This window comes from Megamonas funiformis (genome assembly GCF_010669225.1).
Taxonomy (GTDB): Bacteria; Bacillota; Negativicutes; order Selenomonadales; family Selenomonadaceae; genus Megamonas; species Megamonas funiformis.
In genome coordinates this window covers 634,387-692,057 of the sequence record NZ_CP048627.1, presented here as the reverse complement: position 1 = coordinate 692,057, position 57,671 = coordinate 634,387, and the positions used below count along the sequence as shown (strand labels likewise).

The following is a 57,671-nucleotide window of genomic DNA, read 5'->3' as shown; positions in this document are numbered from 1 at the left end:
TCACTAGCTTGCAGTTTATAAGCATTTTCTAACAAACAATCTATAAAATCAGCTACAGGTGATTTATTACGATAACCTTGCAATATATTATGTTTGCCCTGTAATTGCAAATTTCTCATTATTTTTAATGATAATTGCTCTAAATCCTTTTCTATTTCCATTTACTTCATCTTCGTTTCTAAAATAAAAATAGATGTACAGGCCTCATCTCAATCTCACCCATACATCTATGTTCATAGCGGTCTAAACAAACCTTTATTTATTTTTATTCAAATAATCATGTAACGTTTTCACCATGATATCCACATTTATATCTTTATCAGTCCATAAATGAAGTGCTGCTACTCCTTGTTCAGCTAACATTCTTTCACCGTTTAATATTTTATGCCCATATTCTTTGGCTTCTTGTAAAAATTTTGTTTCGGCAGGGATATATACAATATCATAAACAAACGCAGATTTTTTTACACTTTCCCAATCAACAGGTGGTTTACTATCAATATTGCCTTCCATTCCTAACGGAGTAGTATTTACTAATAAATCAGCTTGAGCTAAATATTGTTTAAATTCTTCACTATGCCAATCGCACACTTTTATATCAACTAAATCATTAAAATCATTTGCTAATAATTGTGCTTTTGCTAGATTTCTAACGGCTAAGATGATATTTTTTATCCCTTGTTTAATCAAGCCACAAACAACTGCTCTACAAGCTCCACCAGCTCCTAAAATCACAGCTGTTTTATCTTTTATTTCCACATTTTCCTTTAGTAATGGATTGATAAAACCAATAGCATCTGTATTATATCCATATAATTTACCATCTTTTATATGTACAGTATTTACAGCTCCTATTAATTTTGCCATCTCATCTATTTCATCTAAATACTGCATGATATTTACTTTATGCGGAATAGTTACATTAAATCCAGTAAAATTTAATGCTTTTAACCCTATTACTGCTTTTTCTAAATCCTCTGGAGCTATCGGCATAGCAATATATGCATAATCAATACCTGCTTCTTGTATAGCTGTATTTTGAATAACTGGCGATAATGAATGTTTTATAGGATAACCGATTACTCCTAAATTTTTTGTTTTTCCTGTAAATACCATAATTTCGCTTCCTTTACTTTAATTTTAAATTTTTTCTTGTAAATTAAAGTTATTACGATATTGAACGGCTTCTGCTATATGTTTATCTTCTATATATTCACTATTATCTAAATCAGCTATAGTCTGTGCCACTTTAATAATCCTATCGTAAGCTCTAGCACTCAATCTCATCTGTTCAAAAACAAGACCTAACATATCTTGTGCCTTAGCTGTTAATTTACAATATGATTTTATCATAGCATGTGACATTTGAGCATTACAAACTATTTTGGCTTGAGCAAATCTTTTTAATTGTATCTGCCTTGCTTGTTCAACGCGTTGGCGTATCTGCTCTGAAGACTCTGCTTTTTTATCTGTTACAAAGTCTTTATATTCCACTCGTGGCACTTGAATTTGTATATCAATTCTATCAAGCAGTGGCCCTGATATTTTCTTTGTATAGCGTTTTATTTCATAATCACTACAAGTACAATTGCGTGTATTATCATATTTATAACCACAAGGGCAAGGATTCATAGAAGCTACTAAAATCATTCGTGAAGGAAATTTTAAAGAAGCATTTACCCTTGTTATCATGACTTCTCCATCCTCTAATGGTTGTCTTAATGCTTCCAAACTAGATTTACTAAATTCTGGTAATTCATCTAAAAACAAAACACCATTATGACTTAAAGTTACTTCTCCAGGTTTTGGTATAGTACCGCCACCAATGATACCAGCACTAGAAATTGTATGATGTGGACTGCGAAAAGGTCTTTTCGTTACCAATCCACTATCTCTTGATAACAATCCAGCTATACTATAAATTTTAGTTACTTCCAAAGCCTCTTGATATGTCATTTGCGGTAAAATTGTCGCCAAGCGTTTGGCAAGCATTGTCTTCCCTGTTCCTGGTGCTCCCACCATCAATACATTATGACCACCTGCTGCCGCTATTTCCAAAGCTTTTTTCGCTAAAAATTGCCCTTGCACATCAGCAAAATCTTCTTTGAATTGCATATCTTGAGATAATCTCTTTTGTCTTTTTGCTGGTTTTAACTTTATCTTTCCTTGTAAAAAATCTATTAGTTCTGACAATGTCGCTATAGCATATACTTCAATACCTTCTACCAACAAAGCCTCTTGTTCATTACCTTTAGCTACAAAAAATTTTTTAAACTTAAGCTCTTTACATAAAATAGCCATGGACAAAATTCCTATTATTGTTTTTACTTGACCATCTAAAGATAATTCAGCAGCTAATAAACTATCACTACAACAGTCCTTAGGTAAAAATCCATATGCTTCCAAAAGTGCTATAGCTATCGGTAAATCTAAAGATGAACCATTTTTGCGCAAATCGGCAGGAGCTAAATTTATCGTTACTTTCTTAGGCACTAAATTGACATTTGTATTTCTAATAGCAGGTCGAACTCTTTCTTTAGCTTCTTTTACTGCAACATCTGCTAAACCTACTATTTCAAATTTTGGCAATCCATTTGCTACATCAGCTTCAACTTCTATGAGTACACCATCTATACCTAGTGTTGTTGCCCCATAAGTTTTTGCAAACATAAAATCACCCCATAATATTTTGGGGTGATTTATCAATATCCTTTATATGCAATTTGTTATTAATAAATTATCCCAAATAAAATTTAAACTTCACTTGGTCCTGTCCAACGTTCAAATAAATCATTATCTACATTTAAAGTATCACATATTTTACCTACCAACATATCAACTAATTCTTCAATAGTTTGTGGTCGATGATAAAAACCTGGACATGCTGGCACTATCCTTGCACCTGCATGTGATAATTTCAACATATTTTCTAAATGAATAGCATGTACTGGTGTTTCTCTTGTTACTAAAACGAGCTTACGACCTTCTTTTAAAGTTACGTCAGCTGCTCTAGTGAGTAAGTTTCCAGCAATGCCATTTGCTAAAGACCCTAAAGTCTTCATGGAACACGGTACAATAACCATTGATTCACAAGGAAAAGAACCACTTGCTATTGCACTATCAATTCGATTTACATCATAAATCTTATGAACCATTTGTGTCAATTGAACCATAGTTAAACCACATTCATACTCTAATACTTCAAGCCCTGCTTTTGAAGCCACAAAATGTACTTCAATTCCACTATCAGCAAGGACTTGTATCAATCTATAAGCATAAGTCGCACCACTTGCCCCTGATACACCAACAATAATACGTCTTTTTCGCTCAAAACCCTTTGTTTTCAAAGCTCAAACGCTCCTTTCAAATGATTAAAATTCACCTTATTATCATCATAGTGAAATACCTCTATTATATCAAATCTATAATCAAATTCTGCATTAAAATTATCATTTATATATAATTGAGCCGTTTTCATGATTTTTTGTTGTTTTTTATAATCCACAAATTCAGCAGGAAATCCAAATGCAGTATTTTTTCTAGTCTTTACTTCAACAAAAATAATTGTATTTTGCTTTCTTGCTATAATATCTATTTCACCAAATCTACTATGATAATTTCTCGCCAATATTGTATAATTTTTTGCCTTTAAAAACTCTACAGCCTTATTTTCTCCCCATAAGCCCATATTTTTCATACAAATACCTTATTTCTGCATCACCATTGATTTTATTGGCTCAAATGATTTTCGATGAATTTCACATGGTCCATACTTTCTTAAAGCTTCTAAATGTTCACTTGTTCCATACCCTTTATTTTTAGCAAAACCATATTGTGGATAAATCTTATCAAATTCATTCATCATTCTATCTCTTTCCACTTTAGCGACAATGGAAGCTGCTGCAATCGAAGCAGATTTTGCATCACCTTTAATTATTGATTGATGATAGATATCCAAACTTTCTAAAGGCATAGCGTCAATTAATACTGCATCAGGTTTAGGATTTAATCCATAAATAGCCTCATACATACCATTCATTGCAGCTTGATAAATATTTACTCTATCTATAGTTTTTTCATCGATAATCGCTCTATTTACAGCTATCGCATTTTTCATGATGATATCATAAATTTTTTCACGTGTTGCCTCGGATAATTTCTTGGAATCATTTATTTTCTCAATAAAAAAATTCTCCGGCAAAATAACACTAGCTACTACTACAGGCCCAGCGAGCGGTCCTCTACCCACTTCATCTACGCCAGCAATTAATTTATAACCATTAGCTCTACATCCATTTTCAAAAGTATATAAATTAGCCACTCGCTGACGTTCTTTCATTTCTCGTTGATAACTTTTATATATACTTTGTACACCTTTACGGGCATCATTTTTTATCGCTGTCAATAATTCGTCATTACACTCTTTAACCATTAAATCTTTTATCTGTTTTATAGACAATTTTTCAATATTCATATGCTCACCTACTTAAATAAAAATTATATTTATTTTAAAATTATATCATAACGGATTTAACTATAAATGCCGAAATTTATTATAAAAAATATTTATAGATTGCAAGAATTGTCTGAATTAAATAATTTTCAGATTTTGATATACAAATAAACAAATTTTATGCTATAATAGTCTTGAAATTTAAATTTTGTCTATGGAGGTTTTTTTAATGCCATTAGTAACAACAAAAGAAATGTTTAAAAAAGCGTATGAAGGCCATTATGCTATTGGTGCATTCAACGTAAATAATATGGAAATCGTTCAGGGTATCACTGAAGCTGCTAAAGAATTAAACGCTCCTTTAATTCTTCAGTGCTCCGCTGGTGCTAGAAAATATGCTAAACATCAATACCTTGTACATCTTGTACAGGCTGCTATTGAAGACACTGGTCTTCCAATCGCTTTACACCTCGACCATGGTGCAGATTTCGAAACTTGCAAATCTTGTATTGATGGCGGTTTCACTTCCGTTATGTTCGACGGTTCCCACTACAGCTTCAAAGAAAATATTGAAAAAACAAAAGAAGTTGTTGAATATGCTCACGCTCATGGCGTAGTAGTAGAAGCAGAACTTGGTCAGTTAGCTGGTATCGAAGATGATGTTAAAGTAGCTGCTCATGAAGCTCATTACACTGATCCTAACGAAGTTGAAGAATTCGTTAAAGAAACAGGTGTTGACTCCTTAGCTATCGCTATCGGAACTAGCCATGGTGCTTACAAATTCACTCCTGACCAATGCACAAGAAATGAACAAGGCATTTTAGTACCACCTCCACTTCGTTTCGACATTCTTGAAGAGGTTGCTAAACGTCTTCCTAACTTCCCAATCGTTTTACATGGTGCTTCTTCCGTTCCTCAAGATTTCGTTAAAATTATCAACGAAAATGGCGGTCATATGCCAGATGCTGTTGGTGTTCCTGAAGACCAACTTCGCAAAGCTGCTTCCATGGCTGTTTGCAAAATCAACATCGACTCCGACCTTCGTCTTGCAATGACTGCAGGTATTCGTAAACACTTCAACGATCATCCTGATCATTTTGACCCACGTCAATATGTTGCTGACGGTAGAACTAACATCAAAGCAATCGTTTCTCACAAAATTAAAGAAGTTCTTGGTTGCGACGGTAAAGCTTAATTTTAAATTAAATTTCGCTTAATAAATAGCAACAAATATAAAAGCTCTCTTTACAGAAAAACTACTGTATAGTAAACTATTTTTGTAAAGAGAGCGTTTTTTATTATTAGGAGGTAAAAAATTGAGCACAATTCATGAAATGGTTCTTGTTATTGACTTTGGCGGTCAATATAACCAATTAATTGCACGTCGTGTTAGAGAATGCGGTGTTTACTGTGAAATTGTTCCTTATGATTATACAGTAGAAAAAATTAAAGCTAAAAATCCACAAGCTATTATTTTCACTGGTGGTCCTAGCAGTGTTTACGCTGACAATACACCACAGGCTGATCCAAAAATCTTTGAACTTGGTATCCCTGTACTTGGTATTTGCTATGGTCATCAGTTCACAGCTCATAATCTCGGTGGTAGCGTAGCTCATGCTGAAGCTGGCGAATATGGTAAAATGGACATCACTCTTGATACTACTAGCGTTTTATTCGATGGTATCAATGCTGATGAAATTTGCTGGATGAGCCATCGCGACTATGTAGAAAAAGTTCCAGAAGGTTTCAAAGCTATTGCTCATACTAAGCATACTCCTGTTGCTGCTATGTGCGATGACAGTCGTAAATTATATGGTGTACAATTCCACCCAGAAGTTGAACATACTCCATTTGGTCAGCAGATGATGAAAAACTTCTTATTCAAAATCTGTGGCTTAAAAGGCGATTGGACTATGAGTTCTTTTGCTCAAAGCAAAATTGCAGAAATCAAACAAATCGTTGGCGACAAAAAAGTATTATGCGCTTTAAGTGGCGGTGTTGATTCTTCTGTTGCTGCTGTTTTAGTTCACAAAGCTGTAGGCAAACAATTAACTTGCGTATTCGTTGACCACGGTTTACTCCGTAAAGATGAAGGTGATCAAGTAGAAACTATCTTCCGTAAACAATTCGATATGAACCTTATCCGTGTTGATGCTAAAGACCGTTTCTTAGGTAAATTAGCTGGCGTTTCTGATCCTGAAAGAAAACGTAAAATCATCGGTGAAGAATTCATTCGTGTATTTGAAGCTGAAGCTAATAAACTTGGCAAAATTGATTTCCTTGTTCAAGGTACAATCTATCCAGATATTGTTGAAAGTGGTACAAAAACTTCTGCAACAATTAAGAGCCATCACAACGTTGGCGGTCTTCCTGAAGATATTCAATTCGATCTTATCGAACCACTTCGCGAACTCTTCAAAGATGAAGTTCGTGCAGTAGGTGAAGAACTCGGCATTCCTCATGACCTCGTATGGCGTCAACCATTCCCAGGTCCTGGTCTTGCTATCCGCGTTCTCGGCGAAGTAACTGAAGAAAAACTTGCTGTTGTTCGTGAAGCAGATGCTATCTTCCGTGAAGAAGTAGCTAAAGCTGGTCTTTCCGAAAAAATTTGGCAGTATTTCGCTTGTCTTCCAAACATCCGCTCTGTAGGTGTTATGGGTGATAGCCGTACTTATTGCCACACTGTAGCACTTCGTGCTGTTACAAGTAGCGATGCTATGACTTCTGAATGGGCAAGAATTCCATATGAAGTATTAGACACAGTTTCTCGTAGAATTGTAAACGAAGTACCTGGTGTAAACAGAATAGTTTATGATATAACTTCTAAACCACCAGCTACAATTGAATGGGAATAAGATAAAAAATATAGCTAAGTCCTTATTTGAGGACTTAGCTTTTTTATTGAATAAAATATTATTTTATTTAAAATAGTGTTTCTTTAAAATTTCATCTGCTACTTGTACACAATCTTCACAAGATAAAATTTTATTCTTCTCCATATTTTTCAAATCTCTACAATATATTGAACCACATTTTTCTTTAAATAATTTTGCTACTTCCTGAAATTTATTATATGTATCAAATTTACTTTTCAATGGTAAATGTTTATCACCTGCACTATTAGCTAGACTTATTACTAAAAACATGCCTGTAACAGCTCCACAAGTATCTCTTAATCCTCCCATGCCAGAATCAAATCCTTCTGTTAATTTAAATGCTACATATTCTGACAAGCCTAATTCTTCACAATAAGCACAAACAATAGCTTGACAACAATTATAATTATTATCTATAAAATTTTCCATTACTTTATTTTTCACAAAAAGTCATCACCATTCTTAAAAATATGTATTTATTATACTTATTTGTATTTATATTTTATAGATAAAATAATGCACAATATTTGTTAAAAAATGCTTTTTTTCTTTTCAATACTCACCTTTATAGGTTATAATTATATACATTATGCTTAGAAAGGTTTTTATCATTATGAAAAATTTCTTTATTGAGTTTAAAAAATTTGCTTTTAAAGGTAATATGCTTGATTTAGCAGTTGGTATGATTATTGGTACTGCTTTTACAGGGCTTGTAAATTCCATTGTAAAAAATTTAATCATGCCTATAATCAGTATTTTTACTGGCGGTATTGATTTCAACAATATGTATCTGCCACTTAGTAAGGCGACTTTCATACTTGCTGAAAAAGGTGCTGACCTTGAAACAGCTAAAAAAGCTGGTGCAGTTTTTGCTTATGGTGCCTTTTTAACAGATTTTCTCCAATTTTTAATTTTGGCTTTCGTAGTCTTTTGTTTAATTAGACAGCTAAACAAATTAATTCCTATTCCTAAAGAACCGCCAAAAACAAAAATCTGCCCATTTTGTAAATCTGAAATTCCTCATGAAGCCACTAAATGCGCTCATTGTACCTCTGACTTACCAACAACTTAAATATACAAAAAGAAAGCATAGTCTAATCAAAACGATTAAACTATGCTTTTTTATTATTTCTGCCACTGATAAATTACAGCTTCATATGGTCTTAAATGACCTTTTGTCAAATCTGTTATCGTATCTTCATAATTACTGATTAAAATTTTTCCTGTGCCTTCTAAGTTAAAATCAACTTCTTTATCATAAAAATTACATATTATAAGCCAAGTTTTATCTTCATATTTTCTTGTATAAGCAAAAATATTTTTATCTTCGGCTAATAATAAATCATATTCACCATAAATCATAATAGGATTTTCTTTACGCATCTTAATCAATTTTTGATAACAATAAAAAATTGAATTCTTATCGGCTAAAGCTTTTTCTACATTTATATCTACGTAATTGCGATTTACTCTATACCATGGTTTAACCTTGCTAAAGCCAGCATATACATCACTATTCCACTGCATAGGAGTTCTTGCATTATCTCTAGCTTTAGCACGCAAAGATTTTAATATTTCTTCTTTAGGTATATTATTAGCCATTCTTTCTTTATATGCATTCACAGATTCAATATCGGCAAAATCAGCTAAATCATTAAACTCAATATTAGTCATGCCGATTTCTTCGCCTTGATAAATATATGGTGTTCCCTGCATACCATGAAGTAATATCGCCAACATTTTTGCAGACTGCGCGCGATATTCTTTGTCATTACCCCAACGAGATACAATTCTTGGTAAATCATGATTATTCCAAAATAAACTATTCCAACCTTTGCCATTTAATTCTTTTTGCCACTTAGTAAATACTTTTTTCAACTCAATTAAATCAAGCTTTTTCAAGTTCCATTTATCCGAGCCTTCTTGGTCAAGCATAATATGTTCAAATTGAAATACCATACTTAATTCATGTCTATCTGGACTGGAAAATAACTGTGCTATCTGCGGATTTGCTCCCCAACATTCACCCACTGTCAATAAATCTTTGCCTTGCAAAGTTTCTTTATGCATTTCTTGAATATATTCATGCAATTTAGGCCCATTTTCTTTGATTTTTAAATCTGGAACTTTACCAATCATATCAATAACGTCCATTCTAAAACCACCAACACCTAAATCGATCCAAAAATTCATCATCTGCCAAATATCTTTACGCATATCTTTATTTTCCCAATTTAAATCTGGCTGTCTCTTACTAAAAAAATGCAGATAATATTCTTGAGATGTTTCATCATATGCCCATGCTGAGCCACCAAAACAGGACAATAAATCATTTGGTGGATTGTTGTTCTCACCTTTTCGCCAAATATAATAATCACGGTATTTGCTATTTTTATTTATCTTTGCTTCTATAAACCATTTATGTTCATCTGAAGTATGATTTACCACTAAATCCATGATTATTTTTATATGATGTGCTTTAGCTTCTTTTAATAAAGCTTTCATTTCATCTAATGTCCCAAACTCTGGGGAAATATCATAATAATCAGAGATATCATAGCCATTATCATCATTAGGTGAACAATATACAGGGCTTAGCCAAATTACTTCTATACCTAATTTTTCCAAATAATCCAATTTAGAGCGAATACCATTGATATCACCAATACCATCATTATTGCTATCACAAAAACTACGAGGATAAATTTGATAAACAACAGATTTTTGCCACCATTTTGTTTCCATAAAAATCACCTTTTATTATTTATTTGTTTTATTATATTATAATATTATAAGACTAAATTAAATTTGAGGTTAATTATTATGGAAAATTCTCATGTACTCCAAATAACAGAACGCCATTTTTCTGATTTATACTTATGTTTTTGTGGCTTAGCTAAATGTGAGCCTAATCACAGCTTTGGCCCTGGTATCCGCGATAATTATATCATTCACTATATAACTAAAGGCAAAGGAAAATATTATGTAAATAACGCTTGCTATGAATTATCTCAAGGTCAAGGATTTTTAGTTGAACCTCATTTGCAAGTATTTTATCAAGCTGATAAAGATGACCCATGGCAATATCTTTGGATTGGTTTTAATGGTACTAAAGCTATTCAATATTTAAATGATATCGGTCTTAGTTCCAATCATCTAACATTTCAATGTAATTATAGTGAAGAATTAAAACAAATTGTGCATAATATGTTAAAAAATAATAACTTTGCCACAAGCAATCAATTTTTGCTAGAAAGTCTATTATATTCTTTCTTCTCTATCTTAAGTAAAGATATAAAAACTATATTGCCGACTAATGACAACAATAATCTATATGTAAAAAAAGCCATTGAATTTATCGAAAATAACTACACTAATAATTTAAAAATCACTGATATTGCTAAATATGTTTGCATCACTAGAAATTACCTCTATTTATTATTTCGCAAACATTTAAATATTTCTCCCCAAGAATATTTAGCTAATTATCGCATAACTCGTGCTGAACAATTATTAAATACAACTACACTATCCATTGAAACTATATCTAATTCTTGTGGCTATCAAGACCCTTTAGTATTTGCTAAAGCCTTTAAAGCCAAAAAAGGTTTTACGCCTTCACAGTATCGCAAAAGTTTTTCTCCTAAAATATCTTTTAATAAACCTGTAAATAGAATGAAATAAAAACTATAAGTATTGCTCTTATAGTTTTTATTTAACATTTAAACTGATTTACTTAACAACACCATCTTTATTTTCATAAAATTCTCATATATAATAATTTATAGATATTAATTACGAAAAGCCATAAATTCATATATTTATAAAGGAGCGTTTTTTAAGATGAAAATTTTATTTAATGAACAAAGCCGTACTTTTCATTTAACTAATGATAAAATTAGTTACATTATGACTGTACTTCCTAATGGTCATCTAAGCCAAGTATATTTTGGTAAAAAAGTACATGACAAAGCAGATTTTTCCTATTTAATTCAATCTTGTGCTCGTCCAACAACTTCCTATATTTCTGAAGAATTCCATAATATTATATCTTTGAGCCATATTCGTCAAGAATATCCTGTTTATGGTACTTCTGATTATCGTCAGCCTGCTATTGAAATTTGCCAGACAAACGGTAGTAAAATTTCTGACTTCCATTATCAAAGTCATTCTATCAGCAAAGGCAAACCAAAACTTGAAAATTTACCTGCTACTTACACAGAAAATGATGATGAAGCTCTCACTTTAACTATTCATTTACAAGACCCTGTAACTTTAGTTGAAATAGATTTACTCTATACTATTTTTGCTCAAAATGGCATTATCGCTCGCAGTGCTAAAATCTACAATCAGGGTAAAGATGATGTTCATTTAACAACAGCTATGAGCCTTTGTCTTGATTTACCTGATTGCGATTATGAATGGCTTCAATTCTCTGGTACATGGTCTAGAGAACGTCATTTAAAAGTACGTAAATTAGAACAAGGCATCACTGCTATTAATTCCACTCGTGGTCATTCTTCCCATGAACACAATCCATTTATCATTTTAAAACGACCTACTACAGATGAAAATAAAGGGGAAGCTATTGGTTTTAGCTTAATCTATAGCGGTAACTTCTTAGCTCAAGCAGAAGTTGATACTCATGATGTTACACGCGTTTTAATGGGTATTAATCCAACTACATTTGATTGGAAATTAGAACCAAATACATCTTTTCAAACTCCAGAAGCTGTAATGATTTATACTGATAACGGCTTAAATAATTTAAGTCAATCTTTCCATAAATTATTCCAAAAACGCCTTGCTCGTGGCTATTGGAGAGATAAAGCTAGACCTATTTTAATCAATAACTGGGAAGCTACTTATTTCGATTTCAATGAAGATAAACTCGTAACTATCGCTAGCAAAGCTAAAGAATGTGGCGTAGAATTATTCGTATTAGATGATGGCTGGTTTGGCAAACGCACTTCCGATTATGCAGGTCTTGGCGATTGGTATCCAAATACTGACCGCTTACCAAATGGCATCAAAGGTCTTGCAGAAAGAATTGAAAATCTCGGCATGAAATTTGGTCTTTGGATTGAACCAGAAATGACTAATATGGATTCTGACCTCTATCGCAATCATCCTGATTGGATTTTACATGTACCAAATAGAAATTCTTGTGAATGTCGTCATCAATATGTATTAGATTATTCACGTAAAGAAGTTGTAGATTATATTTACAATATGCTTGCTAAAATCTTACGTGAAGCAAAAGTTTCTTATATAAAATGGGATATGAACCGCAGTATTACAGAATGTTATTCTGTCGCACTTCCTGCTGATAGACAAGGAGAAGTATTCCATCGTTATATCTTAGGTGTATATGATTTATATGAACGCTTAACTTCTGAATTTCCTCATATTCTCTTTGAATCTTGTGCTAGTGGTGGTGCTAGATTTGACCCAGGTCTTTTATATTATGCTCCACAAGGCTGGGCAAGTGATGACTCTGATGCTATTGAACGTTTAAAAATCCAATATGGTACATCTTTTGCTTATCCTATCAGCTCCATCGGCAGTCATGTTTCTGTTACTCCTAACCATCAAGTATATCGTTTAACACCTCTTCATACTAGAGCAAACGTTGCTTACTTTGGTACTTTTGGCTATGAGCTTGATTTAAATAAATTAACTCCAGCTGAACAAGAAGAAGTAAAAGAACAAATTAAATTCATGAAAGAATATCGTGAAGTTTTCCAATTTGGCACATTCTATCGTTTGAGCAGTCCTTTTGAAAATAATGTAACTGCTTGGATGGTAGTAAGCGAAGATAAAGAAACTGCTATTGTTGGTTGGTATCGTGTATTAAATGGTATCAATTTACCATATAGCAGAATTTATCTCCAAGGCTTAAATCCTGATTTTTGCTATAAACAAAATATTGATGGCAATTGTTATTATGGTGATGAACTCATGAATATCGGTCTTGTAATTGATGATCCTAGCGCAGGTCAGGTATCTAGTGATATGCCTACAAGCTGTGATTTCGACTCTAAAGTTTATGTATTAAAAGCAACAAATAAATAAAATTTTAAGGCTTAGCTTTTCTTTTGATTAGCTAAGCCTTTTATTTATATTATCTTTTTTTATTTATCATTTAAGTATTCCTTTATAAGTTTATTTTTTTTATAATAATAATAAATTATATATTTTAGGAGGGTATACTTATGTCTTTTAACAAACAATTAAATTGGGCTGTTCTAGGTACTGGTGTAATTGCCAATGAAATGGCTCAAGCGCTACAAAACATGGGCAAAAAATTATATGCTGTTGGCAATCGTACACATAGTAAAGCCATCGATTTTGCTAAAAAATATGGCATCGAAAAAGTTTACGATGATTTTCAAGATATCTTCACTGATCCTGATGTAGATATTATTTATTTGACAACTCCACATAATACACATTATCCATTCATGAAAAAAGCTTTAGAAAATCACAAACATTTATTTGTAGAAAAGTCCATTACTTTAAATAGTCGTGAATTAAATGAATGTGTTAAACTAGCTCAAGAAAATAATTTAATTTTAGCTGAAGCTATGACTATTTGGCATATGCCTATTTATAAACAATTATGGGAAATGATACATAATAATGAATTTGGTAAAGTACAGATGATTACTGTAAACTTTGGTAGTTTCAAAGATTATGATATGACTAACAGATTTTTCAATAAAAATTTAGCTGGTGGTGCTTTGCTCGATATCGGTGTATATGCGCTTAGTCTCACACGCAGTTTTATGCAAAGTAAACCAACAAAAATTTTAAGTCAAATGCTTCCTGCACCTACTGGCGTTGATGAACAAGCTACTATTTTATTGATGAATGAAGATAATCAGATGGCAACAATTGCTTTATCACTTCATTCTAAACAACCAAAACGAGCTATGATTAGCTGTAAAAAAGCTTATATTGAAATTATGGAATTCCCTCGTGCTAATAAAGCAGTAATTACAGATGCTGTTACAGGCGAAAAACAAGAAATCATCGTAGGTGATACGAAGAAAGCACTTCAATATGAAATGGAAGATATGGAAAAAGCCATTTTAGAAGAAGAAACTGATCTTTTACAATTTACTTATACTCAAGATGTTATGGATATCATGACTAAATTGCGCCGTGAATGGAATTTAGTTTATCCAGAAGAAATATAATATTTCATCAAAATAAATCTACAAAATAAAAGAGGTTCTATGTCTACATTTGCTAGTGATACATCAAAACGCAGTTTAAAAAACTGGATTATTGCACTTAGTATTTTATTACTTGGTTTAATCATTGCCCATTTGGGGATTTCTTTATTTTTATTATCCGAACTTGGTACTGATACCTTCACTGTATTTATTCAGGGGCTTGCTCGAACATTTAATCTATCTGTAGGTACTTTTCACGTCATTGTCTTATGTATCTTATTGGTCGTTATGCTTCTAACTACTAAAGGATATGTAAAACCTGGTACTATTTTATGCGCTTTTTGTGGTGGTCCTATCATTGATTTTTTCACATGGCTTTTAGGCGATTTTATCAATGCTGATTCCACCTTGCCATGGCGTATTTTAGGTATGATTTTAGGGTGCGTTATCTTATCTATCGGCATGTCCATAGTCATCAAAAGCAACGCTGGTACTGGCCCTAATGATTTGATAGCCATTATCTTAACTGATAAATTACAAAAATTTCAATTCCGCTGGGTACGTATGACTTGTGATTTATTTTTTGTTATTTTAGGCTACATCTTAGGTGGTACTGTTGGTGTAGGTACAGTCATAGCTGCTTTTTTAACTGGCCCACTTGTGCAGTTTTGGCTTCCTAAAAGCGAATTTTTAATTAAACAAGTTTTAAAAGAGTCAGTACCACACGTAAAACGTGTGGCTTGCACAAGCCTATAAGGCTTTTAACAATAGCCAGCGCCTAAATGACGCTGGCTTTCTCTTCGTTCAAGCCATTGTGCACTGATTACTTAACAATCCCTAAAGGGATCATTTAATTCTTTTGTGCTTATTTTATCCATCATTTTATCATACGTATCTTGTTCTCTTATATATTTCGCTATTGTTGCTTCATTTAGTCCTACTGTCGATACATAATATCCTGTTGACCAAAAATTATTGTTTCCAAATTTATATTTTAAATTTCCATGTCTTGCAAATATCATCATTGCACTTTTTCCTTTTAAATACCCCATAAAATTTGATATACTCATTTTTGGTGGTATCTTAACCAAAATATGAATATGATCCGGCATAGCTTTCCCTTCTATTATCTCTATGCCTTTCCACTTACATAAATCTTTTATTGTTTGTACAATATCTCTACGCAATTTATTATATATAATTTTTCTTCTATATTTTGGGGTAAATACTATATGATACTTGCACATCCATCTTGTATGTGCTAAACTTCTTTCCATAGAAATTCTCCTCTCTTTAATAATGACTTGAACACTTATTATTTTAATAGAGGAGAATTTCTATTTCTATAAGAAACTTATTAACCACTCGTAAAACGAGTGGTTTTTTGTTTCGCACGCTCTGCGTACTCAACTAACTAAAGTACAAAATAAAATTTAAAGTCTATAGCAAAAGCTATAGACTTTTATTTTGGCTAAAATTCTTTTTATCATATTCATAATCTCTAATTAAATCTATCATTACTTTCATCGAAGCAGTAACCCATTTATGTTTATGATAGATTAATTGTCGCCAGACCTTAAAAACTTCTGGAATATTGATTTTCACTAATCGCTGTTCTTCTAACTGTCTTTTTATCGTAAATTCTGGCAAAAAAGAAATGCCTGCATTTTTCTCTACCAAAGATTTTAAAATCTCTACATTTCCCAATTCTAAGAAAGGATTTATCTCCAAAGATTTAGAAGCTAAATATTCTTCTAAATGTCTACGATAACTCATATCTTTTTCTGTGAGTAAAAAATCTTCGCCTAATAAATCTTCTATTAAACAATTTTTTCCTGCTAATCTATGTTTAGGACTAGCTACAAAAAATACTTCTTCTTTCTTCTCCATCACAGTAACTATTTCTGAGGAATAAATTCTTTTATCTAGAGTATAGAGCAAATCTGCTTCATTATGTCTTAATTTATGAAATAAACTATCTGTACCAGCTGTATATAAAGTTACCTTTATCTTAGGATATAGTTGATGAAATCGTTCTAATATCTCAGGGAAAAAAGTATTAGCAATAGATTCTGCCATAGCTATTCTGAGTTCACCTGTTTCTATCGGTAAATTTTTCAATGCTTTTTTTGCATCTTCACTAGTTCTGATGATTTCATGAGCGTATTTTAAAAACGCTTGACCTGCATTGGTCAAGCGCACTGTTTTATTAATTCTTTCAAATAATAAAATATCTAATTCTTCTTCTAATTTTTGAATTTGTGCCGTAACAGTCGATTGTGAATAATTTAGTAAAATTGCCGCTTTCGAAAAACTGCATTGTTCTGCTACGTATAAAAAAGTCTTTAAATTTCTTAATTCCATGCTATATTTATTGCTCCTTATTATCTATCGAAAAAACTGAATTATATTATAGAAATTATCGTTTTTACAAATACTATGTACACAAGTTATAATTATAAATGATTTTTCTTAATAATTCTATAAAGGAGTTTTTTTATGGATAATATACATCAAAATGGAGGATTTAAAAGTAGTACAGGTTTTATCCTCGCTTGTATCGGTTCAGCTGTAGGTATGGGGACAATTTGGATGTTTCCTTATCGCTTAGGCGAATATGGTGGCGGTGCTTTTTTAATCCCTTATATTTTATTTTCTATCTTATTTGGACTTGTTGGTTTATCCGCTGAATTTGCCATTGGTCGCCGTGCTAAAACAGGTACATTAGGTGCTTATGAATATTGCTGGAGCAAAATCAAACAATCAAAATTAGGCTATTGCCTCGGCTGGATACCTCTTTTAGGCTCACTTGGTATAGCTATCGGTTATGCAATCATCATTGGTTGGGTACTCAGAGCTTTATGGTGGTCTATCACTGGTGAAATGCTATCTGGTCATCACGAAGTATTCTTACAAGAAGTTACTGGAGAATTCGGCAGTGTATTTTGGCATACTCTCGTTATTGTAATGACAGCTTTAATTTTAATGTTTGGTTCTACATCAGGAATTGAAAAAGTAAATAAAATTTTAATGCCTTTATTCTTTATTTTATTTTTAATTTTAGCTATTCGCGTATACTTTTTACCTAATTCCGGTGCAGGATATGAGTTTTTATTTACACCAAATTGGGAACAATTAGGACATATTGAAACATGGGTTATGGCGATGGGACAAGCTTTCTTCTCTCTATCAATCACAGGTTCAGGTATGATTGTCTATGGTACATACTTACCAAAAACTGAAGATATTCCTAAAGCTTCCATTCGCACAACTTTCTTTAATACTATAGCTGCTCTACTTGCTGCTTTTGCTATCATTCCTGCTGTTTTTGCTTTCAATATTGCACCAAATGCAGGTCCAACACTTATGTTTATCACACTTCCAAATATTTTTGCCCAAATGCCATTTGGTCAATTATTTGCTATATTATTCTTCGTTTCTGTAGCTTTCGCAGGTATTACAAGTCTATTAAATATGTTTGAAGCAGTAAGTGAATCATGGCAAACAAGATTTAATCTTTCTCGCAAAACAGCCGTTACACTTTGTTCTATCATTGCTTTATTTATCGGCGTATTCATTGAAGCTGAACCAAAATTCGGTCCTTGGATGGATATTGTAACTATCTATATTGTTCCATTTGGAGCTGTTTTAGGTGCATTTTCTATTTATTACATTTTAGGTTACAAAGAAATCCGCCAAGAATTAGAACTTGCTAGAAAACCTCTCGGTGCTTACTTTGGAATTACAGCTAAATATATCTATGTACCATTAACAATTATAATTTTTGTTCTCGGAATTATTTACGGTGGTATCTAAAGTCAGTACCACACGTAAAACGTGTGGCTTGCACAAGCCTATAAGGCTTTTAACAATAGCCAGCGCCTAAATGACGCTGGCTTTCTCTTCGTTCAAGCCATTGTGCACTGATTACTTAACAATCCCTAAAGGGATCATTTAATTCTTTTGTGCTTATTTTATCCATCATTTTATCATACGTATCTTGTTCTCTTATATATTTCGCTATTGTTGCTTCATTTAGTCCTACTGTCGATACATAATATCCTGTTGACCAAAAATTATTGTTTCCAAATTTATATTTTAAATTTCCATGTCTTGCAAATATCATCATTGCACTTTTTCCTTTTAAATACCCCATAAAATTTGATATACTCATTTTTGGTGGTATCTTAACCAAAATATGAATATGATCCGGCATAGCTTTCCCTTCTATTATCTCTATGCCTTTCCACTTACATAAATCTTTTATTGTTTGTACAATATCTCTACGCAATTTATTATATATAATTTTTCTTCTATATTTTGGGGTAAATACTATATGATACTTGCACATCCATCTTGTATGTGCTAAACTTCTTTCCATAGAAATTCTCCTCTCTTTAATAATGACTTGAACACTTATTATTTTAATAGAGGAGAATTTCTATTTCTATAAGAAACTTATTAACCACTCGTAAAACGAGTGGTTTTTTGTTTCGCACGCTCTGCGTACTCAACTAACTAAAGTACAAAATAAAAGAGTCAATAAGCAAAAAACTTATTGACTCTTTTTTATGGATAAAATTATTAAAATGAAGGGTAGCTACTTTATTTTTCATCAATTGCTATTTTAGCATTTGCATGTAATTCTTCTGTTATTTCTTCTTTATCTGCATAATTTTGTTTTCTTGAACCATACATGACAAAATACATAACTAGACAAATAACAGACATCACACCAGTTAACATATATAAACCTTCAAAGCCAAGCATTGGTCTTAATACACCGAGAATATAAGGGCTAACGCCAAGGCCTAAATCCAAAGCTACAAAATATGTGGAAATAGCGACACCTACACGATGATTTGGTGTTAATTTTATACAAACGGCTTGACCATTAGACATAAATGTACCATATCCTAAACCTACAAATACACCAGCTAATAATAACATCCAAGCAGTTTGTGTACCACTTAATAAGAATAAACCTATTGCTAAGCAGACAAAGCAAGGATACATAACATAATTTTCACCTTTGGCATCAAAAATAATACCAGTTATAGGACGAGATATAGTGATTACTACAGCATAGACAACAAAGAAGAAAGTACCTGCTTCTACTAAATGAATTTCTTGTGAATAAGCTGCTAAAAAGCTCAATACACTTGCATAACAAAAAGCAACCCAAAAACCTATGAAGGAAATTACAGATACTTTGCTTTCTACAAAATTATTTACAGAGATTTTGCGAAGTTTAGCTTTTTCATCTGGAGAAAGTTCAAGCTCTTTGATATTGAGGAAGAAACAACCTATTACACATAAAACAATTAAACCTACACATAATTCAATGATAGCTGTAAAAGAAGTTCGTGTCATCATGAACATGCCAATAAATGGGCCAACAGCGGCAGCTACACTTGTAGATAAACCATAATAATTTATGCCTTCACCTTTACGTGAAAGAGGTATACAGCTAGCAATAATTGTGCTTGTCGCTGTGGAAACTACACCATAGGCAAAGCCATTTGCTAAACGAATAATATACATTATCATTAAATTTGGTATATAAAAATAAAAAATAGTAGTTATCAAATATAAAGCCATACCAGTATACAGCATTTTCTTTCTACCAAATAATTCAATTTGTTGTCCTGCCAATAATCTAGCAATCAAAGTACCGACAATATAGATACCAGAAGCAAGACCTGCTTCAGCTAGACTAGCATTTAAATCATTTTTAGCAATGACAGCAATTATTACCATCAATAAATAATAAATCAAATAAACTAAAAAATTAATACCCGTGTCCAAAAGAAAATCCTTTGTCCATAAACGTTCTTTAGAAGAACTACTCATGCTCTCATCTCCAAAATCTTAATTAAAGGATAGTTCATATTGTATACATGTGTTTTACATTTGTATAGCTTAAGATATTAATGAGAGTCATCAATTATTTTTATCTAAAATTAATCAAAATTTATCTATTTTGCTGATATAAATCCAAAATATAATCCACAAAAATCTCCATACTTTTAATTTTAGGATTTTCATGTTTATACAATAAATACGAAGAAAAATTAAGTGGTTCTAATAACTCATAATAGTCATTTGTAATACCTAATTCCTGTAAAAGACGCTTTGATATCAATGTTGCTACTTTATTATGCTTACAATAATGAATGATAGCGTATGGTGTAGATAATCTAGCATCAATATGTGGATGTATTTTTAATTTGACAAAATAATCCTCTAAGGAATTTGTCATAAAATAATCTGGTGAATGTGTAACTAATGGATATCTTTGTATAATATCAGCTGTTATTTTATCTTGCGTTAAATCCAAACATGGAGCATAATAAACGAACTCATCTTTGCAGAATAATTTCTTTTCACAGCCATCTGCATGCATTTGAGGCAATAAAAAAGTAGAAGCAATATCAATTTGACCACTATCTAATTTTTTTAACATGGATTTTGCTTCTAGATTATATACATTAAAGCAGATATTATTATCATTATGTTGTTTAAAATAGCTGATATGTCTATTCATTAAAATATCTCCCATAGACATCAAAGCACCTATATTAATATATACTGCTTTTCCTGCAAATTTTTGTAATTCATCAATAGCTTCATCTAATTCATCAATTATCGGTATAATTTTTTGCAAAAAAAATTCGCCTTCTCTAGTCAAATCACTACCACGATTAGAACGAGTTATCAACTGTATATTGAGCATTTCCTCTAATTTTTTCATTTGAAAACTAAATGCTGATTGAGTTATATTTGCTCTATGTGCCGCAGTTGCAAAATTGCGCACTTTTCCATAGATAATAAAATTTTCTAATTGTTGAATGCTAGGTCTTTCCTGCATATTGCCACCTCACATTAAAATTTTATCTTCTATTATATACTATATTGCTATAACATCAAATAAGAAACTAAAAAAAGCAAAGTGATACTATTGTTTATATTATCCTTTGCTTTTTTTATTAAATTTTATTTATTTTTCATTCTATACGTTTAGATAAATTTCTCCATGTAGTTTTAGTTAAAAAACTTTCTTCTACCTGTGCTTCTAATTGTAAATAACGATAATATGGCATACTAAATGACAAAATATCTTTATCTATACATTTTCTAGCTGACGGGTCAGTCAATCCAATCGTACACTTTATACTATTTTCTTCAAAATGTTTTAAAGCAAATAAAATGGATTGTGCGCAACCTGCTCCAAATCTTAACTCCACATTATCCTGAGTATCTTGGTCATAATTTGCTAAGACTGTAAGTGCTGATAATTGGTCAACATTTACTAAAAACACAATTATTTCTGGTTGATTTTCATCTGTTACCAATTCTAACGGCTTGAAGACCACATATTTTTTAGAATTTATTTTTGGTACATTCACAATAAAATTTCTTGCAAGTTCAGGATTTTTCTTATAACATTCTCCTTCTCTGCCATCATTTGCTCCTGTAGATAAAAAATATTCTATATATCCTAAATCATATGCCTTTAATCCAAGACCTGCTCTACCACCCATACAGGCAGTTGTCTCTTGTGAAAAAATCGCTGTTTTGCCTTTAGAAGCTGCATTTAACATAGCTATTACACAACCCCAAACACCTTCTTTAAATTGCAGTGCATTATCTTCTTTTATATCCGTTCTATATACTGCAATCGGTTGATTTTTTAATTTTATCGCTTTTGCTATTTTACTATCCATTATTTTTCACCTCACTAAAATTTATCTTCTATCTAAAATTATACTATGAATAATAGAAAAAATAATAAAAAAAGCAGTTTACGAATATTGATATGCACCCAAAATATTGGACATATTAATTAAGCTACTAATTGAGACTTAGTTCTGTATTCTACAGGACTAAGTCCTTTTAGTTTTATCTTTATCCGTTTTGTATTATAATATTTTATATAAGATTTTAACTCTTTTATAAAATATTCAACGGATTTGAATTTTTTTAAATAGAATAATTCGCTTTTTAGTAAACCAAAGAAATTTTCTATTACGGCATTATCTAAGCAATTGCCTTTTCGGCTCATGCTTTGGATAATGCCTTTTTCTTTTAATAATTTTTGATATTTTTTATTCTGATACTGCCATCCTTGGTCTGAGTGTAGAATTATCCCTTTTGTTTCTTTTATCTTTCTTGTTGCATCTTCTACCATATCTAATACTTGCTTTAGTATTGGTCTTTTCGATATTTTATAACTTATTATTTCTCCGTTATATAAATCTATTATTGGTGATAAGTATATTTTTTCATTACATAATGCAAATTCTGTTACATCTGTTGCCCATTTTTCGTTTGGTTTTTCTGCTTTGAAATTTCTATTTAATATATTTTTAGCTATTTTTCCTTCTTGCCCTCTATACGATTTGTATTTCTTTGCTCTTACTTTGCATGTTAAATTTTCTTCTTTCATCAATCTCATAACAACTTTATGATTGATTTTTATCCCTTGTTTATGCAGCTGCATAGTTACTCTTCTATATCCATATCTTCCATGATTTTTATTACAAATATTATGAATTAATGTTTTTAATCCTTTATATTTATCTTCTCTAGATAATTTTTTTAATGCATCATAATATGTGCTTTTAGCTAATTTTGTATAGTTTAATAGGGCTTTTAAAGTATATTTTTTCCTTAATTTAGCAATTACTAAAACTAGTGTCTTCCTTCCTTTTCCCATTGCTTCATTAAGGCATGCCACTTTTTAATAGGTCATTTTCCATCCTTAATAGATAAACTTCTTGTTCCAATTTTTCAACATAAGAAAGTTCTTTTTTAGGTTTGTTAACTTTGTATTTAGATTTTTTCATAGATGGTCTACCTCGTTTCTTAGCAAGTAAGCCAGAAAAGCCATAAGAATGATACAACTTTTCCCATATGGAAATTGTACCAGTATTAGGAATGGAAAATTTGGCTGCTGTTTGATTTAATGATAAATGATGTAGCCATTTATATTCAATAACTTTTTGCTTAAAGATAGGAGTATATTTACGATTTTTATGAAGAAGTTGTGGAATACCACCATGTTCATAATGAGATATCCATCTGCAAAGAGGAGCTATATCTGGCATGTTTAGAATTTTAGCTACATGAGAAATAGAATTTCCTTTTAAAACCATTTTAATTGCTTTAACTTTAAATTCATTTGAGTATTTAGTCATAAAAAAACTGCACCTCCAAAAGTTGTTTTTTGTCCAACTTTTGGGGTGCAGTTCAATATCCATAAACTGCTTTTTATTTATAATTATATATTATTTTTCTAACATATCGTTTTTAATCATATATTCAGCGATTTGAAGTGCATTTAATGCTGCACCTTTTCTAATCTGGTCACCGCAAAGCCATAAATTTACAGCATTAGCTACAGAATAATCTTTGCGGATACGTCCTACATAAACATCATCTTTACCAGATGTCATAAGAGGCATTGGATATTCCATTTCTGCTGGATCATCTTGAACTGTTACACCATCAAATTTTGCCAAAGCTTCTTTGATAGCATCTAAGCTTACTTCTTTTTCAAGTTCTACGTTAACAGATTCAGCATGGCTACGATATACAGGTACACGAACTGTTGTTGCTGTAATACCGATTTCATTATCTTCTAAGATTTTATGTGTTTCATTGATCATTTTCATTTCTTCTTTAGTGTAAAGATTATCTTGGAACACATCAATCTGTGGAATTAAGTTAAATGCAATCTGATAATGTTTTGGCAGAGAAGCACCTGGTAAAATATTAGCTACTACTTCTTTACCTTCTACAATAGCTTGTACTTGGTCTTCAAGTTCTGCCATAGCTTCTTTACCGCCACCAGAAACAGCCTGATAAGTAGATACTACAATACGTTTAATTCTTGCTAAATCATAAATTGGTTTTAATGCCATTACCATGATGATAGTGGAACAATTTGGATTTGCAATAATACCTTTATGACGAGCAATAGCCTGTGGGTTTACTTCTGGAACAACGAGTGGAACTTCTGGATCCATGCGGAATGCACTGGAGTTATCGATTACTACTGCACCAGCTTTTACAGCAGATGGAGCAAATGTTTTACTTGCAGCACCGCCAGCAAAAAGAGCAATATCAATATTTTCAAAAGAATCATGAGTTGCTTCTTCTACTGTATATTCTTTACCCATGAATTGAAATTTTTTACCAGCAGAACGATGAGATGCTAATAATTTTAATTCATTAAAAGGGAAATTTCTTTCTTCAATAAGATTTAAAAATTCTTGACCTACGGCACCTGTTGCTCCTAAAATCGCCACATTATATTTTTTCATTTATATCACCTATCCAATATTAATAATTAGTCCATAATATTATCTAAATTGCAAGTAAGTCCTGCATTAAGACCCATGATTTTTTTACAAGCAAGTACAACACCTGGCATGAAAGAAGTACGGTCAATAGAATCATGACGAATAGTCAAAGTCTGTCCTAAGCCACCAAAAATAACTTCCTGATGAGCTACATAGCCTGGAAGACGTACACTATGAATTCTCATACCATCATATTCTGCCCCTCTAGCACCAGCTAATTTTTCTTTTTCATTTTCATGACCTTGTTTATGGCTTTCACGAACTTGTTTAATCATTTCAGCAGTAACAAGAGCTGTTCCTGATGGAGCATCAAGTTTATTATCATGATGAAGTTCAATGATTTCTACATCTGGCATATATTTTGCTGCTTCGCAAGCCATTTTCATCATAAGCACAGCACCGATAGCAAAATTAGCTGCAATAAAGCAAGGTGTATTATTTTCTTTTCCTAAAGCATCTAATTGAGCTTTTTGTTCATCAGTGAGTCCAGTTGTACCAATTACAGGACGAACATGATTTTTAATAGCGATACTTGCAGTATTAAATACTACAGATGGCTGAGTAAAATCTACCATAACATCTGGATTTGTTTCTTTAATAGTAGCTTCTAAATCAGTGGATACAATAACACCAGTTTTTCCACAACCAGCTTTATCACCAGCGTCCATACCACCAACTATATCTACAGCTCCAACGAGCTTTAATTCACTATCTTTCATTACAGCATCAACTACGGTACTACCCATACGACCACAAGCACCATTTACAATAACTTTAATCAAAATAATTCATCTCCTAGTAAATTATACAATTTTAACTATGAACAATATTATAATGGGAAAAGACTTTAAAATCAATAGATTTAATCTTAAATATGGACTTTTTTATGCTGTTTTTCTCTCTTTTCTCCTGTTATAGTACCATATTGCACCATAAATAATACATACTAACACTATTACAATCATTAAACGGTCTAAGTTATTTTTATAGTTAACTACATCATGACCTATTACTACTTCAAGTGCAGTAGAGGGAAACTTTCCAATCAAATTTGCCAAAGCATAATCTTTTAAACTAATGCGACTAACAGCACCAAGTGCAGTCAATATTCCAGAAGGAAAATATGGCATAGCACGTAAAATTAACATTATTTTAAATCCATTTTTGCCACTGAATTCATCTGCTTTTTTCAGATATTTAGATTTAGCAATTAACTTTTCTGCTGAAGAACGCAAAATAGTTCTCATCAAAATAAAAGAAATAATAACGCCTGTCGTTTCAGCAAGCCATGATAAAATAATTCCTGGCACTATGCCAAAAAGCAAGCCATTTGCTGTTGATACAAATATTGACGGCAAAAATCCTAAAGCATTTATCAACACATCTAATAAAAAGCTAAATACCATCGCCCATATACCAAATGAAGCGATATAATCCATTGTTTCTTGCATACTACCACTTGTAGCTACACGCCAAAAATCACTATAAAAACTAGGATTTAAAATATAAATAACAACTAATATCGCCACTAACATTAAGACCGTGATTATTTTTATCGTAGACTCTTTCATTAACTTATATCCCTTCTTTATCTCAAAATTTATCTATAAGATATTTACACATCAGAAATCTTTAAAAATCTATGTTTATATTGTAATTCTAATATCTCATTTAACACTTTTTTATCTATGCCATAATCAATAGCTCTTTGAACTTCTACCCTTGCATTGACTAAGACATTTACATCATTTAATACATCTGCAATTTTTAAATCAGGTAAACCATGTTGCATTGAACCAAAAAATTGCCCTGGTCCACGTAATCGCAAATCTTCTTCAGCTAAAACAAAACCATCAGAGATTTTTTCCATGAGATGCAATCGCTCTAGAGAATTTGCATTCTTGCCACGATTAATCAAAATACAATATGAAGCATATTCACCTCTACCAATACGACCACGAAGCTGATGAAGCTGAGCAAGCCCAAAGCGTTCAGCACCTTCAATCACCATGATACTAGCATTTGGCACATTTACACCAACTTCAATTACTGTAGTTGATACTAATACATCTATTTTTCCTGACAAAAATCCCTGTAATAAATCTTCTTTTTCTTTCGGTTTTAATTTACCATGAAGCAAGGCACAATTTAAACCATATAAATAACCTGATGTAAGTTCATCATATATCATTTCTACAGAAACAGCATCACTATTTTCACTTTCTTCAATCAAAGGACAAACTATATAAGCTTGTCTTCCTTTGGCTACTTCATCTTTTACAAATTTATAAATCAAATTTCTTCTATCTGGCATACGCACAAAAGTTCTTATAGGTTTTCTTCCTGGTGGTAATTCCTTGATAAAAGAAACATCTAAATCACCATATACTGTAAGCGTCATCGTTCTAGGAATAGGTGTCGCTGTCATCACCAATACATCTGGTAAAAAATCTTCTCCTTTTCCTTCTAATTTTGCTCTTTGATTTACGCCGAAACGATGTTGCTCGTCAGTTACTACCAAACCTAAATTTTTGAATATGACATTATCTTGTATCAAAGCATGTGTACCAATGACTAAATCTATAGTGCCATCAGCTAAGCCTTCTAATATCTGTCTTTTTTCCTTAACTTTCAAACTGCCAGTCAATAAGCCTACATGTATATTCAACGGCTCTAATAATTCTTTTATCTTGCCATAATGTTGCAATGCTAAAATTTCCGTTGGCGCCATCAAAGCGCCTTGATATCCATTTTCAATAGCTTTTACTAAAGAAAGTATGGCTATTACTGTTTTCCCTGAACCTACATCACCTTGTACTAAGCGTTGCATTTGCACATCTTTTTGCATATCTAAACAGATTTCTTGCCAAACTTTTTCTTGTTCTGCTGTTAAATTAAATGGCAAATTATTTTTTACTGTTTTTACTAATTCACTATTAGATAAAAATTTTATGCCTTTATTTTTTACCTGATGTTGCTTTTTCAACAGTAATAAACCTGCTTGAATTAAAAATAATTCTTCAAAAATTAAACTTTTCTTCGCTTTTTCTAATTCTTGCCTTGTCTGAGGAAAATGTATTTTCTTTATGGCTGTTTGTTTATCCCATAAATCGTATTTTTCACGAATAAAATTGGGTACTACATCTTTCACCAAAATATCTTGCGTACAGACTTGTTCTATTAGATTGCGAAAATCCTTTGGTTTTATATAATCTGGAATTGTATATATGGGCATAAAAGCACAAGAGTTAATATTTTCTTCACTATCTATATTATCGTTATTTATAACGTCAAAAGAAATAATCTGACTTATGGCAAGTTGACCATATCCACCATAGGCATAGCCCACTTTGCCATGTACAAATAAACTACTTTTTTGTACCTTTAATTTCTTTTTTAGATAATCTTGATTAAAAAAATTAAGCTGAACAACACCTGTATCATCAGCTAACATAATCGTTAATAATTTTAAACCTCGCCTTGTATTTTTTTCTGCCATAGCCATAATTCTACCTTGAATATTTACCACTTCACCGACTTTTATTCTGCCGATAGGAACAATTTGACTTTGGTCTTCATAACGACGAGGATAATATGTGATTAAATCATATATATTTTCAATGCCTATTTTTTTTAAAGCCTGTGCTTTTTTAGGACCTACACCTTTTAAAAACTGTATATTTTCTCGTATATCCATTTATTACACCTATCTATAAAAATTAATTTTAATTATAACATATCTAAATATAGACTGCTTTAACTTAATTTTAATCTTATTTTAATTTTTTTGTAATTGATTTTAAACTTAATTATGCTCTAATATGTATTTGAGATGTATTAACAATTTATTTCTAATCTACAATAAATTTTACAATTTACAAAATCAGAAGGTGATTTAATGAAATTAATTTCTCGTTTATTACTTCTATCTTTTTTTGCTTTAGCCGTATTTACCTATATTCTACCTGTAGAAGCCACTTCTACTAATCAAGAGAGTACACCAACCCAACAAGATGAAATAATCGTCAATGGTACTAAAATCAATTCTTACCCTATTATAATTAATGATTGCACATTAGTACCAGCTCGTGATGTCTGCAAAAATTTAGGTTTCACTATATCTTGGGACAGCGACGAACAGACAGCTACCATTAACAGTAAAAATATGAAATCTACTGTAAAAATTGGTCAAGATTTATACACTGCTCAAAGCACTATTGCCCTTGGTATGACTGCACCTATCTCCCTTGGTTCTGGGCCACTGCTCATCAATGACAAATTATACATTCCAGCAGAACTTTTCCGCATTTTACAAGGAAATAATCCAGAAAGCCTGATTTATAATAATCATCAAATCCTTTTAAATACTATTGAATAATTTAAACAGCATTAAGATATATATTTTATATTCTTAATGCTTTTTTTATCTATTTTTTGCAAATTATTTACCTAGATTTAGCCAAAGCTAAATTAAAATTATACATTCACTATATATACTAAAATCAACTTAAAAATATTGCTCAACCGTTAGCAGATTGGAATGTTGATATATGCAAAATTTGTCTCGTCGTAATTTCTTTAAATTAGGTGCTGGTGTTTTAGCTGGAGCTGCACTTTTCGATTTAACAGGCTTAAATCATAAAGCTTTCGCTCAAAAAATAACACCTTCTAATTTTAAAATAAATCCAATTAAATTATCTGATTTACCACCAGCTACAAAAGCACCACTTAATTCACAGCTCGTCAATAATGCTTATGATTACATAATCTCTAGTGTGGAAAAAATAACAGATAATAAGCTTCGTCAACAAACATTAGATTTAATCAAAGATACACGTCCTAAATTTATGCAATTATACACATCTTCTACAGATGTAACTAATATTTACAATGAACTTGCTAATAAAGGCTTGATTGATACTTCCATCATCAGCCCAGAACAATTATTTCCACCACTAAAATCTAATAAAAATCCACAAGATTTCATCTCTGCTCCAGGCAGTGGCTATGCTAGCCATCATTCTTATCCTGGAGGACTTCCAACACATACAGCAGCCAATTTATCTATTTCTGAAGGCGTAGTCAATACTTATAAATTAATCTTTGGTTATGCTGTAAATACTGATATTGTACTTTCTGCTCAAGCTTTACATGATTTAGCTAAGCCATGGGTATTCCAGTGGAATGAAGATGGAACATGTCTTCCTGAATATTCCATTGCAGGTACAGGAGCACATCATATTTTAGGGCTTGTTGAAGCTATTTATCGCAATTTACCTGCTGAAGAAATTGTTGCTCAAGCTTGTGCTCATAATCACCCTGGCAGTGATAAAGATGAAGAAAGTGTAGTTAACTGGATTAAAGCAGCAAGTATTATTGCTCAAAAAAATCCTGTAAAATACGGTTTACTTGATAAATCTGGAGATAAATTACCTACACCACAACATCAAGAAGGTTATATTGTCCACTTAGGCGACCATGACTGGGTATTGAGTGGTATTGTTGCTAAAAATACAGTAATTTACCTTAAAGAAATCGCTAAAACTGATTACAATTTCTCCGATAAAGATTTAAATGGTAAATTATTCAATGATTTTAGAAATTATATTGGTGCACAAGTTTCATTTATGTATTTGCATAATCTCATGGCTCAAAATGGTCTTGAAGATGTACGCAATCTTGTTCATCAAATAGTTTTAAAATAAAATATTAAACTCTTACCTATCCCAATGACTCCTCTTATTGTCATTTATATAAAAGCCATAACTCTTTAACCCTTAGAGTTATGGCTATTTTCTTTATCTAAAATTATCAGTGATGTGAAAAGCCTTCTCCTGTTACTTCTCTTGCATCAGAAATAATAAAGAAAGCATTTTTATCTATATCCAAAGTTAGCTCTTTTATTCTACTCACCTGTCGCATAGTAATCACTACATAAATAACTTTACGATTATTTTTAGTATATGCCCCCTGTCCATAGAGAAAAGTAACTCCTCTATCTAATTCAATCATAATCGCATCTGCTATCGCTTCTGGTTTTTCTGTAATTATCATGATGGATTTTCGCATATTAAAACCATCAATCATCTTATTGGTGAGTACACCACCTATATACATACAAATAAAAGTGTATACTGCAATATTATAATCAAATAACCATACACTAGATAAAATAATCAAACAGTCTAAAACAAATACCATCGTTCCGACATTATATGAATATAATTTTTTAATCAGTGCTGCTATTACATCTACACCGCCTGTATTGCAATTACTGCGGAAAATCAAACCAAAGCCAATACCTGAGATAACACCTCCTACAATAGCACACAACATCGGTTCTGATAATGGTGGATAAGCGTTTAAAAAAGCTGTTAAATCCAAAGCAACAGAAAATAAAATTGTGCCTAAAATTGTATCAAAAAAATACAATCTGCCAAAATAACGATAAGCAATATATAAAATAGGAATATTTAACAAAAAGTTCATTATCCCAATCGGCAAATTAAATAAATAATACAAGATAAAGGCAATCCCTGCTAAACCACCAGATAAAAAATTCATCGGTATTAAAAATAAATTATAAGCAGCGGCAGCCAATAAACACCCAATAATAATTATTACATAACGCATAGCATGATTTAACATTAAAAACCCTCCTATCATTTCATAATAAAAATACTATATAAAGAAAAAAGAACAGACCAAAATTGTCTGTTCTTTAATCATAAATAATTCGCTAATCGCTAAAATTATTCATTCTTTTTAATTTATCTAATTAGTTTTCAGCTTTTTTCTTAGGAGCTACAGCAGTACGAATAGAAAGTTCACGTAACTGTTTTGCATCAACTTCAGAAGGAGCTTGTGTCATCAAGCAACCAGCACTTTGAGTTTTAGGGAATGGAATAACATCACGAATAGAATTACGTTTAGCCATGAGCATAACCATACGGTCAAGACCAAATGCAAGTCCGCCATGTGGAGGAGTACCATATTTGAAGGCATCAAGCATAAAGCCGAATTTTTCATGAGCTTGTTCTGGAGTTAAGCCGATTGCTTCAAATACTTTTTCTTGAGTATCGCTGTTGTAAATACGAAGGCTACCGCCACCGATTTCTACGCCATTTAATACCATATCATATGCTTTTGCTTTTACGCGACCTGGGTCAGTTGTGAGATATTGTACATCTTCATCACGTGGTGCTGTGAATGGATGATGCATAGCTTTCCAACGTTTGTTTTCTTCATCATATTCAAACATAGGGAAGTCAACAACCCAAAGGAATTTATATTCGTTTTCGTTAATAAGACCACGACGACGGCCCATTTCAAGACGTAATTCGCCAAGAGCTTGAGCTACTACAAGTGGTTTATCTGCAACTACGAGTAATAAATCGCCTGTTTGAGCATTAGTTGCTTCTTTAATTTTCTGGAATGTTTCTTCACTGTAGAATTTTTTGAATGGAGATTTGATTTCTATTTCAGTGTACTGAATCCATGCTAAACCTTTTGCACCATATCTTTGAGCATATTCTACAAGACCATCAAGTTCACGGCGAGGAATATTTGCATAGCCATCAACTTTGATAACTTTAACCTGTCCGCCATTATCAAGTACAGATTTAAATACTTTAAAGTCAGAGCCTTTAACGTATTCGGAAATATCCATGAGTTCCATACCAAAACGGATATCTGGTTTATCAGAACCATATCTTTCCATAGCTTCGTCCCAAGTCATACGTAAGAATGGAGTCTGTACTTTTTCGCCGATAGTTTTTTCAAATAAGCCAGATACTAAACCTTCCATTAAGTTTAAGATATAATCTTGGTCAACGAAGGACATTTCAATATCAAGCTGAGTGAATTCAGGCTGACGGTCAGCACGTAAGTCTTCATCACGGAAGCAACGTACGATTTGGAAATATTTTTCATAGCCAGCTACCATTAATAACTGTTTGAAAATCTGTGGAGATTGTGGTAATGCATAGAATTTACCAGGATTTACACGGCTAGGAACTAAATAGTCACGTGCACCTTCTGGAGTACTCTTTGTAAGCATTGGTGTTTCAATTTCTAAGAAACCATGTTCATCAAAGTAATCACGCATTAATTTTGTAACGCGATGACGAAGCATGATATTTTTCTGCATTTCAGGACGGCGAAGGTCTAAATAACGATATTTTAAACGAACGTTTTCATCAACATCAATACCATCTTGAATATAGAATGGAGGAGTTAATGCTTTATTTAAAATACGTAATTCTTCAGCATAAATTTCAATTTCGCCAGTTTCCATATTTGGATTTATTGTTTCTTTATCACGTAAAGAAACTTTACCACGTACAGCTACTACGAATTCAGAACGAAGGGATTCTGCTTTTGGAAATTGGTCTGCACCAATTTTATCTTCAGCAAAAACGAGCTGAACAAGGCCACTTCTATCACGTAAATCAATAAAAATAAGTCCACCATGGTCACGACGGTGAGATACCCAACCGCATAATACTACTTCTTGACCTTCGTTTGTGGCACGAAGTTCACCACAATGGTGAGTTCTTTTCATACCTTCCATTGTTTCCATTTTACTAATTCCACCTCAATAATTATTTTGTTAATGTAGTGAGTTTATTAAGCAATTCATCTATAGAGATTGTTTCTTGTGTACTTTCATTCATATTTTTAAGTACAACAGAATTTGCTTGCAATTCATCTTCACCTAAGATAATAGTGAATTTTGCATTAGCTTTATTTGCTTGTTTCATTTGAGCTTTCATACTACGTCCTGCAAAGTCCATAGCAGCTTTAAATCCACCTCTACGCAAATTAGCTAAAATTTCAAAGGCTTTTGCCTGTACAGTATCACCTAAAGCTACAATAAATACATCTGTATCATAATTAGTTTCAGGTAATAAATTCTGCATTTCAAGAGCGAGCAATACTCTTTCAAGACCTGTAGCAAAACCTACAGCAGGTGTAGATTTACCGCCACATTCTTCAATAAGGCCATCATAGCGTCCACCACCTAAAACGGCAGATTGAGCACCAAGTGGTACATATTTTAATTCAAATGCAGTCTTAGTATAATAATCAAGACCACGTACAAGACCTGGGTCTAATTCAAATTCTATACCAGCAGCTGTTAAGAATTCTTGTACTTTATGGAAATGATCATTACATTCATCGCAAAGACAATCAGTAATAGCAGGAGCATCTTGCGCCAATTCTTTACATTTTTCATTTTTGCAATCTAAAAGACGCATTGGATTTCTATCATAACGAGATTTACAATCATCACACATCTCATCAATTACAGGTTTGAAAAATTCTTGTAATCTTTGACGATATACAGGTCTACATTTTGGACAACCTACAGAGTTTAATAATAATTTTATATCTTTAAGCCCTAAATCTTTTAGGAACTGTACAGCTAAAGAAATGATTTCAGCATCAACTGCTGGATTTGCTTCACCTAAAGCTTCTACACCAAACTGATGGAATTCACGATAACGACCAGCTTGTGGGCGGTCATATCTAAACATTGAACCGATGTAGAATAATTTGCATAAATTTGTATCTGCATATAATTTATTTTCTAAGTAAGAGCGTACTGCTGCTGCTGTATTTTCAGGACGAAGAGTAATACTTCTATTACCTCTATCTGTGAAAGTATACATTTCTTTTTCTACAACATCAGTAGTTTCACCAATACCACGTTGGAATAATTCAGTATGCTCAAAAATAGGTGTTCTGATTTCACGGTAACCATATTGACCGCATAATTTTCTAATTAAATTTTCAAGATATAACCAATTTCCTACTTTATCTGGAAGTATGTCTTTCGTTCCACGAGGAGCTTTTGTCAACATATAAAATATCACCTCTACATATTTTTAATCGCCATAAGCTTCTTTTAAAAGCATTGCTCGGCGTTCAATATATTTATCTATACTATTTAAATAAGTATATAAATCTTTTGCATTAAATGATGTTTGTAATCTCTTACCTGGATAAGTAATCTTACTAGTTGCTGCACCGCCAACACCTAAAATAGTCTGACGTTCACCCATTATTTGAATATTATAAATGCCTTCTTGACCCTTTTTGCTATAACCTACATTTTCTAATTGACCACTCATATATCCTTGACGATAAATATAATATGGAATTAAACCATATTCATCAATAGCAGTTGTCATTATCTTAGCCATAGCTTGAACCGTTTCATCATCAGGCAAAACAATATTATCTCTTATAAGCTTTAATTCTGAACCTTTTTTTAGTGCCAAAGCATGCAAAGTTATATCATCTGGAGCTAAATCAATTACTTTATTAATCGTATCTTTAGCATCTTTTATATCTTCTCCAGGAAGTCCAATGATTAAATCAGTATTCACATGCTTTATACCAGCTTGACGCACTTGTTTAAATGCACGCAAAATATCTGCTGAAGTATGTTTTCTGCCAATTAAAGATAATGTTCTATCTTGCATTGTCTGTGGATTTACACTAACTCTATCTGCACCATATTTTACTATGGATTTTGCTTTTTCAAGACTTAAAGAATCAGGTCTGCCTGCTTCCACAGTGAACTCTTCAACATAATCGCCTTTAAATGATTTAGCCACTAAAGATAATAAATCATCAAAATCATTTTCATTTAAACTTGTAGGAGTGCCTCCACCTACATAAATACTTTGTACTTTAAAATCATATTGTTCTATTAAAGCTTTAATTTTAGTAATTTCATAATTTAAAGTCTGCAAATATTTGCGAGTCATCTCGCTACTTGGCAATATACTTGAAGGAAAAGAACAATATAAACAACGTGATGGGCAAAATGGAATTCCTACATAAACACTGATAAGTTTTGGGTCATTTGCCTTTGCTAAAAAAGGTAATTGTAAATAAGCAATATCTGTGATTAGATTTGCTTTATCTATTTGTACCTCATAATCATCTTGTAAACGTCCTATCACACCTTGACGGTCTAATCCTTGCTCCATTAAACGGTGTACGATTTTTGTTGGTCTAACTCCATGAAGTATTCCCCAAGGAGCTTTTTTAGCTTGTAAATCTTCGCAAAAGATATGATATAAATTTAATTTAATTAAACGATTAGTCCCTGCTTTTACACTTTCATCATCATGTAAAAAGCTTTGTCTTGTATAAGTCCATAATTTTTCATCTTTACGCAAAGTCAAGACTGTTTTTACACCATTTAAAGCCACATCATCATATATATTTTCTATTTTCAATTCATCGTAATCGAAAATAGTATCATTTGCATCATTTATTTCTACTTTAAATAATACTAAAATCTCTTTTACTATTTTTACAATAATTTCTTTTGTACTATTTAAATAAAATGTTTTTATTTTCACGATTTCAATTCACGCTTTTTCTGACAATCTTCACAATAACCAAAGAATTTTAACTGATGGTCTACAATTTTAAATTTGCATGTATCTTCTATTTTTTCTTCAAGATTACCTAAAAGGTCATCTGTGAATTCTAATACTTTGCCACATTCTACACAAATTAAATGATGATGTTGATGTTCATTAGGACTTGCATCATTTAATTCATAACGACGACAACCATCGCCAAAATCGAGATAGTTTAAAATATTTAAGTCGCTCAATAATTCTAAACTACGATATACTGTAGCTAAACCAATTTCGCATTTTTGTTCTTTTAAAATAAAATGCACATCTTCAGCGCTTAAGTGCTGGCTAGGTCTATCTAAAAAAATCTGCAATACTATTTTTCTTTGAGGAGTTAATTTATATTGAGGACCCGCTAACTTTTGCTTTAAATCCTCCATAGTTATTTTTACAGGCACTAAAAACCCTCCTTTAATCTCTGTTAGTTTCAAATATATATATTTTAGCAAAAATATACTTATATTACAAAGTTTTTATTATGATTATTATAACATTTTCTCAAAAAAGCTTTCAACTAAAGTATTATATGACAAATTTAAAACAAAAAAGCCCCCGAAAAAAATAATCTCTCGAGAGCTTTTTTATATTTTATATCTTTAAGAAAATTAGTCTACAGTTGTTACTTTATCAATGAAGCCATGAATATCTTTTTCTTCACCGCTTTGAAGTCCTGTGATATAATTGAACATTTTTTGAGCAAATGGTCCAATTTTGCCATCATTGATAGTCATTACTTTATCTTTATAGCCGAGTACACCAACAGGGGAAATTACAGCTGCTGTACCAGAACCGAATACTTCTTCTAATTTACCATTTTCGTAGTCTTCTACTAATTCATCAATAGTAATAGGACGTTCTTCTACTTCTATGCCCCATTCTTTAGCTACAGCAAGAACAGTTCTTCTTGTAATACCATTTAAAATAGTACCATCTAAAGCAGGAGTTACGATTTTACCATCAATTTTGAATAAAATGTTCATAGAACCAACTTCACCGATGTATTTACGATGTACGCCATCTAACCACAATACTTGGTCATAACCATTTTTGTGAGCTTCAAGACCTGCATGGAGGCTTGCTGCATAGTTAGCTGGAGTTTTTGCTTCACCTAAACCACCTTTTGTTGCACGAACATATGTATCTTCTACCATGATTTTTACTGGAGCAAATCCATGTGCATAGTAAGCAGCTACTGGAGAAAGAATGATATAGAATTTATATCTTTTAGATACGCTAACACCTAAGAATGGATCATCTGCAAAGATGAATGGACGAATATAAAGGCTCTGACCTTTTTTATTTGGTACCCAATCTTTTTCAATAGTGATTAATTGATGAAGAGCATCATATACTAAATCAACATCAATTGGTGGAATATCAAGAATACGAGCTGAATTATTTAAACGATTTAAATGGTCTTTAGTACGGAAAATAACTACATCTTTTCCCTGACGGAAAGCTTTCATACCTTCAAAAATAGCCTGACCATAATGAAGTGTTGCATTTGCTGGGCTAACTTTTATTTCTTCGTAAGGTACAATCTGAGCATCATGCCAGCCTTGACCTTCATCATAAGTCATTTCAAACATATAATCTGTAAAATGTGTTCCAAAACCAATAGTGGAAACATCAACTTTTTCTTTTAATGTTTTTGTTTCAACAAATTTAACCATAATTACATCTCCCTAATTGATAGTGTATTCATTGTACAACTTATCTATTACATAGTCAAGAAAAAAGTTTACATATTTACATGTTTTTTACTAATAAAACAACTTTTTATGCTGATTATTCTATCTTTATAGCTTAATAAATTATTATAATAAGGATAAAATAATATTTATTTTATTTAAACTTCGCCAATAATGTAAAATAAAATATCTAATAAATTTTATCATTGTAAAACAAAAAGCCGCAACCTTTTAATAAAAGGCTACGACTTTATTTCTTAATTATTCAGCATATATTTTTAATCAAATTTCACCTTATTTTTATCTTTTTCCTTCCTATATAATATAGGCTATTTTATATTTAAATATTTCTATTTTTTTCTGTTCTTTTTATAATAGTACGTTTTCAGTACGTTAATTTTAACCGCCATATATGAATATAACAAGATATCAATTAGTTTTGACTAATAGTTATATATCAAAATATGGCGGTATTTTTATTAATAACCGCCATACTCCAAATAATACATATTCAATTTTCTTTATACAGTATCTGTTGATATTTATCATGGGTATGTGCCAATGAAGATTATGATTGTATAGGGTATTCGTACAGCACCTGTTGATATTTATCATTTATCACTAATAATAGTCGTGTAAAGTATTGTAGGTTTTCGTACAGCACCTGTTGATATTTATCTAATAAAAAAAACACTTGCATATATTTAAAAAGTGGTTTTCGTACAGCACCTGTTGATATTTATCCGTTATCGGTTTTGTAATAGGTGGCGGTGAACTTACGTTTTCGTACAGCACCTGTTGATATTTATCCAATAATAGTGATATTAAGGTGGTAATGATTAATGGCGTTTTCGTACAGCACCTGTTGATATTTATCAATTGGTGCATAGGATTAGAAGCATGAACACCTAAGTTTTCGTACAGCACCTGTTGATATTTATCTGGTATTTTACAAAGAATAAAAGAAAATATTCCTGCGTTTTCGTACAGCACCTGTTGATATTTATCTAATATGTATTCTCTAAATGGATTTTCTAAAAAATTGTTTTCGTACAGCACCTGTTGATATTTATCCCTAATGTTATTAGGATTTATTAATTACATTATAGTTATAAACTATTAATATTGCAAGACTTTAAAAAGATTTACCAGCAAATGGCAAATATTGGTTATAAATCTATAAAGTTAGTAATCACAGTAGTTATTAAGATTTTATAAAAAATTAGCTGGTAAAATATGTGCATCATCAATTAACATAGTAATATTGAGCCACCATTAATTTAAATTTTTCATTGATTGATACCAAAGTTAAAATGATACGATATATACTATAAATAATCTCATTATCTTAAAAGCTGATGTAGTTTTAAATGACTGCACCAGCTTTTTTTATTTTACAGAAATAGTCATCATCTTTGGCGATATTCTTAGTTATTACAAAATCACCTATTTTTATAATATTCCTCATGACCATTTTATAAAATTACTAGCTTTTGTAATATCTATAAAATAGACTCACTCTGATGAACGCTTATATAATTTTTACATATCTTTTAAAGCCTTAATTAGAGTTGAAAAAAAGGTTCAATTTTCGTTTTGTTTCGTATCATTTTTTTAAACCTTTTTATATAATTTTTGAACCTTTTCCAATACATATAAACCTTTTATTATCAAGGCTTATGGCGGTTTTTCATATTCGTTTTAGGTTGTTTTGTTTCAGTACCTTTTTGGGACCTTTTTCGTTTTGTTTTGGACATTTTTTGTTTTGTTTAAGATGCACCTTTGGGGTACATTTCATATCATTATTTGACCGCCAATAAATCTGTTTATATGTTCATTATTCTAGGTTTTTCTAGACTATCAAATTATAAAAAACGTCTTATTTTCAATAGTTTTAGTTGTAATCTTTTTGCAACCTTTTATTGTTAAAACTGACAACTAAATGACAACTTTTTGACTACTAGATTTTAGTTTTTCATCAATAAAAAATAAGCCTCGTTTTAATAATCTATCAATATATGATAATGAATAATGTAATATATCACTTATTTCACGTCTTTTCTTTAACTCAATAAATCTAAGTATTAGAACTTGTTTTATTTTATCTTTAATATTTAAATTTATAATAAACTGTTTTAATTCTATTCTTTTATTTAGCCAATATCTTCTTTGTTTTTCATAGCTTATTAGTTCAGCTTTTAATCTAGGTATAATAATTTTATCATTGTTAAACTTAGATAAATCCTCTTGTATGCCCTTTATCATTAAGTCATAACATATTATTCTATGATATCCAATATATGCCTGTTCAAGATATTTTTTAGCTATATTCATTATAAACGCTCCTATCTTTAAGATTAATAAAAGCCCTACATTTTACTTAATTCACTATTTAAATCTAATATAACATTTTCCATAAATTTATCATCTATTTGTTTTAAATCTTCTATTTCCTTGTTCTTTTGTAATTCTGTACTAAGACTCTGTAAGATTTTATCTAGCTGGTCTATATTAGTCATAAAAATCACCTCAATGATATTATTATACATAGACAAATAAAAAGGCACTAGCACCGCCATATATAGCGAGCTAATGCCCTTCGTTTTATATTATATATTTGCTTTTAGAAATGCTTTTAAAGACTCTTTACTTACTGTACTAATTTTGACTTTATAATTTTGATTTTTAAATTGTTCTATATCATCAAATACATTTCTACCTTTTACACCTAATAAGATTAATTCTTTTTCTTTTCCGTTATCGTTAAAAATTGCTACATTTATCATTTTTATATCCTCATCAACTAATTTTCACAATGTTGGCTAATAAACGCTTTATATGCTTTTTCATTCAATTTGGTTTTAATCATTTTAAAATTATCATCTTTTATAAATTCAAATAAATCATCAAAAGCTGTATTACTATTTGACATTATACAAGCTGTTTTATTACCTTGTTCATCAGTGTGAAAAATTATTACATCAGTCATTTATATAAACCCTCTAATCTTATTTTATTAGTGATATTATGCCAATTTTTAAATATCCATAATACAATCATCAAAAAAACAATAATCATGATGATAATATAAATTTACTTTGCCCGTTGAGCCGTTTCTATGTTTAGATATTATCAATTCAGCTAAATTTTTATTATTTGTATTAGCATTATAATATTCATCACGATATAAGAACATGACTATATCCGCATCTTGTTCAATTGAGCCTGACTCCCTTAAATCCGATAACATAGGTCTTTTATCTTGTCTAGCTTCTACGCTTCGACTTAATTGAGCTAAGGCAATCACTGGAATATTTAATTCTTTGGCTAAAATCTTTAACTGTCTTGATATATCAGACACTTCTTGAACTTTATTATCTCTTTTTCTTTCAGATGCTAATAATTGTAAATAGTCTATGATAATAAGTTTTATATCCTTTTGTCTTTTTAATTGCCTTGCTTTACTTCGCAACTGCAAAATATTAATCTCTGCACTATCTTCAATATAGATTGGTCTTTTAGATAATATATCAGTAGCTTTTATAACTCTTTGCCATTCGTTTTCATCTAAGCGACCAGTAGATATTTTTTGCGAATTAACGCAACTTGCCCCGCTAATTAGCCTTTTACCGAGTTGGGCTTTTGACATTTCCAAAGAAAACACCGCTACAGGTATATTTTTCTTTGCAATCTTACTAGCCATGCTTAAGACAAGAGCTGTTTTCCCCATTGCTGGTCTTGCACCTATGATAATAAAATCTGAATTTTGAAATCCGCCAGTGATTTTATTTAAATCTACATAACCCGTATCAATACCCGATACACCATTTTTATTATGTTCATATTGATATTCTATTTCTTGCATACATTCAATCATTAAATCAGTAGGTTCAATAATATCGCCCTTATAGACATTTTCTTTTGAAATATCAAATATTAATTTCTCTGTTTTACTTACTGTACTATCTATATTTTCAGCATTATAAGCTATGTTTTTTATCTGCTCTCCCGCTTGAATATATTTCCTTCTTATGGCGGTATCTTTTACCATATCAGCATAATATTTTATATTGCTTGCTGAAGGTACACAGTTTACTAAGCTTGTTATGCATGCAATACCGCCAGCTTTTTCGAGTTCATTCGTTTTATTTAGATATTCGATAACAGTTAAATTATCTATAGGCTTATTGGCTTTAAATAGCATTAACATTGCTCTATAAATAATCCTATGACTAGATCTGTAGAAATCATCTACTTTTAGATTTATTTCATCAATAGCCATTGATGTATCTTTTGATATTAAAATTGCACCTAATACGGCTTGTTCTGCTTCAATATTAATTGGTATTTTATCATTCAAATTTTTCACGACCTTTATTTTTATTATTATTGCTTATAATCTTTTTTGAGCCTTTTTTATCTGATACATATATCATCAATCGAAAACATGACAAAATATTCATGGTGGCTTTATCTCGAACTGTCAGATATATTTCAGTTTATAAAACGTTTGCCATTTTTTAAAAATCATTCTCCAACATATTTTCATAAACTGGTTTTATTTTCAATTTTGGCTCAATCACTGGTTTAATATCCTGCATCATCTTTATTTCATCAGTCCACCGCTCTTGATTTAACCACGTTGCAGGATAAGGAATAAATTTTCCATTGTCTGTATTCCATTGTCCAGTTTGTTTGACTATTTCTAAAGCCTTGAGTATTTTCTCGAATAACTCTAAAGAAGGATTGATTTTATTCCATGACTTTTGAGCTTCTTTCTTGCTTACCTTTTTCGGGTATGCTTGCCAAAACTTATCAAACTGTTTTTCCTGCAACTCATTTAGTTCTTTATTCTGTTTTTTGATAGCCTTATTCTTAGTATCCTGCTTTATGATATTAGAAGAATGGTTATCATCTTCTTTTTGTTTATCATCTTCGTGATTATATACTTGCTCATTTTCTAAATGAGCATATATATTCTTATTATTATTCTTATATATATTCTTATTGGGTAATAAATCGTTACTGTTAACCGTAACATTTTGTAACTGTATCGGTAACGTTTCGTTACTGTTAGAATTATTTAACCGTAACATTTTATTACTGTTAACCGTAACATTTTGTAACTGTTTATTATCAGCTAACTGTGAATAATTTTCATTGTTTTTAATTTGCTGATATAAGAACATATGATTTATTTTATATATGCTATTAATTCGACCGTTGCTAGCTTCTTTTTTTAAATAACCCTTATCGGTTAAACTTTTTAAAATTCTTAAAGCTCGAGGTTTTGAGTAATTTAACATATCGCATAAATATTTTGAACTACCTATATATATTTTATTATCTGCTTCAAAACTAAATATTAGGTTTAATGTATGAAGTTCATCAGCATTTAAACCTAATTTGAAGAAAGGCAAATAATATTTAATAAAAGTTGTTGACTTTAAATAATCTATATTAGCTTTTTTAATATTTTCGTTAATGTTAGCTTTTGCATCACCCGCCATTGTGCCTGCCCCCTGTCTACTGGTCTATATATTGCTGTAAAACTTGATAATTTATATGGTATTCGCTAGGATTTCTGTTCGTGCCTTGCTTCTTTGTAATCAAATTTCTATCAATGAGAACACTTAAACAACGTAAAACTGTATGCTTAGTTGTATTAGTCCGTTTATAAAGATAATTTAATCCTTTTTTATATACTGCATCTGCTTCGCATTCCTGATATAATAGAGAAAACAATATTAATTCATTTGCTTTCAATTTCAAGAATGAATGATATATTTTTATATAGTCAAACTGTGGAATTTCTCCATTGTTTAACTGTGTAAAATTTTCATAGATTGGCGGTATTGATTTATTGTTCATTGTGTCATCTCCTTGTTTTGTTGTAGCGTTTCATCAGCTACTACAGAATAAATTTATAGCCCCAATAACGGGGCTATTTTTTTATGCTATATCAATCAGTAGGATTTATTTTTTTCTCGTAGAAATGGCGGTTTATCTTGCCTTTTAGCGTGATTTTGCCCATTGCTTCTACTTCCTTATTCATTTCTCTAATAAGTTCATAAGCCTTTGAAATAGATATATTGCAGTCTTCAGCAATCTCTTTGGCAGTTATAAATCGACTTTTTACAGTTTCCATATTTTCAATTCAGTCCTTTCATGATAAAATTTACTTGCTTTTAATTTTTTTATGCTCCTTGTCTTAGTGCGAGGGGCTTTTTTTATATTCATATTTAGCTATTAAAGTTTCTAAATCTTTGACAATAATATGAAAAGATGAGCCAGTTATAATATTATCTGTATTATTGCTAAAGTCTAAATACATATCTTTTAAGCTCTTTAATTCATCTATGAGCCTGTCAAAACTCGTAGCTTTGATTTTAATCGTTATTAGATTATCCATGTATAGAAACTCTCCTAGAGTTCAATAAAAATCCTGTCAGCACCAATCTGAATATTTTTGGCGGGTATCTTGTTTCTTTTTATTATATTTTGCTCTAAGTATCTTAGCTCTTTCTATCCTTTATTGAAGTCTTTGGAATTTCTCATCAATAGAATGTTTATTAAATGGGAAAAAGTCCGCCATATCAATTACAATACCGTTTTGTACATAAAACATTTATTTAATCACTTCTTTATTTTAGAATTTCTATTACTTCACTGAATGATAATTTAATAAGTTTTAATCTATCTCGCCGAAAATTCTATTGTCGATTTCATCAACGTCGTCATATGATAATCCAGCGGAGTCATTTTCTAGCTGTTTAGCTATTATTAAATCTCTAAAAGCTTTATATCTTAATAATTCAGCTCGTTTTTCATTTAATAACGCTGATTGGTTCGTACTTTCTTCAAAAAGTCTATTATGAAGTATTTTTACCTTTTCAAGCTTGATTGATGTATTATATAGTTTATCTTTTAAATCAGTATTTAATTTATGTTCATTGTTTCTTATTTCTTGCTCCATAGCATTGAAGGCATCAATAAAATCTAACTTCCACTTTAAAGCTTTTTCACCCTTAAAACTCATGACAAGCAGGCTAAATCCGTCCCTATCCATTAGATACATAGTGTTATTTTTGCCTGTTTCATCTTTATAATTCGACTTAAAAAAGTGCTTAGAAAGCCTTTGCTTATTAGCTGAACGCAGAAGTGCGTTGAGTAAACGTAAAATATCACAATGACGTTTGTCAAAATGCTCTGCAAGTTGTACACTAGATACAACAACTTGATTTTTGAACATATGAACCAAATTATTTTGATTATCCATGTTTTTAACTTCCTTTCGATAGCTCCTAGATATTCTAGGGGCTTTTTTATTTGCTTTTTTGGCGGTTAGTCCTCATCTTTTAATAAATCTTTTGGTTTAACCTCTAACGTTTTGGCTATTTTTCCTAGTGTTTGGGGCGTTAATTTCATTCTGCCATTGAGTAACTTGATTAAACTTGAATAGCAGATACCTGCATTAGCTACAAGTCTAGTTTTTGAATAACATTTATCTGCCATAGCTAATTCTAATTTGCTTTTATCTAGTTTCACATCTTCCACCTTCTTCATACTTATTAGGGAATAAATATCGATTTTATCCCTTATATGTATCATGATAAATCATTAATTATTTAAAGTAAATCCCTAAAATGTATTATAAAAATATATTGATTTAATACAAAATAGGGATTATAATTATATTATGATGAGGAGGTTAATATAATGAATTTAGATAAAAACCTAAGAATTTATAGGGAACGAGCGGGATATGCAACAGCAAAGGAATTTGCTGACGCTTTAGATGTTCCATACAACACTTATACAGCTTATGAAAATCAAAAAAGAGAACCAAAACTAGAAATGCTAATAAAAATAGCTGATTTATTAAATGTATCGCTAGATGATTTACTAGGACGAACGCCAGCAGATGAAGATGAACGACTAAAAAAGGAAATTAACGATTTATTAAATCCTAATGAATTAAAAAATTTACGAGTTGTAATAAATAATATTGATGAAAAAAATATCTATTGTTCGTTTTTAGAACTTAATTATAATTTTTCTCTTAATAAATCTCATATTGTTTCAACGATAAATGCGTTAAATAAAACAATGGAAGACAAGAAAAAAAATATTTTCCAAAAAAGTTTATTCTCATCTTATATATTAAATATTATTATTTTAACTGACCGTAGAATAGATGATATTTGTTTTGATAAAACTAATTTATCAATAGATGAAAAAAATAAAGAAATACAAAAAATGTTAAATATTCAAAACGAACTTAGCAAATTTTTAGGTATAGATAAACAATTATTAAAACTAAATAATGAATATGATATGTCAAAAAATAAATAGATACATCGGGCAAGTACCTATTTATGCATCAAATAATTGATTGCTTTGCTCGGGCAATTGATTATTAAAATATGTATTTGATTTTATGAATACCTGGTCAGTTAAATAAAAAAACCGCCACCAATAAAGATATTGGGGCGATATTTTGAATTTGAATTATTGATTATGGTATTACACTGTGAAGGTCATAATATAACCACAGGTACAATCATAAGTACTAATAAAAGAAAACGGCTTAAAACGGCTCATATTTTGTCATGATTTGATAAAGTATTGGCAGTTTATTAAGTTTACCCTTTTAAACTAGTCGAATTCGACCAGTTAAACTAAAACCGCCACAATATAAAAACTTATGGCGGTAATAATGCAAAATATTTTGTTATAGCGTTTCATCAGCGTAAAGCAAAGTAAATAACTTTATTGTAATGACAATTAATTTATTGAATTGAGGTGAGTTTATATGGAAAATATTACAAACAAACCAGTACCAGATGCTAAGATTAAAATTATCACAAGTAAAAATAGTCCTGAACTAGCAAAAAAAATGAAAGAAGCTTCAGCTTATTTTATGGAAATTAATGACCAATTATATAAGGATTTAGCAAATAAATGAATACAGAAAAACAAATTATAAATATTTTACTTGATGATATCTTAGACTTTCATCAGCAACTTACTGATAGATATAGAATGGAAAGCGGTATCCATGATATGAATTTACTTCAATCAGCAGTAAATTCACCATTTCAAAGTTTTGCAGGTCAAGATTTATATCCAACAATATTTGATAAAGCTTCTAGACTTTGTTATGGATTGACTAAAAATCACCCATTCAATGACGGTAATAAACGAACTGCTATCCACAGTATGCTAGTCTATTTATACATCAATGATATTTTATTGGATTATGAAAGTATTGAATTAGAAAATATCATCATTGATATTGCTTCCAGTAAAATGAGTTGTGAAGAACTAACACAATGGCTACAAGACCATGTAAAAAAAATCTAAATTAAAACTAGATAAAAAAATAGCCCCTCGCTATGCTACCAACATAACAAGAGGCTACTTCTTACCATTCCAGTTTTTAACTAGACTGAAAATTTATGAGCAACTAAATTATATCATTCTTTTTAAAGCTGGTAAATGGTAGGCTTATTAAGTATACGATTTTTTAGCTTGAAAGGAATGATTTTTTTTATGCCTGTTTACAAAAACGAACAACGTGGAACATGGTTCACGACTTTTTATTATACTGATTGGACTGGTACACGCAAGAAAAAGAAGAAAGAAGGCTTTACCACTAAACGAGAAGCCCAAGCCTTTGAGCGTGAATTTCTCGAACGTATGGCGGGAACTTGCGACATGAAATTTAGCTCGCTAGTAGCTATATACTTAGATGATTGTAAATCAAGAATAAAAGCATCTACTTTATACACCAAAACGACTATCATTGAAAAATATGTATTGCCTTATTTTAAAGATACCGCCATAAATAAAATCACACCAACCAATATTAGACAATGGTACTATTAAAGATGATACCAATTCTAAAGCTAATCAGTATTTAAGGGCTATCAATACTCAAATATCTTGTATATTTAATTTTGCAGTTAGATATTATAATTTGCCGAAAAACCCTGTTAAACTTTGCGACCCAATAGGTTCGAAAAAAGGTCAAGAGTTAAACTTTTTTACACTAGACGAATTTAATCAATTTATAAAAAAAGTTAATACTGATGAACCATATTACACTATATTTAATATTTTATTTTGGACTGGTATACGACGTGGCGAGCTGTTAGCCCTTCGCCCTTGTGATTTTGATTTTGAAAATAATCTATTACACATAACTAGAAATATGGTTTATATTCAAAACTACAAGCCAATGATAACCACACCAAAAACTGAAAAGAGTAAACGTACTATCACACTACCAAAATTTTTAGTTGATATTGTAAAAAATTATATTCAAAAAGATTTTATTACATCACATGATTTATTATTTGAAGTTTCGCCAACTGTTTTATTTAATAAGCTTAAACATTATATTAAATTAGTAGGATTAAAAACTATTCGCATTCATGATTTTAGACATTCCCACGCTTCACTATTGATTGAACAAGGTTATTCGCCATTGATGATTGCTGAACGTCTAGGACATGAAAAAATTGAAACAACTTTAAAAACCTATTCTCATTTATATCCAAATAAACAAAATGAATTAGCTGAAAAACTACAACAATTACATCAAAATATATAAACTTGAATATAATAGTACGTTTTTAGTACGCTTATAAAAACAAAAAAGCCGTAACCCTTTATAATAAAAGGCTACGACTTTATTTCTTAATTATTCAGCATATACACTGATTTGACGGTTGTAACGACCTTTACGTTCGAAAGCAACACGACCAGCAATTTTAGCGAATAAAGTATCATCTTTACCGATGCCTACGTTAGCACCTGGATGGAAATGAGTACCTCTCTGACGAACTAAAATGCTACCTGCAGTAACGATAGTACCAGCATGTTCTTTAACGCCAAGACGTTTAGATTCGCTATCACGACCGTTACGAGTACTACTAACACCTTTTTTATGAGCGAAAAGCTGTAAATCAAAATTGAACATTCAAATTCACCTCCTGATATTTAGAACAGAAACGTTTTTTGGATTAGATTTCTCTATTTCCGCAAAACCAAGTACAGCTACAGCAAAGACAGCTTCTGTTAAATCATCAGCTTTATCTTTCAGAGCCACACTTAAATATCCGGGCTTTACATCATAATTTATTTCACGATGTAAATGTTTTGCCAAACCTAAAATAACTGACTGAGCCAATGCAGAAATCCCAGCACATACAATATCTTGACCATATGCGCCTGCTCCTGCATGTCCTTCTACTAAAAGACCGATGACTTTATCATCATCTTGACGCATTACAGATATTTTTATCATTATGCTTCGATTTTTTCAATAGTTAATTTAGTGAAAGGCTGACGATGACCCTGACGACGACGATAGTTGGATTTAGCTTTGTATTTGAAAACTAAGATTTTTCTAGCTTTATCTTGTTTTTCAACTTTTGCAGTGATTTTAGCACCTTCAACAACTGGAGTACCAACTTTAACATCTGCATCATTAACAACAGTTAAAACCTGATCAAAAGTTACAACATCGCCTTCATTAGCTGCGATTTTTTCAACAGTGATAACGTCACCTTCGGAAACACGATACTGTTTTCCGCCTGTCTGGAAAATAGCGTACATTCAATTACACCTACCTTAATTAATACTCGCCAATTACGGTTAGTCAAAGACTATTTATAAACCTTTTTGTGCGGTTGGGAAACCTTAATTTCTTAAGGCTTACATCTTGAAATTCTATCATATTTAAACTAATAATGTCAATAAAATTATTAAATAAATAAAATTATTATTTGACAATAATACGTATACATACTAATATAATTTTATACGTATACGTACTATTATAAAAGAAGATTTTTTATGTATTATATTGCCAAAGCAAAAAATATTTTATTTACACTCTTTTGCTGTTGTATTTTATTATCTAATGTTGCTTATGCACAAGATAAATCGCAAACAGCCCCACCACCTAATTTACCTAGTGAATTATTTGATAATACTCCTCTAACTCCTACAAAAGTTTTTGATAATCTTTATTGTATAGGTACAAAAAGCGTTGTAGCTTGGGCATTACAAACTTCTGATGGAATCATACTCATAGATTCAATGTGGGATAATAACGACACCCAATTAATCATTGATGGCATGAAAAAATTAGGATTAAATTTAAAATATATCTTAATATCTCATGGTCACGGTGACCACTATGGTGGAGCACAATATTTAAAAGATAAATATAATGCTAAAATCTTTATGAGCAACACTGATTTTTATTATATGAATAATACTTTTGATGGAGTAAATGGTTCTCGTTCACCAAAATGTACTGTAGATGAATTTTTAACAGACGGACAACAAATTACCTTAGGTGATACTACTGTTACTGTCGTATCCACTCCTGGTCATTCTCCTGGTTGTGTTTCTTTTATCTTTCCTGTAAAAACTCAAGGTAAAACTTATATGGCTGCTCAATGGGGTGGCACAGGTATTCCTAAATCTATGGAAAACAAAGTCCAATATAAATCTTCCCTAGAACATTTTTCTCAATATTGTCAAGATAATAATGTAGTTGTTGAAACTACTGCTCATTTATTCGCTGATAACGGTTATGCTAAATTAAATAATGTAGTAAATTCTACTTTCATAGAAAATAATCCATTTTATCTAGGTCAAAAAGGCATTGATAATTATCTCAATAACTTATCATTAGAAATAGATAGAGCCATCGCTAATTCTATAAAATAAATATCTAAATATAAAAAAGGAGTCTAAATATCTTAGACTCCTTTATCTATCTTCACCTTTATATTTTATGTTACAATAAAATATATTTAAAACTTGAGGTGTTATTTTAATGTTTCTCGAAAAATCTTTAGGATATACAATTTGTACCATAGCTAGAAAAATTCATCAAAATTTGACACATAAATTTTCCCCATATAATATTACTCCAGAGCAATGGGTAGTATTAAATCAAATTCACATCAATAAAAATATATCTCAGAAAAAATTAGCTGATATTATCCAAAAAGACCCTAATAATGTAAAAGTTCTTGTCGACAAATTAGAACAAAAAGAATTAATTAAGAGAGCTTCCAACCCTAACGATAAAAGAGCATTTTTTTTATCTACAACAAATAAAGGTATCGAGCTTATTGATACTTTAAATGAAGTGGATATTTCTGTAATTTCTGATGTAGAAAAAAGCTTAACTAAAGAAGAAAATATTTTATTATTAGAATTATTATCTAAAATTGAAAAAAATTTTTCATCTTCTTCAAAATAAAATATTTACCATATATTTACCATCAAGTAAAAAAGGTTAAGACAAATGAGTATATCTCATCATCTGTCTTAACCTTTTTTTATTTCTCTATACCATATTTTTTTAATGCTTCATAAGCTGCATGTTGTTCAGCTTCTTTTTTAGTAGTGCCTTTTCCTTTGCCATCAATTTTTTTATCAATAACTACAGCAAATTCAAAAGTTTTTGCATGGTCTGGACCTGTTTCTGCCAATAATTTGTACTCAACATGTTGTCCTTTTGCCTGCACTACTTCTTGCAAAATAGTCTTATAATCTTTTAAATTATATCCATATTTTACAGCAATAAATTCTTCATTTAATTTATCAAGCACATATTCGTAGGCAGTCTGCCAACCTTGGTCTAAATAAATAGCTCCAATAATTGACTCAAAAGCATCTGCTAAAATTGATGGTCTATGTTCTCCACCAGTTAAGCGTTCGCCCTTACCCAATAACAAATATTGCCCAACATTTAAATTCATAGCAAGTTTCGCTAAACTTGTCTCACAAACAACAGAGGCACGAGCTTTTGTCATTTCACCTTCAGGCATTTGCGTAAAAGTTTTAAATAAATATGTGCTAGAAGCTAATTCTAAAACAGCATCACCTAAAAACTCCAAACGCTCATTATGAAGACTATGGTCTTTAGCCTCATTAGCATACGAGGTATGTGTCAAAGCTTGATTTAATAAATTTAAATCATTGAACTTGACACCTAATCTAACGACTAATTCTCCTAATTTTTGTTTGCGTTTTTCTGATAAATTCATTTATAAAACCTGATTTACTTAAGTTTTTTCAATAAAATAGCTGCATTATGACCGCCAAAACCTAAAGAATCAGAAATAGCTGCATTGATAACTCTTTCTCTAGCAACATTTGGTACATAATCCAAATCTAATTCTTCATCTGGAGTTTCATAGTTGATTGTAGCAGGCATAATATCATTTTTAACAGCTAAAGCTGTAGCGATACATTCAATACCACCAGCAGCACCGAGAAGGTGTCCTATCATGGATTTAATAGAGCTGATAGATAATTTATACGCATGATCACCAAAAGCACGTTTAATAGCTGCTGTTTCAGTTCTTTCATTCAATGGAGTAGATGTACCATGAGCATTGATATAATCAATATCTGTTAATTCAAGACCTGCATCTTTTACTACATTTGTGAAACAACGAGCAGACTGTTTTGCTTCTGGATCTGGGCTAGTCATATGATAAGCATCAGAAGTTGAAGCATAACCTGCGAGCTCAGCATAAATTTCAGCACCACGAGCTACTGCATGTTCATAGCTTTCTAAAATAACAATACCAGCACCTTCACCCATGATAAAACCACTACGATTTTTATCAAATGGACGAGAAGCTTTTTGTGGATTGTCGTTCATGTCTGTGCAAAGAGCTTTCATGGAAGCAAAACCTGCTACTGGAAGTGGAGAAATACAAGCTTCTGTACCACCAGCAACCATTACATCTGCTTCACCGCGTTGAATAACACGCATAGCATCACCAATAGCATTTGTACCAGTTGCACAAGCTGTTACAGGGCAAACGCTAGGACCTTGAAGACCAAATGTAATAGAAGTCATGCCTGCTGCCATATTGCTAATCATCATAGGCACGCAGAAAGGACTTACACGACCTGGACCTTTAGTGAATATAGTATTGTATTGATCATGTAATGTTTCAATACCACCAATACCACTACCAATAAATACGCCAATACGTTCTTTATCTTCTTTAGATAAATCCATATTTGCATCTTCAAACGCAAGTTTAGTTGCTGCAATAGCAAATTGAGTATATCTATCCATGCGTTTTGCTTCTTTTCTATCGATAAAATCAGCAGCATTAAAATCTTTTACTTCTGCTGCAATCTGAGCTTTAAAATCACTAGCGTCAAAATGTGTAATTTTATCTATACCGCTTTTACCTGCAAGAAGACCTTGCCAAAAAGCATCTTTACCAATACCAATAGGGGAAATTGCTCCTAAACCAGTAATAACTACTCTATTTGTCAAAACAAACACCTCTCATTTAATCTATTGCCGCAACTTCCGATTTTATTCTAGAAATTATCTCTCTAACTGGCAATATTTCTTTGATTCTGTGTATATATTCGCCTGTAAATACCAGACCATTTTCTACGTCTCCCTGTTCTGCACGAATCAATGAATCAATTATACAGAAATTATGTTTACAGCTCTTTAAACATGCTTTACATCCTTTTGGAGGAACTGGGCCTACCATTATTTTATCTGCAAATGGATTTCTTACAGCACGTCCTGGAAGACCTACTGGGCTGTGTATAACTACAATGTCGTCCGGTTTAGATTTTAAATAAAATCTTTTTAAAGCCGGAGCTGCATTGGATTCTTCACTGGCAGCAAAGCGTGAACCCATTTGTACACCACTTGCGCCCATCTTTATAAGATCAACAATGTCTTGACCGGAAAGCACTCCGCCTGCTGCAACAACAGGAATATCCACAGCTTTTGCGATATCAGGAATTAATTCACGTATAGATGTACTAGTTCCTAAATGTCCGCCAGCTTCTTTTCCTTCAACCACAATAGCAGCAGCGCCAAGACGTTGGGATATTTTCGCTAATTTAACAGATGAAACAATCGGTACGATTGGTGTACCAGATTCTTGTCCAAGACCAAACATATCGCGGGAAAATCCTGCACCAGCTACTACAAGGTCAATACCTTCTTCGATAGCAGTTTTTACAATTTCACTAAAACCTCTAGCTGCAACCATGATGTTAATACCAATAATTCCAGACGTTAAAGATCGCGCCAAGCGAATTTCATACCTTAATTCATCAGTAGGCATACCAGATGCAGCAATCAAACCAATGCCGCCTTCATTAGCGACAGCAGCTGCAAGTCTTGCCGTTGATAATCTAACAGCCATGCCCCCCTGAATAATAGGTACTTTTGCAATTTTATTGCCAATTTTCAATTCAGGAAGTTTCAAAAATAACTCCTCCAATCCGCTTTTCTTCTATTATCTTTAGAAAGTCCCGTGGAGTAACCACGGGACTTTTCTAAGGAAACGCTAAAATTATTTATTTTGGTCTATATAGGATACAACGTCCTGAACTGTTTTAATTTTTTCAGCAGCTTCGTCAGGAATTTCAATACCGAATTCTTCTTCGAAAGCCATGATTAATTCAACAATGTCAAGAGAATCTGCACCTAAATCGTCGATGAAAGTAGAATCGATATTAACTTCATCAGCTTCAACGCCTAACTGATCAACAACGATATCTCTTACTTTATCAAAAGTAGCCATTCCTCGTCACCTCCTCCTCAGAATAACCTTTTATTTATTCATTATTACATTACCATACCGCCATCTACATTGACAACCTGTCCTGTAATATATGAAGCCTTATCAGATGCCAAAAATACTACTGCATTTGCAATATCTTCTGGCTGACCCATTTTGCCAAGCGGAATAGAGCCCACTACTTGAGCCTGTGCTTTTTCTGGCATAGCTGCTGTCATATCAGTAGCAATAAAACCAGGAGCTACAGCGTTAACGGTAATACCACGACTAGCCATTTCACGAGCTAAAGATTTTGTAAAACCAATTACACCAGCTTTAGCAGCAGAATAATTTGTCTGACCTATATTTCCCATTATACCAGAAACAGAAGTCATATTGATAATTTTTCCAGAACGTTTTTTCATCATATATTTTGCCGCTACTTTTGTACAGTTAAAAATACCTGTTAAATTTGTATTAATAACAGCATTCCAATCCTGAGATTTCATACGAATGAATAAACCATCACGAGTTATACCCGCATTATTTACTAAAATATCAATCTGTCCAAATTCAGCTATTACTTTTTCTACCATTTCACTAGCAGCCTGTTCATCACTAACGTCAGCTTGAACAATCATAGCTTTGCCGCCCATATCAGTAATTATATTCTTTACTTCTTCAGCAGCAGCCACATTTCCTGCATAATTGATAGCTACAGTAGCACCTTCTTTTGCAAGTTCAATAGCAACTGCACGACCAATTCCACGAGATGCTCCTGTTACTAACGCAACCTTACCATCTAAAAGCATATTATCGAACCTCCTTGAAATAGTCAAGAGTTTTTTCAAGAGATTCTATATTTTCTACGTTTAAAGATTTCAATTTACGGTCAATACGTTTATTAAATCCACATAAAACTTTACCTGGACCTACTTCAACATAAGTATCAGCACAAAAATCTTTCATTGTTGCGATACAATCTTCCCATTTTACAGGGCTTGAAGCTTGTTTTACAAGACTTACTTTGATATCTTCTGCTTTTGTTAAAGCTTCAGCTGTAACATTTGTTACTACTGGAATAGTAGCATCAGATACAACAACTTTATCAAGTTCTACAGCAAGTTTTTCAGCTGCAGGTTCCATTAATTTACTATGGAATGGTGCACTAACTGGTAAAATAACACATTTTTTTGCACCAGCTTTTGTCATTTCTTCACTAGCTTTTTCTACACCTTTAGCAGTACCTGCAATTACAATCTGACCTGGGCAGTTGAAGTTTACAGCCTGTACTAAAGCAGTGCTTGCACTTACTTCTTCACAAATTTCTACAATTTTATCACGATCAAGACCAATTACAGCTGCCATTCCGCCTTCACCAACAGGAACAGCTTCTTGCATGTACATACCACGTTTATGAACGAGATATACTGCATCTGCAAATTTTAAAGAGCCTGCTGCTACAAGTGCAGAGTATTCACCTAAACTATGACCGCCTACGATTTCTGGAGCAATTCCGTTTTCTTTTAATAATTCGTTACAAATAACGCTCATAGTCAAAATAGCAGGTTGAGTATTTGCTGTAAGTTTTAAATCTTCTGCTGGTCCGTTAAAGCACATGTCCATGATGGAATAACCAAGTGCTTCATCAGCTTCTTTAAATAACTTTTTCGCAATATCATATTTGTCATAAAAATCTTTACCCATTCCCACTACTTGAGAACCTTGTCCTGGAAATAAAAACGCGAGTTTACTCATTTAGTAATCACCCTTTCGCCATTATTTTTATAAATTTATTATTTATTTGCAAATGTTTTGTGTGTTTTCCATCACTTTAGCAAGATTATTTACGATATCATCTATAATTTCTTGAACAGGTTTTATTTCGTTTAACATACCTGCAATCTGTCCAATCATTACAGAACCCATTTCTACATCGCCTTTTCTTGCTGCAAGATTTAATCCACCTGCACCTAATTTTTCAATTTCTTCAACTGGTGCATTTGCTTTTTCTAATTCATCAAATTTACGAGTTAATTTATTAGCTATAACGCGTACAGGGTGCCCTGTAGAACGACCTGTTACAACAGTAGAACGGTCTTTTGCACGTAAAACTAATTTTTTATAATTTTCGTGAGCGATACATTCACTAGAAACTACAAATCTTGAACCCATTTGTACGCCCTGAGCACCAAGAGCAAATGCTGCCATCATGCCACGAGCGTCAGCTATACCACCAGCTGCAATAACTGGGATATCTACTGCATCTACAACTTGAGGTACAAGTGTCATTGTAGTGATTTCTCCTACATGTCCGCCACTTTCTGTTCCTTCGGCAATAAGTGCATCAACACCAGTGCGAGCTAAACGTTTTGCAAGTGCGACAGATGCAACAACTGGTATTACTTTAGTACCAATTTCTTTAAATGCAGGTATATATTCACCAGGATTTCCTGCCCCTGTTGTTACAACTGGTACACGTTCATCAAGCACTACTTGAATAACTTCTTTAACAAATGGAGACATAAGCATGATATTTACACCAAATGGTTTGTCTGTCCATTGTTTTACTTTTTGAATTTCAGCTCTTAAAAGATCAGGAGGCATATGTCCAGCACCAATTATTCCAAGACCACCAGCATTAGACACTGCAGCTGCTAATTCAGCTGTACCAAGCCAAGCCATACCACCTTGAAAAATTGGATATTTAATATTTAATAATTTACAGATAGGATTATTTTCGAACATTGTTTAGTCCTCCTTAGCCCATTTCATAATGCAAGATGCCCATGTAAGACCTGCACCAAAACCAGAAAGAGCTATGATTTCGCCTTTTTTCAATTTTCCAGATTGATAAGCTTCAGCCATTGCAATTGGAATAGATGCCGCTGATGCATTACCATATTTTTCTATATTTACAAATACTTTATCCATTGGTAAATGCAAACGTTTTGCTGCAGATTCAATAATACGAATATTTGCCTGATGCGGAATTAAATAATCAATATCTTCTTTTTGCAATCCAGCACGTTCTAAAGATTTCATTACTGTAGAGCCCATAGCTTTT

At 31.6% G+C, this 57,671-nt stretch carries 65 protein-coding genes and 1 CRISPR repeat array (2 of these 66 only partly in view); of the genes, 17 read left to right on the top strand and 48 right to left on the bottom strand.

The window, feature by feature from the left end; genetic code table 11:
• The 6 genes from GXM21_RS03395 to GXM21_RS03370 all read right to left on the bottom strand — a co-directional run.
• Positions 1-161, bottom strand: partial view of a GspE/PulE family protein gene (locus GXM21_RS03395; RefSeq protein WP_008538551.1) — the beginning only. It extends 1,141 nt beyond the left edge of the window; only the first 161 of its 1,302 coding nucleotides appear in the window; it begins with the start codon at positions 159-161; the stop codon falls past the left edge of the window.
• Positions 162-255: 94 nt separating this feature from the next.
• Positions 256-1,116: a shikimate dehydrogenase gene (locus GXM21_RS03390; protein ID WP_008538552.1), complete on the bottom strand. Its 861-nt coding sequence runs from the start codon at positions 1,114-1,116 to the stop codon at positions 256-258.
• Between the two features lie 24 nt (positions 1,117-1,140).
• Positions 1,141-2,670, bottom strand: a complete 1,530-nt coding sequence (locus GXM21_RS03385; protein WP_008538553.1) for a YifB family Mg chelatase-like AAA ATPase — start codon at positions 2,668-2,670, stop codon at positions 1,141-1,143.
• Between the two features lie 83 nt (positions 2,671-2,753).
• Entirely contained in the window at positions 2,754-3,347 is a 594-nt protein-coding gene (locus tag GXM21_RS03380; RefSeq protein ID WP_008538554.1) for a UbiX family flavin prenyltransferase, read from the bottom strand.
• On the bottom strand, positions 3,344-3,697 hold the full coding sequence (locus tag GXM21_RS03375) for a YraN family protein (RefSeq protein WP_008538555.1): 354 nt from the start codon (positions 3,695-3,697) through the stop codon (positions 3,344-3,346). The genes GXM21_RS03380 and GXM21_RS03375 overlap by 4 nt, the downstream gene beginning before the upstream one ends.
• Before the next feature lie 9 nt (positions 3,698-3,706).
• Complete coding sequence (locus tag GXM21_RS03370; RefSeq protein ID WP_008538556.1) at positions 3,707-4,474, bottom strand: ribonuclease HII; 768 nt, start codon at positions 4,472-4,474, stop codon at positions 3,707-3,709.
• A gap of 208 nt (positions 4,475-4,682) precedes the next feature.
• On the opposite strand from GXM21_RS03370, the gene fba reads away from it, so the two are divergent.
• On the top strand, positions 4,683-5,648 hold the full coding sequence (gene fba / locus GXM21_RS03365) for a class II fructose-1,6-bisphosphate aldolase (RefSeq protein ID WP_008538557.1): 966 nt from the start codon (positions 4,683-4,685) through the stop codon (positions 5,646-5,648).
• Between the two features lie 139 nt (positions 5,649-5,787).
• Complete coding sequence (gene guaA, locus GXM21_RS03360) at positions 5,788-7,308, top strand: glutamine-hydrolyzing GMP synthase (RefSeq protein ID WP_033405513.1); 1,521 nt, start codon at positions 5,788-5,790, stop codon at positions 7,306-7,308.
• A gap of 63 nt (positions 7,309-7,371) precedes the next feature.
• Here the strand turns inward: guaA and GXM21_RS03355 are convergent, their stop codons facing one another.
• The gene (locus tag GXM21_RS03355) at positions 7,372-7,773 is read right to left on the bottom strand and encodes a C-GCAxxG-C-C family protein (protein ID WP_154645560.1); all 402 of its coding nucleotides are present in this window, start codon (positions 7,771-7,773) and stop codon (positions 7,372-7,374) included.
• 169 nt (positions 7,774-7,942) lie between these two features.
• Here GXM21_RS03355 and mscL point away from each other — a divergent pair, with 169 nt between their 5' ends.
• Positions 7,943-8,401, top strand: a complete 459-nt coding sequence (mscL, locus tag GXM21_RS03350) for a large conductance mechanosensitive channel protein MscL (RefSeq protein WP_008538560.1) — start codon at positions 7,943-7,945, stop codon at positions 8,399-8,401.
• Positions 8,402-8,454: 53 nt separating this feature from the next.
• On the opposite strand, the gene GXM21_RS03345 is transcribed toward mscL, so the two are convergent.
• Entirely contained in the window at positions 8,455-10,074 is a 1,620-nt protein-coding gene (locus GXM21_RS03345) for a glycoside hydrolase family 13 protein (RefSeq protein ID WP_008538562.1), read from the bottom strand.
• A gap of 78 nt (positions 10,075-10,152) precedes the next feature.
• On the opposite strand from GXM21_RS03345, the gene GXM21_RS03340 reads away from it, so the two are divergent.
• The 4 genes from GXM21_RS03340 to GXM21_RS03325 all read left to right on the top strand — a co-directional run bounded on the left by GXM21_RS03340 (position 10,153) and on the right by GXM21_RS03325 (position 15,266).
• The gene (locus tag GXM21_RS03340; protein ID WP_008538563.1) at positions 10,153-11,013 is read left to right on the top strand and encodes an AraC family transcriptional regulator; all 861 of its coding nucleotides are present in this window, start codon (positions 10,153-10,155) and stop codon (positions 11,011-11,013) included.
• Between the two features lie 159 nt (positions 11,014-11,172).
• Positions 11,173-13,404, top strand: coding sequence for an alpha-galactosidase (locus tag GXM21_RS03335; RefSeq protein WP_008538564.1), 2,232 nt, complete (start codon positions 11,173-11,175; stop codon positions 13,402-13,404).
• Between the two features lie 140 nt (positions 13,405-13,544).
• Complete coding sequence (locus GXM21_RS03330) at positions 13,545-14,531, top strand: Gfo/Idh/MocA family protein (protein ID WP_008538565.1); 987 nt, start codon at positions 13,545-13,547, stop codon at positions 14,529-14,531.
• A 39-nt stretch (positions 14,532-14,570) separates the two neighbouring features.
• On the top strand, positions 14,571-15,266 hold the full coding sequence (locus GXM21_RS03325) for a YczE/YyaS/YitT family protein (RefSeq protein WP_008538566.1): 696 nt from the start codon (positions 14,571-14,573) through the stop codon (positions 15,264-15,266).
• Positions 15,267-15,337: 71 nt separating this feature from the next.
• Here the strand turns inward: GXM21_RS03325 and tnpA (GXM21_RS03320) are convergent, their stop codons facing one another.
• Together tnpA (GXM21_RS03320) and GXM21_RS03315 are read right to left on the bottom strand one after the other, a co-directional pair.
• On the bottom strand, positions 15,338-15,787 hold the full coding sequence (tnpA, locus tag GXM21_RS03320; protein WP_008538567.1) for an IS200/IS605 family transposase: 450 nt from the start codon (positions 15,785-15,787) through the stop codon (positions 15,338-15,340).
• Positions 15,788-15,962: 175 nt separating this feature from the next.
• Positions 15,963-16,874 carry a LysR family transcriptional regulator gene (locus GXM21_RS03315; protein ID WP_008538568.1) on the bottom strand — a complete coding sequence of 304 codons (912 nt, stop codon included), beginning with the start codon at positions 16,872-16,874 and terminating at the stop codon, positions 15,963-15,965.
• 135 nt (positions 16,875-17,009) lie between these two features.
• Between GXM21_RS03315 and GXM21_RS03310 the strand changes: the two genes are divergently transcribed.
• Positions 17,010-18,326, top strand: coding sequence for a sodium-dependent transporter (locus GXM21_RS03310; protein ID WP_008538569.1), 1,317 nt, complete (start codon positions 17,010-17,012; stop codon positions 18,324-18,326).
• Positions 18,327-18,441: 115 nt separating this feature from the next.
• Here GXM21_RS03310 and tnpA (GXM21_RS03305) read toward each other — a convergent pair whose 3' ends face one another.
• The 10 genes from tnpA (GXM21_RS03305) to recG form a co-directional block, all read right to left on the bottom strand.
• The gene (tnpA, locus tag GXM21_RS03305) at positions 18,442-18,891 is read right to left on the bottom strand and encodes an IS200/IS605 family transposase (protein ID WP_008538567.1); all 450 of its coding nucleotides are present in this window, start codon (positions 18,889-18,891) and stop codon (positions 18,442-18,444) included.
• Between the two features lie 224 nt (positions 18,892-19,115).
• Complete coding sequence (locus tag GXM21_RS03300; protein WP_008538572.1) at positions 19,116-20,363, bottom strand: MFS transporter; 1,248 nt, start codon at positions 20,361-20,363, stop codon at positions 19,116-19,118.
• A 121-nt stretch (positions 20,364-20,484) separates the two neighbouring features.
• On the bottom strand, positions 20,485-21,381 hold the full coding sequence (locus GXM21_RS03295; protein ID WP_008538573.1) for a LysR family transcriptional regulator: 897 nt from the start codon (positions 21,379-21,381) through the stop codon (positions 20,485-20,487).
• Between the two features lie 136 nt (positions 21,382-21,517).
• Positions 21,518-22,237 (bottom strand): DUF169 domain-containing protein, encoded by a 720-nt coding sequence (locus tag GXM21_RS03290; protein WP_008538574.1) that lies wholly within the window; start codon positions 22,235-22,237, stop codon positions 21,518-21,520.
• Between the two features lie 119 nt (positions 22,238-22,356).
• Positions 22,357-23,229 (bottom strand): IS3 family transposase, encoded by an 873-nt coding sequence (locus tag GXM21_RS03285; RefSeq protein ID WP_421648070.1) that lies wholly within the window; start codon positions 23,227-23,229, stop codon positions 22,357-22,359.
• A 7-nt stretch (positions 23,230-23,236) separates the two neighbouring features.
• Entirely contained in the window at positions 23,237-23,710 is a 474-nt protein-coding gene (locus GXM21_RS03280; protein WP_163604672.1) for a helix-turn-helix domain-containing protein, read from the bottom strand.
• Between the two features lie 90 nt (positions 23,711-23,800).
• Complete coding sequence (locus GXM21_RS03275; protein ID WP_008538577.1) at positions 23,801-24,838, bottom strand: aspartate-semialdehyde dehydrogenase; 1,038 nt, start codon at positions 24,836-24,838, stop codon at positions 23,801-23,803.
• A gap of 26 nt (positions 24,839-24,864) precedes the next feature.
• Positions 24,865-25,659, bottom strand: coding sequence for a 4-hydroxy-tetrahydrodipicolinate reductase (gene dapB, locus GXM21_RS03270; protein WP_008538578.1), 795 nt, complete (start codon positions 25,657-25,659; stop codon positions 24,865-24,867).
• Positions 25,660-25,761: 102 nt separating this feature from the next.
• Positions 25,762-26,448 carry a TVP38/TMEM64 family protein gene (locus GXM21_RS03265; protein WP_008538580.1) on the bottom strand — a complete coding sequence of 229 codons (687 nt, stop codon included), beginning with the start codon at positions 26,446-26,448 and terminating at the stop codon, positions 25,762-25,764.
• 44 nt (positions 26,449-26,492) lie between these two features.
• A complete protein-coding gene (gene recG / locus GXM21_RS03260; protein ID WP_008538581.1) occupies positions 26,493-28,574 on the bottom strand; it encodes an ATP-dependent DNA helicase RecG in 2,082 nt (693 codons plus the stop codon).
• 201 nt (positions 28,575-28,775) lie between these two features.
• On the opposite strand from recG, the gene GXM21_RS03255 reads away from it, so the two are divergent.
• Both GXM21_RS03255 and GXM21_RS03250 read left to right on the top strand, forming a co-directional pair.
• The gene (locus GXM21_RS03255) at positions 28,776-29,255 is read left to right on the top strand and encodes a copper amine oxidase N-terminal domain-containing protein (protein WP_008538582.1); all 480 of its coding nucleotides are present in this window, start codon (positions 28,776-28,778) and stop codon (positions 29,253-29,255) included.
• A 172-nt stretch (positions 29,256-29,427) separates the two neighbouring features.
• The gene (locus GXM21_RS03250) at positions 29,428-30,582 is read left to right on the top strand and encodes a hypothetical protein (protein ID WP_008538583.1); all 1,155 of its coding nucleotides are present in this window, start codon (positions 29,428-29,430) and stop codon (positions 30,580-30,582) included.
• Between the two features lie 106 nt (positions 30,583-30,688).
• Here the strand turns inward: GXM21_RS03250 and GXM21_RS03245 are convergent, their stop codons facing one another.
• From GXM21_RS03245 to GXM21_RS03165, 17 genes are all read right to left on the bottom strand, one after another.
• Entirely contained in the window at positions 30,689-31,525 is an 837-nt protein-coding gene (locus tag GXM21_RS03245; RefSeq protein ID WP_008538584.1) for a YitT family protein, read from the bottom strand.
• A gap of 130 nt (positions 31,526-31,655) precedes the next feature.
• Positions 31,656-33,458, bottom strand: a complete 1,803-nt coding sequence (gene aspS / locus GXM21_RS03240; RefSeq protein ID WP_008538585.1) for an aspartate--tRNA ligase — start codon at positions 33,456-33,458, stop codon at positions 31,656-31,658.
• A gap of 22 nt (positions 33,459-33,480) precedes the next feature.
• Positions 33,481-34,743, bottom strand: a complete 1,263-nt coding sequence (hisS, locus tag GXM21_RS03235; RefSeq protein WP_008538586.1) for a histidine--tRNA ligase — start codon at positions 34,741-34,743, stop codon at positions 33,481-33,483.
• Between the two features lie 24 nt (positions 34,744-34,767).
• The gene (hemZ, locus tag GXM21_RS03230) at positions 34,768-36,258 is read right to left on the bottom strand and encodes a coproporphyrinogen dehydrogenase HemZ (protein ID WP_008538587.1); all 1,491 of its coding nucleotides are present in this window, start codon (positions 36,256-36,258) and stop codon (positions 34,768-34,770) included.
• A complete protein-coding gene (locus GXM21_RS03225) occupies positions 36,255-36,719 on the bottom strand; it encodes a Fur family transcriptional regulator (protein ID WP_008538589.1) in 465 nt (154 codons plus the stop codon). Before GXM21_RS03225 ends, hemZ begins: the two co-directional genes overlap by 4 nt.
• Positions 36,720-36,926: 207 nt before the next feature.
• A complete protein-coding gene (locus GXM21_RS03220; protein WP_008538590.1) occupies positions 36,927-37,994 on the bottom strand; it encodes a branched-chain amino acid aminotransferase in 1,068 nt (355 codons plus the stop codon).
• A gap of 535 nt (positions 37,995-38,529) precedes the next feature.
• Positions 38,530-39,086: a CRISPR direct-repeat array (repeat unit 30 nt; unit sequence GTTTTCGTACAGCACCTGTTGATATTTATC).
• Between the two features lie 864 nt (positions 39,087-39,950).
• Positions 39,951-40,346 carry a hypothetical protein gene (locus GXM21_RS03215; RefSeq protein ID WP_008538591.1) on the bottom strand — a complete coding sequence of 132 codons (396 nt, stop codon included), beginning with the start codon at positions 40,344-40,346 and terminating at the stop codon, positions 39,951-39,953.
• Positions 40,347-40,381: 35 nt separating this feature from the next.
• Entirely contained in the window at positions 40,382-40,531 is a 150-nt protein-coding gene (locus GXM21_RS03210) for a hypothetical protein (protein ID WP_008538592.1), read from the bottom strand.
• Positions 40,532-40,621: 90 nt separating this feature from the next.
• Positions 40,622-40,798, bottom strand: coding sequence for a hypothetical protein (locus GXM21_RS03205; RefSeq protein ID WP_008538593.1), 177 nt, complete (start codon positions 40,796-40,798; stop codon positions 40,622-40,624).
• Between the two features lie 17 nt (positions 40,799-40,815).
• Positions 40,816-41,001, bottom strand: coding sequence for a hypothetical protein (locus tag GXM21_RS03200; RefSeq protein WP_008538594.1), 186 nt, complete (start codon positions 40,999-41,001; stop codon positions 40,816-40,818).
• 48 nt (positions 41,002-41,049) lie between these two features.
• Positions 41,050-42,381: a replicative DNA helicase gene (gene dnaB, locus GXM21_RS03195; RefSeq protein WP_208854422.1), complete on the bottom strand. Its 1,332-nt coding sequence runs from the start codon at positions 42,379-42,381 to the stop codon at positions 41,050-41,052.
• Between the two features lie 151 nt (positions 42,382-42,532).
• A complete protein-coding gene (locus GXM21_RS03190; RefSeq protein WP_008538596.1) occupies positions 42,533-43,522 on the bottom strand; it encodes a MarR family transcriptional regulator in 990 nt (329 codons plus the stop codon).
• A 16-nt stretch (positions 43,523-43,538) separates the two neighbouring features.
• Entirely contained in the window at positions 43,539-43,883 is a 345-nt protein-coding gene (locus tag GXM21_RS03185) for a hypothetical protein (protein WP_008538598.1), read from the bottom strand.
• A 91-nt stretch (positions 43,884-43,974) separates the two neighbouring features.
• On the bottom strand, positions 43,975-44,160 hold the full coding sequence (locus tag GXM21_RS03180) for a hypothetical protein (RefSeq protein WP_008538599.1): 186 nt from the start codon (positions 44,158-44,160) through the stop codon (positions 43,975-43,977).
• Between the two features lie 63 nt (positions 44,161-44,223).
• Positions 44,224-44,424: a hypothetical protein gene (locus GXM21_RS03175; RefSeq protein ID WP_008538600.1), complete on the bottom strand. Its 201-nt coding sequence runs from the start codon at positions 44,422-44,424 to the stop codon at positions 44,224-44,226.
• Between the two features lie 279 nt (positions 44,425-44,703).
• Positions 44,704-45,291, bottom strand: a complete 588-nt coding sequence (locus GXM21_RS03170; protein ID WP_008538601.1) for a Rha family transcriptional regulator — start codon at positions 45,289-45,291, stop codon at positions 44,704-44,706.
• A gap of 65 nt (positions 45,292-45,356) precedes the next feature.
• Positions 45,357-45,560, bottom strand: coding sequence for a helix-turn-helix domain-containing protein (locus GXM21_RS03165; protein WP_008538602.1), 204 nt, complete (start codon positions 45,558-45,560; stop codon positions 45,357-45,359).
• Positions 45,561-45,731: 171 nt separating this feature from the next.
• On the opposite strand from GXM21_RS03165, the gene GXM21_RS03160 reads away from it, so the two are divergent.
• The 5 genes from GXM21_RS03160 to GXM21_RS12880 all read left to right on the top strand — a co-directional run bounded on the left by GXM21_RS03160 (position 45,732) and on the right by GXM21_RS12880 (position 48,630).
• Positions 45,732-46,367, top strand: coding sequence for a helix-turn-helix domain-containing protein (locus tag GXM21_RS03160; protein WP_163604671.1), 636 nt, complete (start codon positions 45,732-45,734; stop codon positions 46,365-46,367).
• Positions 46,368-46,827: 460 nt separating this feature from the next.
• Entirely contained in the window at positions 46,828-46,980 is a 153-nt protein-coding gene (locus tag GXM21_RS12820) for a hypothetical protein (protein WP_008538605.1), read from the top strand.
• On the top strand, positions 46,977-47,378 hold the full coding sequence (locus GXM21_RS03155) for a type II toxin-antitoxin system death-on-curing family toxin (RefSeq protein WP_008538607.1): 402 nt from the start codon (positions 46,977-46,979) through the stop codon (positions 47,376-47,378). The genes GXM21_RS12820 and GXM21_RS03155 overlap by 4 nt, the downstream gene beginning before the upstream one ends.
• Positions 47,379-47,567: 189 nt before the next feature.
• Positions 47,568-47,903: a tyrosine-type recombinase/integrase gene (locus tag GXM21_RS12885; protein WP_008538608.1), complete on the top strand. Its 336-nt coding sequence runs from the start codon at positions 47,568-47,570 to the stop codon at positions 47,901-47,903.
• Between the two features lie 91 nt (positions 47,904-47,994).
• Entirely contained in the window at positions 47,995-48,630 is a 636-nt protein-coding gene (locus tag GXM21_RS12880) for a site-specific integrase (RefSeq protein WP_008538609.1), read from the top strand.
• Positions 48,631-48,720: 90 nt separating this feature from the next.
• Here the strand turns inward: GXM21_RS12880 and rpmA are convergent, their stop codons facing one another.
• From rpmA to rplU, 3 genes are read right to left on the bottom strand one after another with little or no spacing between them, the layout of a single operon-like run.
• Positions 48,721-48,999 (bottom strand): 50S ribosomal protein L27, encoded by a 279-nt coding sequence (gene rpmA / locus GXM21_RS03145; RefSeq protein WP_008538610.1) that lies wholly within the window; start codon positions 48,997-48,999, stop codon positions 48,721-48,723.
• Between the two features lie 6 nt (positions 49,000-49,005).
• Positions 49,006-49,326 carry a ribosomal-processing cysteine protease Prp gene (locus GXM21_RS03140; RefSeq protein ID WP_008538611.1) on the bottom strand — a complete coding sequence of 107 codons (321 nt, stop codon included), beginning with the start codon at positions 49,324-49,326 and terminating at the stop codon, positions 49,006-49,008.
• The gene (gene rplU, locus GXM21_RS03135; RefSeq protein WP_008538612.1) at positions 49,326-49,637 is read right to left on the bottom strand and encodes a 50S ribosomal protein L21; all 312 of its coding nucleotides are present in this window, start codon (positions 49,635-49,637) and stop codon (positions 49,326-49,328) included. The genes GXM21_RS03140 and rplU overlap by 1 nt, the downstream gene beginning before the upstream one ends.
• 240 nt (positions 49,638-49,877) lie before the next feature.
• Here rplU and GXM21_RS03130 point away from each other — a divergent pair, with 240 nt between their 5' ends.
• Both GXM21_RS03130 and GXM21_RS03125 read left to right on the top strand, forming a co-directional pair.
• Entirely contained in the window at positions 49,878-50,762 is an 885-nt protein-coding gene (locus GXM21_RS03130; RefSeq protein ID WP_008538613.1) for an MBL fold metallo-hydrolase, read from the top strand.
• Between the two features lie 109 nt (positions 50,763-50,871).
• Positions 50,872-51,303 (top strand): MarR family winged helix-turn-helix transcriptional regulator, encoded by a 432-nt coding sequence (locus GXM21_RS03125; RefSeq protein ID WP_008538614.1) that lies wholly within the window; start codon positions 50,872-50,874, stop codon positions 51,301-51,303.
• A 79-nt stretch (positions 51,304-51,382) separates the two neighbouring features.
• Here the strand turns inward: GXM21_RS03125 and rnc are convergent, their stop codons facing one another.
• From rnc to GXM21_RS03085, 8 genes are all read right to left on the bottom strand, one after another.
• On the bottom strand, positions 51,383-52,093 hold the full coding sequence (gene rnc / locus GXM21_RS03120) for a ribonuclease III (RefSeq protein WP_008538615.1): 711 nt from the start codon (positions 52,091-52,093) through the stop codon (positions 51,383-51,385).
• 14 nt (positions 52,094-52,107) lie between these two features.
• The gene (gene fabF / locus GXM21_RS03115) at positions 52,108-53,349 is read right to left on the bottom strand and encodes a beta-ketoacyl-ACP synthase II (RefSeq protein WP_008538617.1); all 1,242 of its coding nucleotides are present in this window, start codon (positions 53,347-53,349) and stop codon (positions 52,108-52,110) included.
• Positions 53,350-53,365: 16 nt separating this feature from the next.
• On the bottom strand, positions 53,366-54,310 hold the full coding sequence (locus GXM21_RS03110) for an NAD(P)H-dependent flavin oxidoreductase (RefSeq protein ID WP_008538618.1): 945 nt from the start codon (positions 54,308-54,310) through the stop codon (positions 53,366-53,368).
• A gap of 87 nt (positions 54,311-54,397) precedes the next feature.
• Entirely contained in the window at positions 54,398-54,628 is a 231-nt protein-coding gene (locus tag GXM21_RS03105; protein WP_008538619.1) for an acyl carrier protein, read from the bottom strand.
• Positions 54,629-54,672: 44 nt separating this feature from the next.
• The gene (fabG, locus tag GXM21_RS03100) at positions 54,673-55,416 is read right to left on the bottom strand and encodes a 3-oxoacyl-[acyl-carrier-protein] reductase (RefSeq protein ID WP_008538620.1); all 744 of its coding nucleotides are present in this window, start codon (positions 55,414-55,416) and stop codon (positions 54,673-54,675) included.
• 1 nt (position 55,417) lies between these two features.
• Complete coding sequence (gene fabD / locus GXM21_RS03095) at positions 55,418-56,362, bottom strand: ACP S-malonyltransferase (protein ID WP_008538621.1); 945 nt, start codon at positions 56,360-56,362, stop codon at positions 55,418-55,420.
• 42 nt (positions 56,363-56,404) lie between these two features.
• Positions 56,405-57,352, bottom strand: coding sequence for an enoyl-[acyl-carrier-protein] reductase FabK (fabK, locus tag GXM21_RS03090; protein ID WP_008538622.1), 948 nt, complete (start codon positions 57,350-57,352; stop codon positions 56,405-56,407).
• 3 nt (positions 57,353-57,355) lie between these two features.
• Positions 57,356-57,671, bottom strand: the final stretch of a protein-coding gene (locus GXM21_RS03085) for a beta-ketoacyl-ACP synthase III (protein ID WP_008538623.1). Its footprint extends 689 nt past the window's final position; the window shows 316 of its 1,005 coding nt (coding positions 690-1,005); its start codon lies beyond the right edge, outside the window; the stop codon is at positions 57,356-57,358.

Excerpts from the sequence above, each read along its gene's own strand:
- aspS (WP_008538585.1), bottom strand. The coding sequence starts at position 33,458 with ATGGAAACAATGGAAGGTATGAAAAGAACTCACCATTGTGGTGAACTT.
- GXM21_RS03340 (WP_008538563.1), top strand. The coding sequence starts at position 10,153 with ATGGAAAATTCTCATGTACTCCAAATAACAGAACGCCATTTTTCTGAT.
- GXM21_RS03265 (WP_008538580.1), bottom strand. The coding sequence starts at position 26,448 with ATGAAAGAGTCTACGATAAAAATAATCACGGTCTTAATGTTAGTGGCG.
- GXM21_RS03210 (WP_008538592.1), bottom strand. The coding sequence starts at position 40,531 with ATGACTAATATAGACCAGCTAGATAAAATCTTACAGAGTCTTAGTACA.
- fabD (WP_008538621.1), bottom strand. The coding sequence starts at position 56,362 with ATGAGTAAACTCGCGTTTTTATTTCCAGGACAAGGTTCTCAAGTAGTG.
- GXM21_RS03285 (WP_421648070.1), bottom strand. The coding sequence starts at position 23,229 with ATGGGAAAAGGAAGGAAGACACTAGTTTTAGTAATTGCTAAATTAAGG.
- fabK (WP_008538622.1), bottom strand. The coding sequence starts at position 57,352 with ATGTTCGAAAATAATCCTATCTGTAAATTATTAAATATTAAATATCCA.
- GXM21_RS03370 (WP_008538556.1), bottom strand. The coding sequence starts at position 4,474 with ATGAATATTGAAAAATTGTCTATAAAACAGATAAAAGATTTAATGGTT.
- GXM21_RS03385 (WP_008538553.1), bottom strand. The coding sequence starts at position 2,670 with ATGTTTGCAAAAACTTATGGGGCAACAACACTAGGTATAGATGGTGTA.
- GXM21_RS03245 (WP_008538584.1), bottom strand. The coding sequence starts at position 31,525 with ATGTTAAATCATGCTATGCGTTATGTAATAATTATTATTGGGTGTTTA.
- GXM21_RS03220 (WP_008538590.1), bottom strand. The coding sequence starts at position 37,994 with ATGGTTAAATTTGTTGAAACAAAAACATTAAAAGAAAAAGTTGATGTT.
- rpmA (WP_008538610.1), bottom strand. The coding sequence starts at position 48,999 with ATGTTCAATTTTGATTTACAGCTTTTCGCTCATAAAAAAGGTGTTAGT.
- GXM21_RS03175 (WP_008538600.1), bottom strand. The coding sequence starts at position 44,424 with ATGGATAATCTAATAACGATTAAAATCAAAGCTACGAGTTTTGACAGG.
- GXM21_RS03290 (WP_008538574.1), bottom strand. The coding sequence starts at position 22,237 with ATGGATAGTAAAATAGCAAAAGCGATAAAATTAAAAAATCAACCGATT.
- fabG (WP_008538620.1), bottom strand. The coding sequence starts at position 55,416 with ATGCTTTTAGATGGTAAGGTTGCGTTAGTAACAGGAGCATCTCGTGGA.
- GXM21_RS03180 (WP_008538599.1), bottom strand. The coding sequence starts at position 44,160 with ATGGAAACTGTAAAAAGTCGATTTATAACTGCCAAAGAGATTGCTGAA.
- fba (WP_008538557.1), top strand. The coding sequence starts at position 4,683 with ATGCCATTAGTAACAACAAAAGAAATGTTTAAAAAAGCGTATGAAGGC.
- GXM21_RS03255 (WP_008538582.1), top strand. The coding sequence starts at position 28,776 with ATGAAATTAATTTCTCGTTTATTACTTCTATCTTTTTTTGCTTTAGCC.
- guaA (WP_033405513.1), top strand. The coding sequence starts at position 5,788 with ATGGTTCTTGTTATTGACTTTGGCGGTCAATATAACCAATTAATTGCA.
- GXM21_RS03155 (WP_008538607.1), top strand. The coding sequence starts at position 46,977 with ATGAATACAGAAAAACAAATTATAAATATTTTACTTGATGATATCTTA.
- GXM21_RS03190 (WP_008538596.1), bottom strand. The coding sequence starts at position 43,522 with ATGGCGGGTGATGCAAAAGCTAACATTAACGAAAATATTAAAAAAGCT.
- GXM21_RS12820 (WP_008538605.1), top strand. The coding sequence starts at position 46,828 with ATGGAAAATATTACAAACAAACCAGTACCAGATGCTAAGATTAAAATT.
- GXM21_RS03300 (WP_008538572.1), bottom strand. The coding sequence starts at position 20,363 with ATGAGTAGTTCTTCTAAAGAACGTTTATGGACAAAGGATTTTCTTTTG.
- hisS (WP_008538586.1), bottom strand. The coding sequence starts at position 34,743 with ATGTTGACAAAAGCTCCTCGTGGAACGAAAGACATACTTCCAGATAAA.
- GXM21_RS03185 (WP_008538598.1), bottom strand. The coding sequence starts at position 43,883 with ATGAACAATAAATCAATACCGCCAATCTATGAAAATTTTACACAGTTA.
- GXM21_RS03335 (WP_008538564.1), top strand. The coding sequence starts at position 11,173 with ATGAAAATTTTATTTAATGAACAAAGCCGTACTTTTCATTTAACTAAT.
- rplU (WP_008538612.1), bottom strand. The coding sequence starts at position 49,637 with ATGTACGCTATTTTCCAGACAGGCGGAAAACAGTATCGTGTTTCCGAA.
- GXM21_RS03390 (WP_008538552.1), bottom strand. The coding sequence starts at position 1,116 with ATGGTATTTACAGGAAAAACAAAAAATTTAGGAGTAATCGGTTATCCT.
- GXM21_RS03280 (WP_163604672.1), bottom strand. The coding sequence starts at position 23,710 with ATGACTAAATACTCAAATGAATTTAAAGTTAAAGCAATTAAAATGGTT.
- rnc (WP_008538615.1), bottom strand. The coding sequence starts at position 52,093 with ATGAATTTATCAGAAAAACGCAAACAAAAATTAGGAGAATTAGTCGTT.
- GXM21_RS03130 (WP_008538613.1), top strand. The coding sequence starts at position 49,878 with ATGTATTATATTGCCAAAGCAAAAAATATTTTATTTACACTCTTTTGC.
- GXM21_RS03170 (WP_008538601.1), bottom strand. The coding sequence starts at position 45,291 with ATGGATAATCAAAATAATTTGGTTCATATGTTCAAAAATCAAGTTGTT.
- GXM21_RS03140 (WP_008538611.1), bottom strand. The coding sequence starts at position 49,326 with ATGATAAAAATATCTGTAATGCGTCAAGATGATGATAAAGTCATCGGT.
- GXM21_RS03200 (WP_008538594.1), bottom strand. The coding sequence starts at position 41,001 with ATGACTGATGTAATAATTTTTCACACTGATGAACAAGGTAATAAAACA.
- GXM21_RS03105 (WP_008538619.1), bottom strand. The coding sequence starts at position 54,628 with ATGGCTACTTTTGATAAAGTAAGAGATATCGTTGTTGATCAGTTAGGC.
- GXM21_RS03325 (WP_008538566.1), top strand. The coding sequence starts at position 14,571 with ATGTCTACATTTGCTAGTGATACATCAAAACGCAGTTTAAAAAACTGG.
- tnpA (WP_008538567.1), bottom strand. The coding sequence starts at position 15,787 with ATGGAAAGAAGTTTAGCACATACAAGATGGATGTGCAAGTATCATATA.
- GXM21_RS03275 (WP_008538577.1), bottom strand. The coding sequence starts at position 24,838 with ATGAAAAAATATAATGTGGCGATTTTAGGAGCAACAGGTGCCGTAGGT.
- mscL (WP_008538560.1), top strand. The coding sequence starts at position 7,943 with ATGAAAAATTTCTTTATTGAGTTTAAAAAATTTGCTTTTAAAGGTAAT.
- GXM21_RS03215 (WP_008538591.1), bottom strand. The coding sequence starts at position 40,346 with ATGAATATAGCTAAAAAATATCTTGAACAGGCATATATTGGATATCAT.
- GXM21_RS03295 (WP_008538573.1), bottom strand. The coding sequence starts at position 21,381 with ATGCAGGAAAGACCTAGCATTCAACAATTAGAAAATTTTATTATCTAT.
- GXM21_RS03375 (WP_008538555.1), bottom strand. The coding sequence starts at position 3,697 with ATGAAAAATATGGGCTTATGGGGAGAAAATAAGGCTGTAGAGTTTTTA.
- tnpA (WP_008538567.1), bottom strand. The coding sequence starts at position 18,891 with ATGGAAAGAAGTTTAGCACATACAAGATGGATGTGCAAGTATCATATA.
- GXM21_RS03205 (WP_008538593.1), bottom strand. The coding sequence starts at position 40,798 with ATGATAAATGTAGCAATTTTTAACGATAACGGAAAAGAAAAAGAATTA.
- GXM21_RS12885 (WP_008538608.1), top strand. The coding sequence starts at position 47,568 with ATGCCTGTTTACAAAAACGAACAACGTGGAACATGGTTCACGACTTTT.
- GXM21_RS03250 (WP_008538583.1), top strand. The coding sequence starts at position 29,428 with ATGCAAAATTTGTCTCGTCGTAATTTCTTTAAATTAGGTGCTGGTGTT.
- GXM21_RS03125 (WP_008538614.1), top strand. The coding sequence starts at position 50,872 with ATGTTTCTCGAAAAATCTTTAGGATATACAATTTGTACCATAGCTAGA.
- GXM21_RS03310 (WP_008538569.1), top strand. The coding sequence starts at position 17,010 with ATGGATAATATACATCAAAATGGAGGATTTAAAAGTAGTACAGGTTTT.
- recG (WP_008538581.1), bottom strand. The coding sequence starts at position 28,574 with ATGGATATACGAGAAAATATACAGTTTTTAAAAGGTGTAGGTCCTAAA.
- GXM21_RS03345 (WP_008538562.1), bottom strand. The coding sequence starts at position 10,074 with ATGGAAACAAAATGGTGGCAAAAATCTGTTGTTTATCAAATTTATCCT.
- GXM21_RS03160 (WP_163604671.1), top strand. The coding sequence starts at position 45,732 with ATGAATTTAGATAAAAACCTAAGAATTTATAGGGAACGAGCGGGATAT.
- GXM21_RS03330 (WP_008538565.1), top strand. The coding sequence starts at position 13,545 with ATGTCTTTTAACAAACAATTAAATTGGGCTGTTCTAGGTACTGGTGTA.
- GXM21_RS03315 (WP_008538568.1), bottom strand. The coding sequence starts at position 16,874 with ATGGAATTAAGAAATTTAAAGACTTTTTTATACGTAGCAGAACAATGC.